This is a genomic window from Chitinophaga deserti, assembly GCF_003149455.1.
GTDB classification, from domain to species: Bacteria; Bacteroidota; Bacteroidia; order Chitinophagales; family Chitinophagaceae; genus Chitinophaga; species Chitinophaga deserti.
This window is the reverse complement of record NZ_QFFK01000012.1, coordinates 1-57671: the sequence shown is the minus strand read 5'-3', so window position 1 is coordinate 57671 and position 57671 is coordinate 1. Positions and strand designations below refer to the sequence as shown.

Here is a 57671-nt window from a genome sequence, read left to right as displayed (position 1 = left end):
GGGGGCGGTGGTTCTCTGGCAAACATAGTGGCGCGGTGTTTCCCGAAACACGCGCGTTTTTTCAGGGGAAGACTGAGCAGTCGAATACACGGGCGCCACCACAAGGGCGCCGGCCAGCAGCACAATGAGATTCCGGAAACTATACATGATGCTTAAATATAGCAATTGCAGCCTGATGTGTGCTACCCCGGCTGACATACGGCTGATTTCATATACCGGCGGCATAAAAAAAAGCCCCGGCATTACGCCGGGGCTTTGTAACCTGATAATAAAGAGTAGCAACTAACGGGTTATCAATAATTCGGATTCTGGTCCAGGTTTTTATTTACGTCGATTTCTTTCTGCGGAATAGGCCATACATAGTTCTTGCTGGCGTCAAACACACGGTTTTCCACTTCCACATTCGGACCGGTGAGGGTGAGCTTACCGGTGGCAGGATCTACCGTGCCGGTACGCATACCGTACAGTTTACCATTGCTTACCTGTGGGCCAATTTCCCAACGCTTCACATCATACCAGCGGAGGCCTTCCAGTGCCAGCTCCACCCTTCTTTCGCGGCGTACCAGTTCACGCATCTTCACCTGTCCTGCATATACCCCACGGTCTACCACAGGCATTTTTGCACGCTTACGTACGAGGTCGATGGCATCATATACTGTTCCGTCGATCGTTCCTTTCTCAATCATGGCTTCTGCATAAGTGAGCAGCACTTCGGAATAGCGGATAATGATGGCATTCAGGCCGGTGTTCCAGATATTGGCGTAGTCTTCAAAATTAGAAGTCCATTTCTTGTACAGGTAACCGGTTTTGGAATTGTTATCGCCGAGGTAGTAATCGTCGGAATCGGGGTCCATGGGATCGTAGATTCTTCCGCCATAACGCTGTCCGGGAGTCACGATGCTGAGTTGCAGGCGCGGGTCCCTGTTGGTGTACGGGTCATTCGGATTGTATCCGGATGTTGGATCGGTAATGGGTTTACCGTTGGCCATTTCGTAGGCATCAACCAGCGATTGTGAAGGAACGATGGAACCCCATCCGCCATAACCGTTGGAAGGCATGATGCCCAGTACGGTATTGGCAACAATGTTTTCCATGTACTGCACATCGAGGATCACTTCCTTATTATTCTCATTTTTGATTCGGAATACATCGGAATAGCTGGGATCCAGCTCGTAACCCAGCTGCATTACGGCACGGGAGTCTGTGATGGCATCGTCCCACTTCTTCATGTAGAGGTTGAGGCGGGCGCGGAGCGCCAGGGCAGCACCACGGGTGATACGGCCAATGTCCTTACCGGTGTACGATACATCCAGCTGGGGAGCAATGGCCGCCAGCTCATCGAGGATGAACTGACGGACTTCGCCGATGGGGGTTTGTTTGATTGTGTTGGCTTCCTGCATGGTAACTGTTTTTGTTACCAGTGGCACGTTGCCGTAGAGCTGTGTCAGCGTAAAATATTGATAGGCGCGGAGGAAACGGGCTTCCGCTTTCATGCGGTTCTTCTTCGCTTCTTCCATCTGCGCTTTATCTGCGTTTTCCAGGAAAGAGTTACACTTCTGAATAGTGGTGTAGCTCCAGCGGTTGGCTGCATCTACATCGGAGGCGGTGATGGAACCATTGCCATAGCTGGTGTAACCTTCCCAGGGCCATTGGTTGTAACCGTTATCCGTAGCGCAATCCAGGTAAATGATATTATAAACATCTTCCCAGCCTTTGTAGCAGCCGTTCAGGGCTGCCGTGAGGTCGGCTTCGTTTTTCCAGATATTATCGTTGTTATATGCATCCAGCGGCTCCCGGTCCAGGAAATCCTTGTTACAGGCCGTGAAGAAGCTGCCTGCCGCGATCGCTGTCAATATGATTAAGTTCCTTTTCATGTTCAGTTTTTTTAAGTGATACCAACCTTAGAATGTTACGTTCAGACCAACAGTGTTGATTTTAACCTGGGGATAGTAGTAGATGGAGCTGGTGCTGGGAGCTTCAGGATCAATCCACTTGTAAAGCCCGGTGAACGTGAGGAGATTCTGGCCGCTGTAGAACAGGCGTGCGCGTTTAATACCTACGCGGTCCAGCCACGACTGCGGGAAGGTATAACCCACCTGCAGGTTCTTCAGGCGCAGGTAAGATGCGTCATCCACCCAGAAAGAAGAAGGCATGCTGGCCTGATCGTTCTGCTTCCATCCGAAGAGTGCGCGGGGCAGAGATGCTCCGGGGTTCTGCGGCGTCCAGCTGTCGAGCATAGCCGATGTAGGCTTACCGGTAGAAGTGCTGATGTTACCGATCTTACCCTGGTCGATGTAGGTTTTAACACCGGCTGCACCCTGTACAAACAAAGTGAGGTCGATGTTTTTCCAGGAACCATTCAGCGTAAGGCCGTAAGTCATCTTCGGATAGTAGTTGCCGATATAGGTTTTGTCTTTGGTATCAATCACACCATCGCCGTTGAGATCTTTGTATTTGATATCGCCGGGTGCGGTATTGGCATTTTGTTTGGCATGTGCTGCCACTTCTTCCTTAGTCTGGAACAGCCCTTCTGCGATATAACCCCACAGTGCGTTGATGGGCAAACCTTCCTGACGGATGGTGTAACCGCTGGGACCGGGAGAAATAAACTTCTCGATCTTGTTCTTAATGAAAGAAGCATTCGCTGCCACGCTGTAAGTGAAGTCGCCTTTGGAATCATTGAAGCCAGCGGTAAATTCCCAGCCTTTGTTGGAAACGATACCTGCGTTCTGCGTAGGAGGTTTAAGTCCATACACTGCGCCAACGGGTACTTCAATGAGGATGTCGCGGGTCTTTTTATTGAACCAGTCTGCCGTAAAGGTCACCTTACCACCGAGGAAAGATGCATCCAGGCCAAAGTTGGTTTCTGCCGTAGTTTCCCAGAGGATGTCGGCATTATAACCGTTTACCATAGAGAGGCCGGGGGAAACAATCGGGCTCAGGCCGCCGAAGGTATAATCCTGGTTGGTATAATACATGGGCAGGTAACGGTAGTAAGGAGATGAAGGATAATCCGCATCGTCGCTCATCGTCTGGTTACCCAGCTCACCCCACGAAGCACGCAGCTTGAGGGAGCTTACAACGTCTTTCAGCGGTACGAAGAAGTTCTCGCGGTCTACGTTCCAGCCTGCGGAGAAAGAGGGGAAGGTACCCCAACGGTTATCCGGACGGAAGCGGCTTGAACCATCGCGGCGGATGTTTGCTTCAAACAGGTACTTACCATCATAGTCGTAGTTGATACGGCCGAAGAAGGATTGCAGTGCACCTTCATAAGCGTACCCTTTAGCAGTTTGCCCGTCGGAAGATCCGAGGTTCACCTGGTCGAGTACATTGTTGAGCAGGTTCTTACGGAACCCTTCGTTCCAGGTGTATTTGGTATACTCCTGGTAATACCCTGCAAGGGCTTTCAGGTTATGCTTGCCGAAAGAAGTACCGTATTCCAGGAGGTCCTGGTGCGTAACCACCATATTGGTCGTTTGTCCGTCGGTAACATTGATAGGTCCCTGGTACATGCTCTTGGAACCATCGCTGTTATAATACTGGATATCGGAGATGAAGGCTTTCGTTTGACCGAAGCGCTGTGTAATAGCCAGAGACGGGCGGAAGTGAAGGCCTTTCACGATTTCCAGATCGGCAGCTACGTTACCGAACAGGTCGGAATAATCCTCATTACGCTGGCTGGGCGATTCCAGCCATGCAGCGGGGCTGCCGTCGCCGATGTAACCGTAATGACCGTTGGCCTGTTTGTAAGGTACCATCGGGGAAATACGGTTGAACTGGCGCACGATCTGTGTAAAGGCCGGCACATCGGGGTAGCTGGATTGGGGCTCCTTCATGCGGCTCAGGGTATAAGCGAGGTTACCGCTCAGGGTAAGGCGCTGGTTGATCTGCTGCTGGATGTTGAAGCGGGTAGTATAGCGTTTGGAATTGGTCTTTTCCATGAGGCCGTCCTGATCGAACATACCGAGGGAGAAAGCGTACTGGCTCTTATCGGAACCGCCGCTAACGCCGAGGTAATAGTTCTGCTGAAGGCCACTGCCATTGTAAGCAAGGTCCAGCCAGTCGGTATTAGGGTATTTGTAAGGATCGGAGCCGTCGCGGAACTTCTGAATTTCTTCAGGAGTATAACGGGGAGCGCCGCCTTCATTCACACGGGCCTGGTTATACAGGGTGGCTGCATCCCAGGAGGGCAGGAAGTCGGGCAGTGCGGTAGCGCTTTGCTTACCCATGTAAGCGTTGAATACCACCTGGGGTACGCCTTTCTTACCTTTCTTGGTGGTAATGAGGATTACACCGTTAGCGGCGCGGGAACCATAAATGGATGCGGAGGCCGCGTCTTTCAGTACGGAAATGGTCTCGATATCGTCGGGGTTCACATTGTTCATGGATGAAATCACACCATCTACCACCACCATGGCATTGGCATTGTTCATGGTACCGATACCACGTACGCGGATGGTGCCGCCATCTTTACCGGGCTGGCCGCTGGAAGCAGCGGTTACCGCCACACCAGCCATAGTACCCTGGAGGGCATTGGCCACGCTGGTCACAGGGCGGTCGGCCAGTTGCTTGGAGCCTACGGTGGCTACGGAACCGGTAAGGTTTACTTTCTTCTGCGTACCATAGCCTACCACTACTACGGCTTCGAGGTCAGATTGTTTCACCTTCAGTACTACGTTCATATTCTCAGTTGCCGGCAGCTCTGCAGTTTCGAAACCCATGAGGGAGAACAGGAGTATCGCGCCGGCATCGGCATCCAGCTGGAAGTTACCTTCACCATCGGTGAGGGTACCACGCTGGGTGCCTTTGATCTGTACAGTGGCGGCAGGAAGGGGCTGGCCCGTTGCGTCCGTCACTTTACCTTTAACTTTCATGAGCGGCTTTGCCGCGGGAAGCTCGGAACGGGGAGCGATGGTAATCTTTTCTTTAATAATCACCATATCGTCCATCAGCGTAAATACCAGGGGCTGATTGCGGAAGCAGGCTTCCAGCACTTCGCGGATAGGTGTGTTTTTCACCGAAAGTGTAACCGGCGCAGCCTTCTCCAGCTGTTTGGCCGTATACACGAAAGAATACCCGGTCTGACGCTTGATTTCCCGGAACACCTTTTCCAGGGGAGCGTTTTTCTCGGATATGGTCACCTGCTGGCTAACGCTTTTGGCGCTAACGCACATACAGGCAGACAATAAGAGTAGAGCGGTGATTTTCATGATCCGCATTTTTTTGTTAAAACCCTCCGTCAGGAAGGCACAAAGGAGCTTTAAATGCATAGATTTGCATAGTTTGAGTGAATCAATAAACTTTCTATCAGAGTGGACTGTTTAACGGCACCCGAACTTTTCGGCGCCCTGCGGACCAGGCAGGGCGTTTTCTATTTCCGGCGCCACCTTTACGTGGTATTTTATTGCATAACGATTATTTTCTTCCCTTCGATTTTGAACTTCACCTTCCCCGTCAGCTCCAGTGCTTTCAGCACGTCCGACAGCTTTTTGCTCCGTGGAACGTCGAGGAAAAAGCGGTCGTCTACGGATGCTATATCTCCCACCTCCACGTCGTACCAGCGGGAAAGCTGATTCATAACGCGGGAAATGGATTCCCCTTCAAACACGAACCTTCCGTTCTTCCACGCCATCACCTGTTCCAGGTTAATATTGCGCTGAACATCCAGCTTTCCTTTACCGGCCTGTACCTGTTCGCCCGGGGCGATGGTGCGGGTACCTGCATCGGATGTCACTTTCACTTTTCCTTCTATCAGCGTGGTATGTACTGCCCCTTCATCGGGGTAAGCGTTGATGTTAAAATGCGTCCCCAGCACTGCTACTTCCACCCCATTCGCTTTCACACGGAAAGGCTTCTTCTCATCTTTCGCCACTTCCAGGTACACCTCACCGGTGATACTGATGCTGCGGGTAGCTTCTGCAAATGCGGTAGGGAAAGTGATGGAGGAGGCGGAATTGAGCCAGGCCTTCGTGCCATCGGGCAGGGTAAGCCGGTATTGTCCTCCTCGGGGAGTGGTCATGGTATTATAGAGGATTTCCCCTGAGGCAGTGCCTTCCCCGTCGTCGTACACCAATTGACCATTGGATAATTTATTGACGCTGGCACCGCCCTGTTGTGCCAGTAGTCCGTTTGCCGCACTGTCCAGCACAATCTGCCGCCCGTTGGAGAGGGTGAGAATGGCTTTTTCACCACCGGGCATCGCATCTTCCACTACACCTGCCTCTGCCACAGAAACCCGGGGAGATGGCTTCATGCCCTGCCAGATGCCCAGGCTGGCCATAAAGATGGCTGCAGCTGCGGCGGCGGGCTTCCACCATGCGATACGCATACGGGGCTTATCCATTTCATCGGAAAGGCGGTAATACACACGCTCCATGGCAGCAGCTCCCGCTTCCCGGCCAGCCTCCTCAGGCTGATAGTTGCGCCATGCCTCTGCCAGTACTGTCTGCAGGTCAGCATCCGAGCCAGACTGGTTCACCCAGTCGGCCAGCTCCTGCTGCTCCTCACCTGTACAGGCGCCTTCAAAATAGCGGTTGACGAGATACTGGATCCTTGCGTTAGACATATGGTTGAAAATTAAGATAACGTGAGCCCGCCCGTGGCGATGCTACATTAAAGACACCTGGAAAAGAAAACAGGCATAGTCTGTCTCAAAAAAAATTTAACAAAAAGGAAACACCAGGCAGGGCAGCAGTAAAATTTCGAGGGAATGGGGGTGCTGGCTAAGTTGCTCGCGGAGGGTGCGGAGCGCCTGGATCATATGGTTTTTAACGGTACCGGTGGTTATCCGGAGGCGGCGGGCGATCTCTTCGTGCTTAACGCCTTCTTCCCGGCTCAGCAGGTAAATGGCTTTCTGCCGGGGAGGTAACTGTTCTATTGCCCGGTGAAGGATTTCACGGGTTTCTTTCAGTGCGATGTGAGACTGTGGGGTACTGTGGGCCGGAAGGTCGCCGGTATTCATTTCTTTCAGCATATCCACCTCACGGGCCATTTTCCGGAAGCCATTGATGGCGTGGTTCTGGGCCATGCGGAACAGGTAACTGCCGAAGGATTCCACGTCGCGGAGGGATTTACGGTCTTTCCAGAGTTTCAGGAATACGTCCTGCACCACGTCTTCAGCCGTGGCCGGAGAACCGGTCAGCCTGCTGATAAACCCGTACAGCTTGAATTTGTATGCGTGGAAAAGATGCGTAAATGCCAGTTCATCTCCACCTGCAGCCATTTCCAGCCACTCCTTCTCGTATTGCATAGACGTAGACAACGTAAATAATCCCCTTGATGTTGGTCTCGACAAATTTATCGACATTTAGATAATTGTTGCTGATCTTTTTTACCCACACTTTTACATAAGTACATCCCTGATTATCAATACATTCATTTTTTTCCATAAGATAAATGACATTTCCGCGGATTGTCACGGCCCCGGTTTAACAGTTAAAAGTCCCGCTGCAATCCCTTATTTTATTGTTTCGGAAGCATAACCGGGGTTAAGGGGTAGGCCGACAGGGGCAACCGCCTGTTACCCGGCCCTGCCGGGAATTGCACAAATCCTCCATATTTGCCGGGATTCTTTAATTTCGGGGCACTATCAAAAGCCGCAGCATGCAGGAATTTTCCCATATCCGGGATTTATACAAGCCCATTCAGCCTTCCGTATCTGCGGCCGGAGAGGCGGTTACCTACACCGAGATGCTCCCCTGCCCTGCGCTGCAGCCTTATATATATTGTTACTGGCAGCTGAAAGCCAACACACCCGTGGCAGCACCATATCCTTACCGGGTAGTGGCCGATGGATGTATGGATATATTCTTTGAACCGGGCAATGTGCAGGAATCCTGGGTGATGGGTATCTCGGATGTTTATACAGAGTTCCCGCTAACGGGGGCATTTCACTATGCCGGCATCCGCTTCCTCCCCGGCATCTTCCCGCAATTATATCACATAGGAGCCGATACGCTTACCAACCGTACGGAAGCCCTTTCCAATATAGACCCGCAACTGGCGTCACAACTCGCCAGCCGCTGTGCCGGTGTACAAAGCCACGAAGCCATGAGCCTGCTGCTCGACGAGATTTTCCTGGAACTCATCACCGGTAAGATCTTCCGGCCCGATGGCCGCTTCTATGATGCGCTTCACCTCATCCTCCGCCATAACGGTAATATTCAGCTGGATAAAGAAGTGCAGACGGGCATCAGCCCGCGGCAACTCCGCCGTATGTTCGGACAGTATGTGGGCGATACTCCCAAAGCCTTCAGCAGCATTGTACGTTTCCAGCGCATACTGCAGGCCAAGCCATCTTCCATGAGCCTGCGGGAAAACAAACTGTTCTTCGATATGGGGTACTACGACCAGTCGCACTTCATCCGTGAATTCAGGAGGTTCTACGGCCTTACGCCCGGCCAGGCCTGGGGGCGGTAGCATTATGTCCGTTTTATACTATGTTCCGGAACGCTTGCGTCCGACCTTTGTTCTGTCATCTAAAACGGACGTAACAAATGAAAAAGCTAATCACCATGGCCGCCCTCCTGCTCTTCTCCTTACATCTCCTTGCACAAAAAACTACAAAACCATTGACCATGAAAATGAATGCCGGCATCACCACCACTAAACTGGCGGAAACCAAAGAATTCTATGTTAAAACGCTTGACTTCGGCGTTACTTTCGAAAATGAATTCTATCTCTTACTGCACACACCCAACCATGCCGCGGAAATCAGCTTCCTGCTGCCCAACCACCCTTCGCAACAGCCGCTTTTCCAGAAACCGTTTAACGGACAAGGCATGTACCTCACCATTGAAGTGGAGGATGTAGACAAGGTGTACAAAGCAATTAAAGCGAAAGGCGTACCCATCCAGATTGAGATCCGCAATGAGCCATGGGGCGACAGGCACTTCGCCATCCAGGACCCCAATGGCATCGGGATCGATATTGTGACCTACGCCCCGCCGGAAAAGCAATAATATTTCACGCCACGCTATAACAACATAACGGCCAGTCCAATCAACCGGACCGGCCGTTTTTTCCTTTACGACGCTCTCTCATACACGGTAATACAGGTGGGTTTTACCGGTTCTCATCGAGCCGGAAAGAAACTTTGCAGATACAACCGAATGTGGTGATCTGCCCGTCTTTCACATGTACTTTAATATCTTTTACATACACGGAATCCACGTTATGGATTGTTTTGCTCACTTCTGTTACAGCATTTCGGAGGGCATCTTCCAGACTCTTATCTGAAGAAGCGATGATCTCGATTACTTTCACGATGGGCATAATTCCGGATTTTAAGGTGATGGAATTGTTATACCCTTTAGTGCGCACACAAAGCAAGCCAACCCAACAGCAGTAGGCAAATAATAAATGCAGTGAACTGATTACCAGACCATCCGGAATCAGTTCTTTTTATTTGACGGTCTTTTGATTTTGAAGTAGTGTAGCGTCCTAACCCCAACGCAGCCGGCAGCCTGCTGTAGTTTACGACAGCAGTTCCGACCATTGCAGGCCTTCAGGCAGCAATTGGTTACTGAACTCGATATGGATCACCCGGCGGCGATGGTTGTTGGTAGTTCGGCCCGAGGCATGTAGTAAAAGAGGACGCATGAGCATTACCCCTCCCGCAGGTACCGGGCAGGTATCTTCCGTTTCCTGTTGCCAGTCTATTGTTTCAGGACGGTAAATCCCTTTCCTGTGAGAGCCGGGCACCACACGGAGCGCTCCGTTTTCTGCCGTAGTATCGTCCAGGTGTATGCGGAGGGTAATATTACTTTCGAGGACCTGCAGCGGGGGCTGCACGGCAAACTGGCCGGGCTTCACCGTCCATGGACCGAAGCCCTCCACTTCCTTTTTCTGATCCACTGAAATGGTGAGATCCTGATGGTAAGCTACATACCAGTTGGAAGCAGGCGGTTTATCGAAGTATATAGATTTAACCGGTACATAGCCGCTCCCGCCAATGCTCTCCACCAGTTGCAGCAGTTCTTTCTTCAGAACAATGGCCTGCACTTCCGGTACTTCCAGCAGAAAACGGCGCACAGCAAACAGATCGGCCGAACGCCGGAAGGTGGGCGACGATTGGGAGTGGTGATGGCATATCCTTTTTCGGAAAAAGAGGCGGCAAGGGAATCTGCGGAAATCATACCTAAAAGTAATCAATCCGCTTTATTCCGCCCTTAGTGACCGTGCCGGATTCGCCAGCGATGCTTTCAATGCCTTATATCCGGCAGAAAAAGTAAGGATGATGAAACTGATGCCTGCCGCGGCAAAGAACAAACCCGGCCCGAGTTGAATGCGATACGTGAAATTCTCCAGCCATTTCAAAGACAGCCACGCACCCAATGGTGCCGCTATGAGGAAAGCTATTACCAGCAACTGCAGGAATTCTTTTCCGAACAGCCACAGCACGCTTGCCGAGCTGGCACCGAGCACTTTCCGCACCCCTACTTCCCGGGTTTTGTTGGCTACTATGAAAGAAATAAGTCCGTACAGACCGAGGCAGCCGATGAGGATGGCAAGCACGGAAAATGTTTGCAGCAGGGAAAGCAAAGTCTGGTCAGCCTTATACATCCGTGCGATGCGCGTGTCCAGGAAATCGGCCTGGTACACATGGTCGGGGAACACTGCATTCCAGGCTTTCTCAATGGCGGGCAGTGCAGTAGCAATGTCGGCAGACTTTAAACTGACAGCGCAGCGCCCGTACCAGCTGAGGTTAGTGGTAAGTGAAAGTGGCTGTATGGGCTGGTGGAGAGAACGGTTATGGAAATCTTTGATCACTCCTACAATGATGCCTTTGCGGCCATTGATAACGGCGCTTTGTCCTACCGCAGCATCGGGTGTGGCTAGTCCCAGTTTGCGCACAGTGGTTTCGTTGATGAGATATTCGCGGCTGGTATCGGAAATAGTGAGATTACGGCCGGCAGCCAGTTGCAGGCCGAAGGTGGAAAGGTAATCCGCATCTCCGGCTTTGTAATGCATTTCAAAAGCCTCCTTTTCATCGCGCCCGGCGTAACGGATGCCGGTGATGTACGTTTCCGTACCAGCAGGCTCCTCACTGCAAAAAGCAACGCTTTCCACACCGGGAATGCCAGCCAGCCGGGCCTTCAGCGAACCGATGGCACTGGCTTCACGCACGGGCACGGGAAGCATGGTAACCGCATTCTGCCGGAAACCCATATCCATGCTGCGGGTATATTTCATTTGCTGGGCAATGGCCAGCGTACCGATGATGAGTAATTGAGAGATGGCGAACTGTGCAGCCACCAGGCCCCTTCTGAGTGTAAACCCTCCTGCATTGCGCCCTGCCTTCCCGTTCAATGCGGCAATGGGCCGGAAGCCGGATAGTACCAGCGCCGGATATGCCCCCGACAGAAAGGCCATAGCCATCATCAGCAACGGAATGAAGTATACCAGCCCCAGCCGGAAGAAGTCCACGGTACGGAGTTGCGCACCAAACAGGTTATTGATCTGCGGCAGTAAAGTAAATACGAACCCAAGCGCCACCGCCGTAGCCATAATGGTAAGCAGCGCCGATTCCGTCATGAATTGCCAGAAGAGCTGATGCCTTTTACTGCCCAGCGCCTTGCGCACCCCTACTTCCCTGCTGCGCCGCAATGCCTGTGCCGTGGCCAGATTTATAAAGTTGATACAGGCCGTGGCAATGAGGAAAAACCCTATCCAGCCAAGGGCACGCAGATGATTCCGGGAAATCTTACCATCGATCTGCGTATCAAAGTGCATGGCATGCAAGGGCTGCAAACTGAAATGCGCCGCAGTGGGCGAGTTACCATACCTGTCTTGCGAGATCTTAGCGAACATAGCATCTGCAGCACTTTGTGTTGCGGATGGTTTCAGCTTTATGAACAGCTGTTGTATGTAGGAATGGAGATACCAGTTATCGTCTCTGAATGCCGGATGGAACTCCGGGAGGTTTTGATAACTGAGGAAGATCTCCTGCTGTAAATCAGTTTGAGCAGGCAGGTTACGAAGCACCTCGGCCACCCTGAAATCGAGCCGGGTATTGGTGAAGCGGTTAACGATGCGGATCATTTGACCGATGGCAGCCCCCTCCCCGAAATACTTCTTCGCCACATTTTCGGTGATAACCGCTGTAAAAGGCTCATCCAGCACGCCTGCCCCGCTCCCTTCCTTAAAAGGGAAATCAAACACTTCGAAGAAAGCAGGCTCAGCGAACGATACGCCCTTCTCTTCCTGGAACTTCCGCTGGTCTTTTGTACCGGGTAGCGCCACGGATAAGTTGCTGAAAGTAGCAATGCGTGCCGACTTTTCTGCCAGTGCAAAATCCTCCCTTACAGATAAGCCCAGCGGAGGAGGCACCCCTGCATTACGCCCCTCGTTACTGCCGGAGGTCTCCGATAATACGCGGTAAACCCGGTCACTTCCCGGATGAAACCTGTCGAACCCCTGATGGTATTGAACGAGCGCAAAAATGACAATGGCGCCCGTAATACCAAGTACCAACCCTGCGAGGTTGATGACCGTCCAGGTCTTGTTGCGAAGCAGCCGGCGCCAGGCCAGGAGAAAGTAGTTCCGGAACATAAGTGCAAAGATTGGCTTTCTCTCCGCAATTCAACTGCCAGATCCCTCCCGGGAGCCAAATCATTACTAATACAATCTATATGAATAGGAAATATTCATCATCTGAAACATAAATGTCCGCCAACGGACAGCCGGTGTCCGGACCTGCGGTTTCCTGGTGGAAAGTCAATCTCCCGTATGACTTCCCTATGTATTACAGCAGGGTTAATGAAGGTTTAAAGAAGGGTTAATGTATATATACTGTATATAAAACACACCGAAACCCAATACAGTAAAGGGAAAGGTAGCAAAACATATACATTAGGGTATACCTGGAGTATCTGTTCAGTAATTATCAGGTTGATATAACCATAGTCATCTGTACCCGGGTGCATGCAGGAAATTAGCTTTTAAAATAAGGCGGGCCTTCGGCCAATAATGACCGAAGGCCCGCCTGAACAGTGATTGCAGTGAATCGCCATCGATATGGCGCTATTTCAGGTAATTGAAAACCAAATCGTTATTGTGCAATCTCCACCTTACCGTCGAGCGCCCATTCTGCTTTCAGTTTCACTCCCATCCAGGCAAGAACATTGGATGTGAGATCCATGGCACGCGGCACTAATAGCGTAGCATCTATCGACGAGGGGTTCAATACATCCGTTTTATAATCCCAGCGCGGGTTATTCTGAATGGTAAGATCGGCACCGGTAGGACTAAAATCCTTAATTGCATTACCAGTTGGCAGTTCATTAGCCTTCCAGTGGCCGATGAGCGACAGGAAAGCAGGGTGTGCGGCATTGAGGGGGCGGAAGGCCCAATCGTCTATAGCCGCAGGCGTAAGCGCGGCATTCCACACCCGGATGTCGGCAATATAGTTCTGGCCGGAGCCGCTGGTACCACCGTCTTCATAGTTCAGCGTACCATCGGTACCCACTGCCAGTGGCAGCCCGGTATCAATATTCCCTTTTCCGGCTATGCTCAGCCCGTTGATGAAGAACTTACCATCGAGGTAAAAATCAACAGTTCCAAGGCGGTTGAATACGATGCTTACACGGTGCCACTTGCCGTCGGATACGTTGGGCCCGTTCCTTACATCTATCCGCGAGGCGGCTGCACCTTTATAGTTGAGGCGGATGTTTCCGTTCTGCTTATAAATCACATACCCCTGGTTGGCCCCGCTGCCCCAGTTCTTGTTGCTGACAATGGGGTGGTCGGTACCACCGGTATAAGTGCTCTGGATATTAAACTCGATGGTAAAATTCTGCTCCGCACCAAAACGGTAAGCCGGGTTGTTGGTATAGGCCGACCGGTCCTGACTGCCGGCGCGGTCGAAGAACATGTAATACCCGTCGTACGGAACGTTTACTGCAGGCATTTCCACAAGGCGCGGAGTAAAATTGGGATGGTAGTACAGGAGGAAGATGTTTCTCTCTTTGAAACTATTGCCGCCGTATTCCCCGGTTTCCAATCCACCGTGATTGGAGGTGATAATCACCAGCCAGTCTTCCTTAGCGAAGGAGGGGCGGTTGCGCAGGGCGGTGAGTACATCACCGATGTAGCCGTCTACCGTTTTAAGCGCGGCCGTATAGCCGGGAGCTGCTGCATGGAAGCCTTCGGTTTTACCGGCCTGCTGTACGCTGTTGAAAGCTACTACCAGCAGATCGGGGTTTTGCAGTTTAAGACGGTTCACGGCACTGTCGCGCGCAGCTTCATCCTTCCCTCCCGTATTCACCCAGGTATTGGCATTGCCTTTTTTCAGCAGGGTATCGTTCAGAGACGGGCTGCTGGATACTGCCGTGATATCGAGCGTTGCGTTGGCAGCAAGGCGTTGCGGGAAAGAAGGGAACGCTGCCAGCTGATGGCCGAGGTAATGCGTGCCTTTGATCTCGTTTTTCATGTTGGTAACACCGGTGAAGAGGGCCGACCAGCTGGCCGCATCTCCCGAAGTAGTGTCGCACACGGCATCCCAGCTGTAGATGGAATGCTCCAGCAGGCCTTTCAGCTGCGGCATATCGGCGTCTTTCACCACCTGGCCCCTTGCGCCTTCGATGGCGATCACGAGTACTTTCTTCTTCACAGGCTCCGTATCTGTACCACCTGCCCCTTTGCGCTCTTCGAAAAGCGCGGGTTTGTTACAGGCTGCCAGCAGCAGGGCTGCACAGGCGGAGAATATTGTCAGTTTATTCATGGTATTACTGATTCTTGTGGTGATGGGCTATGGAATGCGGTTTATGCCGTCGAGGCTCCAGCCTGAATCTGTGGCGATGCGCAGCCAGGCCATAATGGTAGGCACAACGTCTACCGACTGTGGCACCGCAGCCGGCAGGGCTACGTTACAGAAATCCAGCTCCTGCGTTACCCAGGCAGGGCCGCCATTGATGGTAAGCGGCTTGTTCATGGGACTGGCATCTTCCAGTATATTACCTGTAGGACCCGTAGCCTTCCACCATCCGATCATCCGGCTGAAGTAAGGATTATTGATCTGAACGGTATCGCAGGGCGCGTATTTCTTCATGTCTTCCTTCGTCCATACCGAATCCCATATGCGGATATTGGCAACCTGGAAATCGTCGTCTCCATAAAACTCGCGGTATCTGCCGGTGATGTCATCGCCGATAGCGATTTTCACTGCGTGATTGGGTGCAAAGGGCGCGAGGTTGTTAAGGGAGCTGGAACCACAGGGTTCGCCGTCCTGGTACATCTGTAACTCACCTGCACCACTCCGGCGGTCAATAGTGATGGTAAGGGTATGCCAGCGGTTGTCGGTGATGATGGGGCCGGTAGAGTTAATGTCTACCCTTCCGTTACCATCGCCTGCCTGAAACTTCCATTTGTCGGTACCACGCGGGCAAATGAGCCATCCGGGATTGAGGCCGCGGTCCCAATCCTTGTTACCAATAAAGGGCACATCAGAAACAAAACCGTTCGTGCGTACGGCAACAGACACCGTAAACTGTTTGATCTGTTCAAAATTGTAGAACGGATCATTTGTACCGGCCCATTGGTTTACCGAGGAAAAGCGGACAGTTCTCAGGGAAGAGAGCGGCTGCTCTACCTTTTTACCGTTGAATGCTTTGTTGTGGAACAGGGTGAAGATGTTACGTTCTTCCGGCGTGCTGCCCCCTTCTGCCTTATCAGTTCCCCCATGGTCGGATGCGATGATGATGAGCCAGTCTTCCTTCGCGGCATTGGGCCGTTTGGAGATAGCCTGCAGGATGTCTCCCACAAAACCATCGGTTTGTTCTACTGCCTGCATGTATTCAGCTACCTGCGGACCGTATCCGAACTGGTGGGCGGCGTTCTTTACACCGGTAAACCCGGCGAGCAGTACATCCGGATCATCCTGCCCGAGGCGGGCCACGATGGTATCGCGTACCCTTGCATCATTGTCGGGGAGGCTCACCCGCACATCGGCCTGGCTTACCAGCAGATCGTTCACCGCAGGCCATGCCTGTACGGAAATAGTGCGGAGGTGCGGCGCCAGTGCTTTGGCATAACGGAATGCCATCGGGTACTTAGCGCTGTTGTAACCGGCGAAAGTATTGTCTTTTACACCGTGCTTCCCGCTCCATACTCCATTGAGCAGGTTGGCCCATCCGCTGCCGGATGTGGTGGGTTGCTGGGTTTGTGCTTCGAAGCTGTAAATGGCATGGGGATAAAGCCCGCTGATGGCCGGCGCGGCGGCGGCTTCCATGGCATCGCCCCGGAGGCCGGAGATACCGATGAAGAGTACTTTACGCTTCACATCGTTAGGGCCGGGAGGCGTGGTAATACTGCCCTGGTCTATGTCGTTGGGAGGCCCCACCGTCAGGAGCTTGTCTTTGAAACAGCCCGTCAGCGCCAGCATTCCCAACAGCAAACTGATATAATGTCTTTTCATGATCGAGTTTTTGAAATCAATACCGCAATAACATGATCCGGCTAACGGGGATCAGGTCGTATTCCGAGAAATTGCCTACTACTACCGTAGCGCTGGAATTGGGGACATGGAGCATCCTGTTGATGCGGCCGGATAAGCTGCCCATGGTATTATAACCCTGGCTTACTTTACCGTCTTCATCGAGTATCACCGTGCCATCACGTTTCACACCGGAGAATCTGCCAAAGCCTCCGCTGATGAAAATCTTCCCGTTCTTCAGCTGTCCGCCGAAATGTACCAGTCCGTCCGGTCCGGCATTTACACCTGTGCCCACGGTAAACCCTGGATCGGGTGTGCCATTGGCCTGCAGCATCACTACCTTACGGGTTTCTTTGCCGTTGAAGCTCATGAATGCGCCTACTGCCAGCAGCTTACCTCCATTGATGGGGGCGATGCTTTCCACGGTATTATCCGGGCCGGTGCCGGTGTTGAAATTCCCGTCAATCGTACCGTCGGGGTTCAGCCTTACGATGCGGCCGGTCAGCTGGTCACGGAACCTGGTGAATGTACCTGCCATGATGATCTTCCCGTCGTCTTGCAGCAACACATCTTTCACTTCGCCGTTAGGCCCTGCAAAACTGGTATTGGTGGCTGGGTTGAGGTGGAAGTTAGGATCGAAGGTGCCGTCTTCATTCAGCCGCGCGAGCCCTTCCATCCGCACGCTGTCTATGATCGTGGAATCCCGTTTCCCGTCTACAGATATACCTGCGAAATTCTTCCGCATGAAATATTTGAATTTGCCGAACACGATGATCTTACCACTGTCTGCCGTTTGCAGTACATGTGTTATTTCTCCGTCGAAATATGCATTGAGGGCAGGCACAGCATGGTTCTTGCCGGCTACATCGGTAACACGGATACTGTCCATACTACCGTTATCATTGAGCCTTGCGATGTAGGACAGGAGCCCTCCGCCGTAGCGGCCGTCATAGTTGGAGAAATTGCCGACAGCAATGATCTTGCCGTCTGACTGCATGATGGTACCGGACACGTTACCATCGAAGCCTTTACCTATTTTAAAATCGCGGTCGATATGCCCGTTGCTGTTGATCCTTGCAAGACCGCGGTATCCGTCTTTGGCACCTGAGTTATCATAATCTTCGAAGTTGCCGCTGATAAGATATTTACCGCCGGGCACGAAGGAGATGGAAGCGATGCTGTTCTTATCCGCACCGGGTACCGATGCAAACTGCTGATCGATGGTAACAGGCCCTGTAACCCTGAATTTGGGTCCGGGGAATACCTGCCGCTGAACGGATAACGTGATGAGCCCTGTACTGGCGCCATCAGGCACTTTAACGGAAAGTGCGTTCTCGGTCACGGAAGAGATGGTACCCTGTACGCCGTTAAACATTACGGCCAGGCCGCTGTCTTTATATTTGAAGAAGCCCTGCCCTTTAATGGTAACCGAGGAGCCGGCAGCGCCGGATGCAGGGGTGGCCTGCGACTTGTCTATCTTAATACTGACAGGCTCCTTTGCCCCGGCATAGGGGTCTTTGCCTTCGTATGGCTCCTTTTTACAGGATGCCGCCAGCGCCAGGAGCGCCAGTGCCTGCCAGGGTAGCCGGGAACGGTGTGTATGCTTGCTGTTCATTTGCCGGTGATCAATGGTTTACGGAATATATTCTTTAACAGTATTGAGGAATCCAAACCTCGAGAATCCGAATGAGTGATCGCTGTTGAGTACATGTATCACACAGTTACGGGGCTGCAGGTCTGAGGTGGCTACCCGGTTCACTTCGTAGAACGGGTTGTCCAGACTGCCGATGTCACAGATCACCACCGTACGCGGCCCCACATCCTTGGTGCCGTTGTAATCAGAATACAGCACTCCCAGGTTCAGGATATACCCCTCCCACGACTCCATGTTCATACCCGGAAAAAGGTCGGGCAGCGAGGGAGCAAGGCGCGGAATATCTTTCAACAGGTATTTTTCTTTAAAGATGTAGCGCGACAAATACTTCCTCCATACTTCCGCCGGCACTTCCTCCAGCTTCAGCGTGTCTTTAAACTCGTTGTATCGCCACTCATGCACAATGTCCATGGCTTCTTTAATAGCCAGGTCTGTAGGAGCGAAAAAAGTAATGGTGGAATCCTTCACCACGTTTTCCAGTCCGGCGAGGCGGATGATGGTCACGAGGCTGTCGAAATACATGGGATTGGTTTTAAGCCAATCGTAGCCAGACATATCGTACACTCCGCGTTGCAGCCCGGAGTCTTCGTAGTAGTCCTTCTTGCAGGCCGCCATCCCAATGGCGCCCAGCGCGATCAGCAATGCAAGCTTTCTCATCGTGTCCAATATGTGTTTAAGGTGATGTTGGGATTGAAGTTTCTGGCCTTCGCGTCGATGGGCCATGTCCAGGCACCGCGGTTAAACTGGTCCTGCGTCATGAAGCTTTTCACCTGCGTGGGATCCATGATGCGGCCGGTGCGGATAAGATCGTACCAGCGTACGCCTTCGCCGATCAGCTCACGCTGCCTTTCGAGGAAAATGAAATCTTTCAGTGCATCGCCGCTTCCATTAAATGGTTCTGCGCCTGCCCTTACCCTTACGAGGTTCAGCAGCTCACGCGCTTCGGCGTCGTTGCCGAGGTTAGCCATGGCCTCTGCGCCTGTCAGCAGCTCTCCGCCGTAACGGAACATGATCAGGTCATCGTCCAGCAGCCAGGAAGCAGTGGTAATCATATTCACCACGTTACTGTATTTCACGAACATGGATTGTGTGTTGCTGGCATAGGGCAGGTAAAACCAGAGGTCGCGGCGCTTGTCTGCTTTATCTACCGGGTACAGTTTTTTCACAAAATCCGCAACAAAGAAGCAATCGCTCGTGGCATAGTTTACTACCAGCGGGGAATGCAGCGTCCATTGCCCGATGCTTACGTAGCGGGTGGTGGTGCCGTAGTTGGTATTCACGGAAAACTCAAACAGACTTTCGCGGGTACGGCCTTTAAACATCCTCCTGAAATCTTCGAGGGGCAGCAATTCAAAGCGGCCGGAGTTCTTCAGGTCGCGGATAGCATCGGCTGCATTCTTCCAATACTCACGCTGGTTGCTTTTATCGAACCCTGCCATCCACATATTGACATTGGCGATGAGGGCATGCACGGCTCCTCTGGCGGCACGTACCCCCCATTTGGTAGGCTCGTCGTATTGCCAGGGCAGATCTTCCCGGATAGCTTCCAGCTCCTGCCGGCAAAACTCCAGCACTTCGATCATAGGCGTGCGGGGCAGCGGGCGCTGGTCGTAAGCTTCTTTATACAATGGCACATCTCCATATATCCGGGAAATATAGAAGTAGGTAAAGGCACGCAGAAAACGCAGCTCTGCCATGTAATGCTTCTGCTCGGTAGGCGATAACGCTTCTACTTTCGGGATCCTGTCAAGACTGATATTACAGGAGGCGATAGACTGGAAAAACGGATACCAGTCAGACAGGGCGCTCATGTTATAGCGCGACAGGCGGGAATTATTGGTTAGGTCCTGCTGTGCCACGGCGGTAAATACATCGAAGCCCTGCGCATCGAATTCCCCTGCGCGGATATCACCGTTGCCGGGTACATAAGGCCCGTTAGTGAGGATATCGAACAGGAAGCCGTATGCATTGGCAATGGCAGACTCCACGTCTCCCTTCGTTTTCCAGAACGAGGCGTCGCTCATACGGTCGGGTGGCGCTACGCTGAGGAACTTCTTGCAACTGCCGGCACCCAGCAGCAACGTAGCGGTTATAATGATGGTAAGTAATCTCTTCATGCGGCAATCTTTTTAAAACTCAATATTCAATCCGAACGACAGTGATCTTGATACCGGGTAGGTATCCAGCCTGTCTCTACCCAGATCCGTCACTGCTTCGGGGTTAGGCCCGCTGTAGCCGGAGAAGATAACAGGGTTGGTAACCGTGGCATACATGCGGAAGGCGTTCATCCTGTATTTGCGGAGCCACTTACGGTCGATGGAATAACCTACCGTGATGGCGTTGATCTTGATATAGCTGCCATCTTCCTGGAAAAGCGTCTGGTATTCGCGGTACGACCCGGCGGTGGAATAGTAATCGTACGGATTGGGATATTTGGCAACATCACCGTTGTTCTTCCAGTAGTCGAGGTCAGAGATGTTCACGAAAGTGCTGTCGCCGAAGGGAGAGCGTACTTTAGCCATACGTTCTGCAAGGGCCTTGTTCAGCAGGTCGCGCTTAAAGAGGATGGTACCGTTGAGGTTGAGGCTCCAGCCTTTGTAGGTGAAATAGGATGAGAAGCCACCGGTGATCCTGGCTACGGGAGTACCCGCCACCTGGAGGTCGGCATCATTCAGTATATAGTTACCATCCACATCGCGGAACTTGGCATCACCACCCTTGAAGTAATCGGCTCCTTCATTACGCAGGCGCAGGCCCGTAATGGGATCTACCGGTACATCGCGGTTATCACGGTATACACCTTCGTACATGTAGAGGTAATTGCTGAGGGCGCCGTAGCCTACACGGTTAATGATCGTTTTGTCGTCAGACATCATTTGGGCCGCACCACCCGGCAGCGAGAGCAGTACATCGCGGTTCACGGCTCCGTTCACGCTGATCGTCCAGTTAATTTTGCTCGTGGATTTGAAAGGGCGAACGGTCAGGTTCAATTCATATCCGTAGTTATACAGCGAAGCATCGTTGGTGAAGGTTTTCTCAAAACCCGTGCTGGTAGGCAGGTAACGGGTGTAGAGCATATTGTAAACCGTTTTGGTATACGCATCGAAGTTTACCCCGAGGCGGCCGTTGAACACACTCATATCGAAGCCGTAGTTGAACTGCTCCACTTTTTCAGGTAACAGGAACGGGTTGGGCATCTGGCCGAGGTGGGGCGCAATACGGGTAACACCGTTGTAGTTCCCCTTCACATCGTACCAGCCCAGCGAGGCGTACACATTGGTAGTGGGGCGCAGGTTGATGCCATAGCTGAAACGGAAGTCCCCGAAATCGAGCCACTTGGCATTTTCCAGGAACTTCTCCCGGTTGAAGTTCCAGCGTGCTCCAATGGAAGGACTCTTAGCCCAACGCTCGTTCTCACCGGCATAGGAGTTACCATCCGCACGGTAGTTGAGGTTGATCACGTACTTCTTATCGTAGTCGTAGCTGAGGTTGGCCGCAAAGCCCACGCTGTGTACTTCACTGAAACCACCGTTGCTGGGTGTACCGCTGATGGTAGAGAACCAGGGACTGAAACCAAAGGGGCCATGATAGTAATCGTTCGGGCCGTTGCTCTGGTTGATGATCTTGTTCTGCACCTGTATAATGGTGGCTTCGGAGAACACAGAGCCGTATACCGTATGCTTATCGTTCCAGGTACGGTTATAGTTAATGGCGCTGCGGTTATAGAGATTGCTCTTGCGGCCGGAGTAGCCATATACCGCCGGCTTGTCGTTATTGGCCAGTGCGGGAATAAACGTGTCTTCCTGATCAGAGGTATAGTTATAGCTGGTATTGGTAGACAGTTGCAGGTACGGCATCAGTTCGTACATGATGTTGAGATACGAGCGGATGTCGTAGGTACGGGTATCATTCACCCGGTAGATGCTGCTGGTGAAATGCCCAACGTTGTTGAAGTAAGACGGGCCCGGCAGCAGGGAAGAGCTTACGTCTTTACCCGCACCCACATCGGTAAGCCCGTTACCGCTTCCTTTCAGCTTCTTGCCCAAACCTGCGGAGAGGAAGCCCGACAGCTGGAGGCGCGGATTAGGGTTGAAGTTGATGTTCTGGTTAACAGAATACCGGTCGAAGCCCGTGTTCTTGATAACGCCTTTCTCCGTGTAGTAGTTGAGGTTGGTTTTATAGTTCAGCCGCTGGTCGCCACCGGAAACCGACACGTTGTGGGTGTGGTTGTAAGTGGTTTGATAATAGATATCCTGCCAGTTGGTGGAATTATTGAAGAACGCATTCAGCGAGTCTGACAGGAATGGCGTGCGGCCTATCCTCCATATCTCGTTGAGGTTGTTTGTAGCATTGATCATGGCAATGCGGTAATCGCGTTCTGATTTTCCGCCCACAGTGCTGCGGAGCGATGGAGGGAAGTTGATGAACAGGTTACCTGCATAGCGAACGATCGGCACGTTCGACTGGCCCCTTCTTGTAGTGATTACGATTACGCCATTGGCGCCGCGGGAGCCGTAGAGGGAGGTGGCTTCGGCATCCTTCATTACGTCGAGCGACTGCACATCTTCCGGCGGAATGAGAGACAGGGGGCTGGTGCCCGGTCCCATCGACTGGAAGCCGTATTCGAAACCGGCGTTGGCATCTACCGGCACACCGTCGATCACATAGAGGGGCGATTGCGGGGTGAGGTAAGCATTATCGCCGGAGCCGCTCACCATGATGTTGGAGAGGCCGCGGATGGAGGAAGAACCTCTGAAGCCGGGGGCGCCGGTATTCTGCTGGATGTTAAGACCTGCCACGCGGCCCTGTAATAATTGCTCGAGGTTGGAAACGGGCACATCCTGCAGCTCCTTGCCGGTGATGCGGGTAACGGCGCCGGTAACGGTTTCGCGGGTCTTTTTCTGATACCCTACGATCACCGATTCCTTCAGCGAGGTAGCCGAAGCTTTGAGGGATACATTCAGCGTGGTGCGGTTGTTGACAGACACCACGGTGGTTTCGTAAGAGATAAACCGGAACTCCAGTTTGGCGTTGCCCGGTACGGTAACGGAGAAAGCGCCGGTACCGTCAGTTACGGCAATGGGCTTTGCTGCTGCACCGGGTTGCTGCAGCAGTACGGATACCCCCGGCAGCGGATCGCGCTCTCCGGCGGCAATCACCCTTCCCTTTACCGTAACCTGCTGTGCCTGCAGGCCGCCGGCTCCCAATAGCATGAGGAGCAGGACAGGGATCAATCGGTATAAAAATAGCTTCATGGTCTGCGGTAATTAATCGTCGTTGAAAATGGGATTCCTGCGGAAGGCGAAGGTGATGGTCCAGTCGCCGGGTTCGTATATGGCGAAGTTTAAGCTGAAAGCAGCATCCAGCCGCTCGCCGCCAAAGCCTCTCCTGCTGTACCCGAAGGTGACGTTGGCCTTGCCTTCGGATGCATACAGCGTTTTAAGGGCAGTGAGGGGAACAGGATACCCTACATCATAGGTAACTCCCGTTGCAGTTTGCCTGCGGTTGAAACCGTGTACCAGCTTATCCCATTTGGTATTATTAAACTTCGCGGGATCGATGGGCTCCAGGTTTTCGCCGAGGAACTTGAATGTGAGAGAGTGCCCGGTGGCGTTTGCCTTGGTGAAATACACGGAGATGAGGGTGTCTCTGAAAAGACTGTCTTTCGTGTAATACATCTTAGCCAGGTTCACGGGGTGGATGGTGAAAGGCACGGTATTGGATCCGCCGTTATTGGGCCGGGGGCGTGTTTCTGTTTTACGCTCCCTGGTACGGAGGTCGTATTCGTATGGCTCGTAAGGCACCTCCTGCATGGGGCGGAGCCAGAAGTCTTTGATAATACGCTCGTTTCCCTTGTTCTGTATTTTGATATCGAACATATATCCGGAGTCGGGATAGGCGCGGATGAGGGAGGATGGTGCGTTGCGGAAAATAAGATCTCCCGAGCCGCGGCGTACTTCAAGGAATGGAGCATCTACCCACACGCGTTTGGCTTCAATTTCATCGAGCGATGTTTCGAGCCCGGTATAATCACGCTGCCATTCGCGTACTTTAATTTTCTGGAATAGCTCCGGCGCGGGGTGCCCCTGCTTACTGCGTGCATTCTCGATAGAGAACACGAGCGGATAGGTAGACCCGTCGGCACTGAACTGTGTCAGCTCCAGCGCTGTACGGCCAAGGATAGGCTCATAAACAACCTTCTTATTGAAAGTGGCATCCTGGCTGAGGTAATCCTTTTTCTCCGGCAACTTCTTACAAGCCGCCAGGGCCAGGGCCATCAGCCCGATGTATATCCGGGAACCATTCCATTTCATCTGGTTCAGTTTTTTCATGTTGCTGATTTTATTGCTCGCGGATGGCGATGTAACGGATCACTTCTTCCACAATGTTTTCTTTGCCCTGTGCGTCGGTGAACTTGTATTTCAGGTTAAAGGTGACGTTGGCAGGGTCGTACTCAGATCCCATATCCACGGCCGTCTGGTTGGCGGCAGAAGGGGCGGATTTTACTTCGGCCGTAAAGTCGGGCCGCACTGTAATGCGGATCTTATCGCCGTTTACACCGTTGGTGAGTGCTTCCATTTCCACCGTCCATTCATCTACCGCTTTGATCTCTTTGGCATAGAAGTTCCAGAGGGTAATGGTACCGTTGGGTTTTGTCCATGCCCCGTCAGCAAATATTTTCGCTTCCGACCAGCGGTTCTGAATGGCCCGGGCCTTGGATACGAAAGTGTTAAAGCCCAGTACGTGACGCGCTTCCATGATATGCACTAAACCGTTTTTAGTGGCAATGTTGGTGGTACCGGCGTTAGCAGCCAGCCAGTATTTCGTGAAGCGAGACCCGTTGAGGTAGGAGCAGCGGATCATTTCGGAGCCGAGCCCGGGCGCACCGGCGGCGGTGCGCGATACCCGGAGCATATTGAACTGGCGGAGGGAGTGGCTCAGGAGCATAATACCATCCTGGCTTGCGAAATCGTTCATGGCGTATTTGCCATTAAAGAGGTAATTACCCATAACGGCGCGCCACGACGATGGATCGATGTCATCGATATCCGCAGGTGCCTGCCCCAGGCTTTTACGGTACACGTTATAGCTTTCCATCGCAGCCACCAGGCTCTGATCTGTAGGCGCGAATAAAGTGATGGTATCGGTTTTGAGAAGATCTGCCAGCCCGCTCAGTTCCAGTACGTGCAGCACTTTACTGAAGTTCTCGGGCTGCGATTGCAGGTAGGCATAGGTGGTACCGTCGAATCTGGACACCGGTTCCGAATGGCGGTAGGTATCGTCTTTCCGGCAGCTCCACAGGCACGCCGCCAGGCAAAGCAGGAGGATGGGTTGAATGCGTTTCATGCTGGTGGTTATCATTATTGCCAGAATTTATTTTGAGTAATGGCCGAGCCGGCGCCCAGCAGCGATTTAGATACCGGCCAGTATTGCGCTCCGGCTGCTACATCTGCCGCACTGAAGCGGGAGTACCGCGGCAGTTGCTCAAACCGTACCAGGTCGAACCAGCGCCAGCCTTCACCAAGCAGCTCCCTCCTTCTTTCCTGGAGAATGGCATTGCTCAGTCCGGCTGCATTACCGGTATAATCACCTATCCCGCGCTGGCCACGCACAGCATTCAGTTGCAGCAGTGCCTCTGAAGATTTACCGAGGAACATCAGTGCCTCTGCACGCAGCAGTACTAATTCTTCATAACGGAATACTACTATGGCCGACTGGTAGCTCCTTAAAGGATCGGCACCAGTAACACTCAGCAGCCTGATCTTGGAAAACAGCGGCACGGGATTACCGAAACCGGTGAAGTATGTGCCAGCCCCGCTACCTGATTCGGTTACGCGGAAACGCTCATCGTTCTTCTCGGTAAAAATGCTGAGGATAGTATCGTTGTTAATGAAGATATCCGGTTGTGGCTTTGCGATAAAAGGTTGCGCCAGCGCCCATTCTTCAATATGCCCGGAAGCGGATGATTCCTGGTAATTCTTATTGAAGGGCATGGCGAAGATGATATTGTCTGCCTGCCCGGTGAAGGTGCCGGTAGCGGAAGTTAGTGTGGAAGTGGGCACGAAGTTATACCCTCCTTTCACGCGGTTATCCAGCACCATGCGGGTATATTTATCCGTGGTGAGGTAATCGCCTTTCCATGCTGCGATATGTGCCAGCAGCACGTATGCCGGTGCTTTTGCCGCTACCACGCCCTGCCAGAAAGCTGCCGGCTGTCCCCAGTACTGGGAGAGCAGTTCGGGGCTCTGCTGGTCGTAGCGCCAGGGAAGCCCTTCCGCAGCAGCCAGTGCATCCTGTTCTGCGAATGCAAGTACTTCGGCCTGAGAGGTATGGGCTACGGGTACAAAATCGCCGCTTACCGCCATCTTCATCAGGGGCACATCGCCCCAGATGCGAACGAGGTAGAAATAAGCCATGGCACGGAGGAAGCGGCAATGTGCCAGATCCACCTTCATTTCTTCCGGTGTATAGCGGAAATCATTTTTATTAACAGTGGCCAGTTTCTCAAGGCATAAGTTGGCCTGGTATATTACTGCGTAAAACCGGCGCCAGTTGCTCCATTGATCGAGGGCGGTGAAAGATGCGGTGAGCTGGTTACCGGTAACCGCGGCAAGATCTCCGCGGGATACACCGGTAAAGTCACCGGCACGCAGTTCCCCATATGCCAGCCAGGCGTTGTTATCGGCGAGGGCTGAGCGGAGCAGGGCATATCCGGCAAATACTGCCGCCCGCGCGTCGTTCTTGGTGGTCCACATATTTTTTTCGGGCACCAGGTGCGAGGGGGCTACGTCGAGCTTGGTGCGGCAGGCACCTGTAAGCAGCAGCCCGGCCAGCATCCAGAACGATATCTTCAGTTTGTAATTCTTCATGTAGCGATGCGTTTAAAGGTCTGCGTTGATGCCGATGGTAAAAGTGCGGGGCAAAGGCTGTGATACACCGTAATGAATACCGGTGAAGCTCATCAGTGAAGGGTCGCCGCCTTTATACGGCGTCAGCGTAAACAGGTTCATGGCAGTAGCATATACCTGCAGCTTGCGCAGCCCCGTCTTCTTCACAAATCCATATCCTGCCAGCTCATGCCGCAGCGTAAACGCCTGCAGCTTCAGCCAGGAAGCTTTCTCCAGCCAGAGGTCCTGGTTGGTCTGGTAAGGGTTCACGAGGCTCCAGGGGTTATAGCGGGGGTATTTATCGAGGTTGTTATTCAGCTGCCAGAAGGTGATTTCCTTCACGCCATCCAGACTGCTGGCGCCTTCGCGGTTGGCGAAATTGAAGCGGTTGGCGGCATCGCCGTTCAGCAGATGGTTGCCTGCGGCGAAGGAGAAGGAAAGATCCATCGTCCATTTGCGGTATTGGAATGTATTGTTCCAACCGCCACGTAAAGGCGCTATGGTATGGCCTTCCATTACACGGTCGGCATCGGTGATGGCGCCGTCGCCATTTACATCCTTCCAGCGGGGATCACCTGCTTTCAGGGCAATACCGTTGTAGGTCATCTTTTTCCCGTTCACCGTAGGTACCTCGTCATCCGTCCGGTAAATACCTTCGTTCTGCAGGAGCCAGTACTGATCCATCGGCCTGCCGGTTTCGAGGTGGCGGATGCCGTATTCAATGGAAGTGCGGCCGCCGGTGTGCGACAGGTCTTTACCAGAATTGTAAGGCAGCTCCAGCACCTTATTGGTATTGTAAGCCAGTGCCAGTGAAGTCGTCCAGGTAAGGGATGATGAAAGCGGCAGTTTTCCCTGCAGCTGCAGTTCTATGCCTTTGTTGTTCACATCCATACCGTTGATGGTTTTGGAACTGAAGCCATAAGCGGCATCCACGGGCACCTGTGCCAGCAGATTGCGGCCGGTACGGGTATACAGGTTCAATTCGAGGTTCCAGTTACGGAAGAGGCCCATCTGCATACCGATGTCGAGGTGATCGTTATACGGCCAGCGGATGCCGCCGCCGGTATAACCACGGGTAAAGGGCATATTGAGGGTAGCCATGGAATTGTAGGTGGATACTTTCATGGCTCCGGCAAAACCGGCATCCACCGTAAAGTAAGGGCCATATCCAAAGTAGTCGGCCGATGGCATTACAGCAGTGCGTCCCACTTTAGCATGCAGCTTCAGTGAGCGGACGGCACCGCTGCCTTCTCCTGCTCTCTTCACATCATATCCCGCACTCACTACCGGAGAAAATGCCCACCAGTAACCGTTCCCGAACAGTGAAGTACCATCGTTGCGGAGGGCGAGCAATACATTCAGCCGGTCGAACGTGTATCCCACATTACCATAGAATGAAAAGGTGCGTTGCTTCATGAAATCCTTAAAGGTGTACACGAGCGATTTCTCGTGTGTTACCCATTCGTTGTCAGAAGGGTCTACCTGGATGATCTTGATGAAGTCGGAAGGCCCGCGCCAGCCGCGGATATAATCGTACTTCATCTGATCTTCTTCCATAGACTGGCCCAGCTGGAAGCTGAACTGATGTCCGCCCCGGAATGCCTTATCCCAGGTGAGGTAGTTATTCATCCGCACGCGGCGGCTCACACCGGTGAAGTAGGAATTGAAGCTGTTATTATCATTAAGTGCCGCCGGCACAAAAAGGTCGCGGTCGTTATCGTTATAATCGATACTAAACTGGGAATGAAACTCAAGTCCTTTATAAAGCCTGATGCCTACATCCAGCATACCCTGTATGGAGTTGGCGATGTTACGTTCTGTACCATCGTTCAACAGGCCGTAATACCTGCCGAGGTATGCCTTGTTGGGCGACAGGGGCGATTGCTGGTCGGTAATGTATTCTTCTTCCGCAAGCCTTTCGGTGAGTGAGCGGTTACGGTCGCGGCGGGCGGTGAACATCTGTATATAGGTGTGGATGTTGAGACCCTCCACCGGGATGATGTTCATATCATAGAATACATTGTACTTCTTCAGGGATGTGGCATCCGCCACACCGTTCTCGGTATGCTCGCCTACGCCAAACCTGAAGTTGGCACGCTGGCTGCCACCGGTGATATTGAGGCCAACACCATGCTGGATGGCATTCTTGTAATACATATCATCCCAGTTGGCAGGCCCGAAGTACACGTTCTGCGTGGAATCCGCGAGGTATACGGGGAAGTTGGCCCACTGGTTGGTATTTGCGTATTGCCTGTAAAATGGCAGCAGGAAATCGCGCTGATAAAATCCATTCAGTGTTTTGACCTGAGGCTTTGCCGCCACGCCGCCATAAACATTAAGGCCAAGGTGGTAACGGCCCAGCTCGGGATTGCGGGTGGTGATCACAATGGCGCCTCCCGCTGCGCGTGTGCCATACATGGCCACTGCTTCGGGGCCACGCAGCACGTGAAGCTCCTGCACGTTCTCCATATCGATCAGCTCCGCCACGTCTATGCCGGAACCAATGTCAGTGAAGTCGTGGTCTTTCAGTGCCAGTGCATAGGGATGGTCGTTCCGGATGAGTGGAATACCGTTTACGACATACAATGGCCGGTTGGCGTATTGGTCGGCTGCCTGCCCGAGTGGCATGGAAAGACCGCGTATAACGGGCATTGGCGCTACCCCCGGTTCCCCGGAAGCGCGCATGACCGATACGCCGGCAATCCTCCCATCCAGCAGCTGACCGGTATACGTATACGGCAATTCCCTGACGGTGCTGAACCGCAGGCTGTCGGCCCCTGCCGGAAAATGAGCCGGCTTTTTCCAGAGCGAGCGCACGGCCGGAGAATCGGCTACGGGCGCCTGGCCACGGCTTTCCGCAGTGCAGCACACTGCTGCAAACAGCACGGGGAGCAACTTTGACCGGTGAAGGTGTACAAATGATATCATCAGTATGGAATAACTAATTATCTAATGCATGCAGGCAGGTAAAAGGCATGACTCCCCCGTTCGGACTACACCGTCTTTTTCGGAAAAGACAATACAATCACGTTATGCGCAGGGCAGCGCATTTTTCAGTTTACCTGACGGCAATATTCAACTGTTCGGAAATTCTACATACAATTCATAACGAAAACTTACGTGCATAAAGCAAGCGATCTACCATAATGGACACGGCATTTATTCTTTCCCCCCAAAGCGGAACAAAAATATTTTTCAGTAAGCAAAAGAAAGGATTATTGTAAGGACCACATACGACCGTTGAGCTGGTCGAGGCCCTGGTACTGACGGCTGAGCGCCGCCTGCAGGTTCTTTAAATTATCGATATACTCATACGGAGGATAGCTCCACCGCAGCGGTATACGCCCGCCATTTTCATTAGAAGGACCAATATGAAACACGGGGATACCCGTACGGCGTTGATTCAGGAATGCTTCCCATCCGCCCATCTGAAAGAAGTCGATATACTTCTGATGTAGGATCTGCACCAGCCCCAGCGTATTATCTCCCGCATATTGTACTACTGCCTGCTGCAAATAATCATCCACTACTTTACCTTCCAGTCCATATGCTTTCATCGCGGCACGGATGCCGGCAGTATATGCAGCGCCTGCATCCCCATCGGCCCATCCCCTGTTGATGCCTTCCGCAATGGCGAACTGCGTTTCCGGGAAGCCCAGCATAATAGTAGGCCGTCCTGTTTTGGAACTGAACCAGTAATCCGGATCGGGATGCGCATAGTATCCCATAGCTGCAGAATCACTGATCAGCTTTTGTAAGGTTCCCGTACTGGCACCGCGGTAAGAACGGAAATCGTTCTTATTATCCGGCAGCGAATCAGATTGCCGCGAAGGCTGCGCTACCACAAACAGTCGTGGATCACGAAGCCCTGTCATCAGCGATACATAGGTAGCCGCCAAAGGATTGTTACGGGAGCTGGCTTCCGGCGTGGCGGAATAACCGGGGTTGTAGTTAGACACATCATCTTCCCCATAAGTAACCTGCAGATTATCGCGGTTGTCACGCGGAAGGGGGCAACGCTCCGGATGCTGCACTATCTCTGCAAACGCCGCAGGTATCTTCAGATCGGGATCATTGGCTTTTTTACTCAGGCTGATCAGCACCCGCAGCCTGAAGGCATTCACCAGCCGCTGCCACTTATCCAGGTCGCCACTGAAAAAGATATCGCCCGCCAGCTGCTGCTGCGAAGTACTATTGATCACACCCAGAGAATCATTGGCACGGCGCAAAAGATCCAGGCATTGGCGGTACACATCTTTCTGCAGATCATATACCGGAGAAATGATTTCCTGCTCCGCCATCATCGACTGGCTCATAGGGATATCCCCCATCTGCTGCGTCATCTGAATATAAAACCATGCCTTCAGGAAAAGCCCCACGGCTGCATATCCCCGCTTCGCCGGGTCGCCCGTACGCACCGCTTCCCGCTCCATCTGCATCACATTCCTTATCTGGTAAAAACGATGCGATGCCGAACCAAAATTATAACTCTGTCCGCCGTAATAGGCATTAGAAATGCAATGGTACTGGCTGCTCCGCTGCGGAAAATCCCAGGGCGAATAAAACATATCCATCTCCACGCCCGTGAGCACATTGCCCGGCGGAGAAGTGTTTGCCTTGTTGGGATTCTTCTGCAGATCCTCCGGTTTCATACAGGCGGATATGCAAATGATCGCGGTGAATGTCAGCCAACGTTTCATGCGTCAGAATTTGAGTTGAATATTGACCCCTACACTCCGCATCGATGGTTCTTCCAGATCGCTGCTGGTACGGTACGACCAGTGGTCGAGGTCAATTTGTTTTTGCTTCGAGAAATACATCACATTACGGCTTACCAGCGAAACACTTCCGGCCTGCAGCCCACCCACTTTACGCAGGAACTTTTGCGGAAGCTGGTAAGTAAGGGTGGCGCCCCGCATCTTGAACCAGGTTTTAGACTGGTAGCTCCGCTCGTCGCTGGTTTCATAAGTATTGGCCCAGTCCTGTTCCAGCACCGGTGTAGTATTGCGTGCAAATGTTCTTGTATCGGAAGCCACATTTCCATGCGCATCGTAGGTAATGCTCCCACCCGTCACCACATCTCCCTCTCCAATACGGGAACCGCGGTAAGCGGGATCGTTACGGTGCAGCCAGTCCTGGTAACGGTATTCATTATCCGATGCAGGATTGGAACCGGCCTGCCACATTTTGTAATTCACGTAGTTCATGAACTTACCGCCGAAGCTGCCATCGAACTCGAGGGTGAGGTGAAAATTCTTATAATGCAGCTGCTGGGTAGCGCCCACGATCCAGTCGGGGTCCGTATAACCAAAGAACTGGTACTTCGTTCTATCAATGACAGGCGTACCGTTGGCATGAAACAGTATCGCCCCGTTGTTAGGATTGCGTTCAAAGGGATTGATATATAACTGATCGTACCGCTCACCTACGTTTACGCGGATGTGATGGTTCAGCGAATCATATACCTTTTTCAGATAACGTACATTCCTGCTGATGTTCATGCCTGTTTGCCAGGAGAAATTCTTTACGCAAACGGGCGTGGCTTCCAGCATGATTTCTACTCCCCTTCTTTCCAGCTCCAGTCCGTTCATTTTCTGCCAGCCGTACCCCGATGCTGCGGAAATAGAAAGGTTGAAGATCTGCGGCCCGTCTACCGTCCTGTAAAACTGCGACTTCACCCCTATGCGGTTCTTGAATAACCTTACATCCAGCCCGGTTTCCATGGTAGTATGAAACTCCGGTTTGATGTCGGGGTTGTACATAACATTATCCGTTGCATATGCCACCCCCTGGCTGCCCAGCCAGGCACCCACCCGCTCATAGGTTTGGGCGAGGGAATAAGGAGCCAGTCCTTCCCCTACCCTTGCCACCGAAGCCGTCCATTTCAGGAACGATATGGCCCGGGGCATTTTCACCATATCGGAAATAATAGCGCTGAGACTGGCCTGCGGATAGAAGTATAAGTTGTGCCGCAGGGGAAGGTTGGAATTGCGATCAAACCTTCCTGAGAAATCGAGGTACAATAAATTCTTATACGCAATATCCGCATATCCGTAGAAGCTGGCCACCTGCATAAGACTGCGGTAGTTTTCCGCATTGTTCACCGGCTTCGCAGAGTTCTGTAAAGTATATACCCCCGGGGCAATAAGCCCTCCTGCCGTATGAGCGCTGTAGTTGCGGGAACGTATGGTTTGCAGGTTACCGCCTCCCGAAAGCTTCAGCTCCCAGTCGTCTGTCACCTGCTTTTTGAAATTGAGCATGAACGACTGGTTATGCTGCGCATACCGCGTGCTGGATTCAGAATATGCGCCCACTTTATAAAAATCGGCACCGTAATACAGGCCCGATACCGGGAACGACTGCTGCTGCGATGTATTATGCATATTAAACGCCGAACGCAGCTGCAGATCCAGCGAAGGCAAAATCTGGTATTGCAGGGATACGTAACCGGTTAGCACGTCCTTATAAAACGCTTTCATGTTTTCGTAAGCGTTAAACCAGGGGTTGTTGTAACGCGTGTATTCGATCCACTGCTGCTGCATGCCTTCCTTTCCCGGTTGCCAGTAATTACGCAGTCGCGGATCATTGATATCGAAGTTACTCCCGTTCCAGATGAGCAGTTCGTAAATAGGGCTTTGCGGCCCGTAATAGATCGTGGGATAGTTGGGGGTATACTGGCGGTTGTAACTGATCATCACATCGGCACGCGCTTTCTTTCCCAGGTTCTGCCCGGCGGAGATATGTGTAGTGGTAATGCCGAGTTTGGTATTAGGCACAATTCCGCGCTGTAAGAGTTGCGTGAGCGATACCCTGAAATCTCCATCCGTCCCTTTACCAGACACTGCCACGTTGTTGACAGACAGCAGGCCCGTCCGCAGGAAGTCGCGCAGGTTATTATTGTTGCGGGGGATCCATGGGAGCGGTACCAGCTTGCCGGATGCATCACGCGGACTGTCCCATTGCGTAATAAGCTGTCCTTCCATGCGGGGGCCCCAGATATTGTAATCGTAATCGTTGATACCTCCGCCTTTACCATCGCCGAATGCGTACTTGAAGTAATCTCCCGGACCGTAGCTGTCCTGCGAATGCGGGAAGGCTACGCTGCTGTTCTGCCATTCGGTGGTGGAGTTGATGGATACTTCCACCTTACGCTGGTTAGCACTGCCGCGGCGGGTAATGATCTGTATGGCGCCGTTGGCCCCCTGCTGGCCGTAGAGCGCTCCCGCAGCCGGACCTTTCAGTACAACGACAGACTGTACATCATCCATATTAATGTCCCAGGAATCGGTATCTACCGGTACACCATCCATCACCACCAGGGGGCGCTGGCCGCGGAGGTAAAGTGCCGGGTTATTGAACAGGTAATGGGAGTTCTGGACGCCAAGCCCGGCTACTTTACCGAAGAGCGAAGTAAAGGCGTTGGGCTCCCGGGCTTTGAGTATTTCGGTGCCCGCCACATGGAATGCCTGTGCTGCCACACCTACCGATCGCGTTTCTTTGGGAATGCCGAGGGCGGTAACGGTCACTTCTTCGAGGTCTTCATGCTTTTCATCGAGCATTACTTTGAAATAGGCGCTATTATCGGCCGTAAATGTTTTATCGAAATAGCCGATGTGACTGACACGTACGAAAGCATTTTCGGGAACTGAAATACTGAAGTGGCCATCGGCCCCGGAAACCACACCTGAGCTTTCGCCTTCGGCATGGATGGAAGCGCCTGACACGGGGTGTTCATGCGGATCAAGAAGTACGCCGGTAATGGTTCTGCGGCGGGCAGGGTCATAACCGGGGGATATAACGATGAGTTTGTTGTCGAGGATTCGATAGGGAAGATGGGTTCCAAAAAGCTTTTGCAGAATTTCGGGGAGGGTTGCTTTGCGGATATAGAAGTCTATAGGCGCCTGCGGGATGTTGCGCACATTATACAGGAATTTGTATCCGGTCTTTTTCTCAATGTCCTTCATGATGCCGGCCATAGGCGTTTTGCGGAATGAAAACGAATACCATTCCTGTGCCCTTGCGCGGAAACACAGCATCACAAAAAGCAGCATGCATATCAATACACGCATCTTCATACGATTCTTTTGGCTGATAAAACTATTTTCTGGCCCTGCGGATCAGGATGTCCGCTCCATTTTGCGTATAGGTAAATGGCGTTGCTATCTGCAAGGCCTTCAAAGCTTCTCCGATCTGCTGACGGTCGAACGCGCCGCTGAACAGTTCATTTTCCAGGCTGGCATCTTCAAAACGGATGGTAACATTGTACCACCGTTCCAGATCACGAGCCAGGAGGCGGAACGGACGGTCGCGGAAAACGAGCCGGTTCTGAATCCAGGCGGTCTCTTCACAATCTTCCGGGCTTACCTGACTTAAGGTAATCCCGTCTTCAAGTGCGCCGGTTTGCAAATAGTCGAAAGACAATTTCTGTCCCGGCTCCAGGATGATTTCACGTGACTGACCACCACCGTTACGCAGCAGCGCACTTACTTTACCACTCAGCAGTACTGTTTGCACTTCACCATCACCGGGATAAGCTTTTACATTAAACCGGGTGCCCAGCACGCGGATATCCACATTGCCCGTGCGTACTTTAAAAGGATGTGCGGCATCGGGGGCCACCTCAAAAGAGGCTTCCCCTTCGAGGAACACTTCGCGGGTGCCGTTCACGAAATCATCGCCATAGGTGAGTTTACTTCCTCCGTTCACCCATACTTTGGTACCGTCGGGGAGCGTCATGCTGGAGCGTCCGCCTTTTTCCATAACGATGCTGTTGCTTTCGCGTACGAGTACAGGCCTGCCGCTTTTCCGGAGTAAGAAGGGGATAGTGAGTATGATGCCTGCCACTACTGCGGCAGCTATCAGCCAGTGGCGTAATTGCTTTATACGGGAGGGTGATGAAGGGGTTACATTTTCAGGATCGGGCAGTTTCATGGAAGCTTCCAGGGAAGACCATGATTTCTCCGCCCAGGCTTTACCATCTACCGTTTCGCCATCCCGGTTAGCGGGCAGCGAATGGGTAGCGTTCAGTACTTCCACCACGAATCCTGATTCCGGATGGTCTTTCAGCAACTGCTGCAGTTCCTCCAGCTCAGCCGGGGTGGCTTCTCCCGCCATCCGCCTGGCCATTAATGTATATACCCGTACCTGATCTTCTGTCATTGTCAAAATTCAATATCTGCTATCACTTAGACACTCATTTTCCCATTTCCCCCCAAATGCTCAGGCATTGGAGGATTGCCCGGCGGGCTGACTGTCGCCGGTGCATATTTGTATCTCATTCCCGATTTTCCGGATGGCGATGGTGATCTGATTTTCAATTGTTTTAACGGAAAGGTTGAGAATATCCGCCACTTCCCGGTACTTGAGCCCGTCTTCCTTGATCATTTTAAAAATGACCCTGCAGCGGGGCGGAAGCGAGGCTACAGCCTGCTCGATGCGTTTGCGCAGTTCGGCAGAAATCATGAGCTGTTCTGGATTGGTGGTAAAATCCAGCGACACGTCAGACACCGTATCGATGTCTACATGTTCCCATTCCCGGTTACGGCTGAAGTAATTGGAAATTCCGTTCCGGACGCCAACGTAGAGGTATACTTTAAGGTTGGTGATCTCGGAAAGACGGTCCCGCCTGCGCCATAGGCCCAGGAAAACGTCATTCACAACTTCTTCTGCAATAAACTTGCTTTTGATATACAGGTGAGCAAACTTCAAAAGTTGCGGAGCCAGGAACAGATACAGTTCTTTGAACGCGGCCTGATCATCTTCCTCCTGTATGCGGCGTAACAATTGCTCCATAGCTGCGGATATATGTAATCACTGTCTTTTGGTCGATTGCTTATCTCATCTCGCTCACAATATAAGCATGTGGTCCAATATTTCACCCTTTTGCCCAAAAGATCACCTCAAATTCATTTTGCGGTTAAAAACGCATCAATACAAACTTATCAACTACTAAAATATTACTGATTATCAACCATATACCATCCATCACCTTACCTGGATCAACTTTTCCGGCTTATCATTATTCCCCATCGATCCTTCATCGAACCTTCATCCATCCTTCATCCAACCTTCATCAAACCCTTGCTGTGGCTGGACATGGATGAAGGATGGATGAAGGATGGCAGTAGCATGTCAGTAGGTTTTGCAAAACTGCTTAAGCTGCAGCAAAGCACTCAACCACTGAAATACTACTGAAAATCAACACAATAAAAAAGCCACAACCCCAGTTACGGGGTTATGGCCGATCCATGCTAATAAAAGATTTACCTGACTTTTTCAGTATCGGTGAGGAAAACACGGGTACTTACGGTGTAAGGCTTCCCGTTTTCCTGGCTGTATTGCAGATCCACATAAAACGCTTGGTATCCCGATCCTGGAAGGGGCTGAGAAACCGTAACTGCCGACTTACCGGCAATACCCAGGCTTTTGGAAGTCCAGGTATCGTTCCGGAAATCCAGATCGGGTGAGGAAGCCGACCATACGATCACGTCTTTCAACTGATCCGGAGTGGCTTTGATGTTAAGGGTAACGGCGTTTCCTTTCTTTTTGATGGTATAGCTGCACTCAGGATAGTGTTTGCCGTTGAAGGTAATGCCGAAGAAAGCGCTGAGCCCGTTCATCACCTGCTTGCCATCGCCCATATTGTGGCCGGCGTTAGGCACGTAATTGAGCAGGTATTTACCGGGTATGTCGTTAATGTAATTCTTCACATTGTCTACCACCCAGTACTCATCGTTGGTGCCCATAAAGAGCATTTTAGGCATATCCAGCTTTTTGCGGTAGCTGTAAGGATCTACCATGGCAGTGATGGCTTTGCCTTCCGGGGTGCCTGTTTGCTGTGGAATGCCAAGCTTCACATAGTCCTCGATCTGGATACTGTATTCTTTCCAGGTCTCGATCTGGTAATCGAGGCTTTTGGGCATATTGAGCACATCGATCACCATGGGAGCAATGGCTTTCACACGGGTATCATTGGCACCGGTAAGCCAGGTGGTCCATCCGCGCTTGGAGGCTCCTGCTACCAGGAACTGCTCTACCGGCAGGGAGGCACGCTGTTGCGTAAGCTGCTGAATGGCATCCATAGCGCGCACTGCGCTTTTTACCATGGGGAAGAGCAGCGGCCACGAATAATCTTTCGACTGCTTGAAGTTATGCAGGGTGTAGGAAATGAGTGCGTCTTCAGTAAGACTGTCATACAACGGCTGGTTAGGCGTTTGCCGCAGCACGGCAGTAACCGCTCCCCTGTCATGTGCAATCATGCCAATGGCCTGGTATAGTTTGTCGTTGGCGCCCGTCCAGCGAGGCTCACCATCTTTCAGCGAACCACCTGTAATGAACAGCAGTGCGCCGTTATGTTTAACCGCTTTGGGAACAAATACCATGAGCTGGTGCTTCCAGGTATGTTCGCGCCATTGCTGCGAGGTAAGCGCAACGGAATAGGCGGTGATGTCACCAACTACAAAAGAATCTTTCACGTTCCATTGAAACGATTTGTCGCCATTGTCGAGGTAGGCGCGGAGCGCGGTTTCCGGCGTAACCTGTGCATAGGAATCATCTGTAGTGAATGCTAGCAGCAGGAGGAGAAAAATGGGTTTGAGCTTGCTGTATCTCATAATGCATCGGTATTTACAAATATTTACCAGGGCTTGCCGGTTCCGCTGATGACCCAGGGTTTAGACCAGGGACTGTTCTGCGGGCCATTAGCGCCGAAGGCGGAATAGGTGGTTACCTCCAGCCGTGCTGAGGCAGCCATGATATTGACGTTGTTCAGGTTCCGTTCATCGAGCATATAATAAAACCTGACAGGTACTACGGGGCCTTTTGCATTAGGGCCTGCGGCGAGTACGGGATAACCTGTCCGTTTATAATCGGCCCATGCTTCGGTGGCATTCGTCCATGCGGCAATCCATTTCTGCTCAATGATCTGCCGCTGCGTTCCTGCAAAGGTTCCTGCCGGACCGGCCATATAAGCCGCATATCTGGCGCCGATGCCCCATGCGTTGAAAGAAGCTTCAATTCCTTTGCGGTAGTGCCCTTCTGCATCTCCGGCAGCCCATCCTTTCAGGGCGGCTTCGGCCAATATGAAATGTACTTCGGCGGCGGAAATAAAGCGCGCTTTCAGCAGCGGGCCTTTTGCTTCTTTATAAATATCATTCAGCCACGACACATGCGCGTTGGTAGATGCCTGTGCCGCATCGTTACTCATGTTATATACTGCGGGGCCTGGCAGTGCGGGTGGTAATCCTACGTAATTTACGTCCTGATTGATGTCGGCAGGCGTCAGTCCGCGGGAAGCCAGCACATCAGGTGAAAGGTAACGTACTTTTCGCGGTTCACCATTTACAATCGTATCGCGCGGCTGAAAAACATTTCCGGTACCGGCGGGCTTTGTATCGTCCAGCAACAGGAAGCATTCCACTTTCCGGGCCCAAACGGCAAGACGCGGATCGTTAAGGTTCTGCAGGGCTTTTACAAACGTGCTGCACATTTTGATACGGCGGTAGCGGCTGCCCGCTTCCCGGTCGTACGTGGCGTTCGACGGCCAGGAGTCTGCATCACTGGTACCCACAAAGGCCATTGTAGCATCTTCAGAAGCATTCGCATTGGTTATCAGGGGGTATTGGTCCGGTGCGGCTACTATTTTCTCGATGCCCGACTTTGCTACACCCGGCAGTTTCTCCGACAACCGCATGTAATACCGCAGTGCAAGTGAATTAGCCATTTTCCGCCATTTGGCAGGGTCTCCCTGGTAATACACATCCACCAGATCGATGGGTGCGGTGTATTGGTTTTTAGGTTTGGAAAGGAGCTGATTGGCACGTTCCAGATCGGCAAGGATGCCGGTGTATACCTGTTGTTGCGGATCGCAGGCGGGAGCGGCATTACCGGCGCCGTCCTGATCACCACGGAGGGCCTGGCTGTAGGGTACATCCCCGTACATATCGGCCAACAGCCCGAATAACATGGCTTTCATAACAAGTGTAACGCCTTCGTGCAGTTCGAAGCCTGCGGCCTTTGCTTTGTCGTGCACCAGCTGGTTATTGCGGAGGATGTCGTAATAGGGCGTCCAGCTGTTGCTGCCGCCCCAGTCGTATTCATTGTGAGACCCCACCCATCCGTCTTTCTGGGTGTGCTGCATCACACCTGCGAGATCCTGGAAGCCGAGGCTCACATAGTTCTTACCGGTTTCCGTCAGCACCGTGGAAAGCACAAATCCCGGATTGGTTTTATCGGGGTTGGCTCCGTTGGGATTATCGTTGAGCGACATCAGATGCTTCCGGCACGAGATGCCGGGCAGGATCAGGAGGCAGCATATGGCTATGATAAATCTGCTTTTCATACCGGCAGTTTTAAAATGTCAGGTTAAGTTTGAAACCAAGGGGGATGGACCAGGGCGTTACGTTATACCGTTCTATACCCTGCTTAAACTGTATCCCCGATCCCTGTACGCCCGCTGCTGGCTGGTATGCCTGCTCAGGGTCCACGCCTATCTTAGCCGCCGTCCAGAGAATGATGTTGCGGCTGTAGATGGAAAAACCGGCGCTCCTGGCACCGATGCGTTTCACAATACTGGCAGGCACATCATACGATAACGCCACTTCCCTTAGCTTGAGGTAGGAAGCCGGAAACAGGAAAGCGCGGGTAAACGACCAGGTGGTACTGCCTGCGTAAGGCAATGTAAGCGTACCCGGCCCGCCAAGGTTCTCCGCGAACCCGGTAGGGTTGCCCTGCGGATCGTATCCCGTAGCCCGTACACCCGGAATGAACACACCGCCATAAGGCAGCGTGTAAGGTCCATAAGTAAAGGGATAACCATTGTATTCCGGTGTGGGGCCGCCTACCAAAGGAAAGTAGTTTCCGTTGACGCGTATCAGCCTGTCCTGGTTCGCTTTCAGGTATCCCGCCAGCTCTTCACCCCGCATATTACCGGGATTGATGAGCTTATCGAGAAAGCGTTGTGAATTTCCATGCTCCTCGCCATAGCGGTACGTCTGCGAAACAAAGTCGCCACCGTTCCGCCAGTCGAATGTCATGGCCAGACTGAAACGTTTATAACTGATAGTGGTTTGCCCACCGAGAATGAAATCAGGATTGAAGTTGCCGATTTTGTTACGGGCATTCTGTGCATCTACAGACTGCCATTTACCCACATTATCAAGTATAGGATAACCATAGTAAGGCGATTTCTCATCCTTCACGGTAACCAGTTCCGCATCATAAATATCTCCTACATCTTCCCCTACGTATGTCCAGGCGCCGCCGCGGCCTTCTTCCCAAAGCACGTAATAGGGCATGTCTTCCGTAAGGCGTACGATGCGGGTGCGGTTACGTGTTAGGTTGAGGTTCACATCCCAACGAAAATCTTTCTTCAGTACGGGCGTACCGCCCAGGGTTATTTCCACCCCCCGGCTGCGGAGCAATCCGGCATTGATGTTCTTGCTGGAGTACCCAGACGATGGAGGGATCTTGGTACTAAAAATCTGATTCTTATTATCTACCACATAGTAGGTGAAATTGAACCGGAGCCGGTCTTTAAACAACACTACATCTGCCCCACCTTCGTAAGAGGTGGCAATTTCAGGTTTGAGGAATGGATTGAGCAGGGTTCCTGAAGTACCCAGCCTTGGGATACTGCCCCAAGCCCCGGCATTGCTCAGTACTGCCATGAGCTGATACGGCGCCGCATCGTTCCCTACTTTGGCGATACCGCCGCGCAGTTTGATCATGCCTACATTCCGGTGGTTTAATCCCATCACCTTATCAGCCAGCACACTGAGCGAAGTGCTGGGATAGAAGTACGGCGCGGCATCCGGCAGCGTACTCGACCAGTCGTTCCTTCCGGTAATGTCCAGGTAAATCATATCGCGGTAGCCGATGTTAGCGGTACCGTAAATACTATGCACGCCTTTTTCGTAGCGCGACGACCAGGCATCCAGGTTTTCCGGAAGGATGTTTTGCAATGTATAAATTCCGGGTACGATGAGTCCGGTTCCCGGCTTATTGGTATTACTCACAGTTTTCCCGGTCTCATACCGGAGGTTGCCCCCGGCAGACACGGAGAAGTCTAAGCGGCCTGCACGTTGCTTATAGGTCAGCAATGCGTCGGTATTGCGTTCCATATGACTGATATCGATAATCCCGAAAGCACCGTTCCGGGAATCGAGATAGCTGTTACCGATCTTGGTTTCGCGCGATTCCTGATAGTTATCCAGCGCATAACGGACCATGAGGCTGAGGCGCGGTGTAATCTGCCAGTCTGCATGCAGATTTCCAAAAACGCGATCGCGCACGAAACCATTCTGTACTTCATACGCGAGGAACCAGGGGTTGTTGAACACACCGTTGGACTGCGTTCGCTGCTGTATCCCCTCCTGACCCGGCATCCAGTAATCGCGGAGGTCGCGGATATCTATGTGCGGACTGAGGCTGTACACCCATTGCAGGGGATTGGTGCCGCGGTCGCCCGCAGGGCGGTTATTGGAATTACTTCGGCTGTAATCCACATTGGCGCTAACGCTGAATTTGGAATGGAGCCGCAGCGTGGCGTTCAGGTTGAGGGAATTGCGAAAAAGGTCGGTATTCGGAATGATGCCTTTGTTCGTCATATTCGCATACGACATGCGGTAGGCAATCAGGTCGCTGTTATTGGCGATAGACAGATTGGAGGCGGACGTGATGCCTGTGTTCATGAAATGCTTCGCATTGTCGCGGTACGAAACAAGGGGCCTGGGGATCTTTTTGCCATTAGCATCCAGCGGGCTGTTCCACTGCACTTCTTCATAGCCCATATCCAGCTGGGCGCCGTAGGTAGCGTCGAGGTTTTCGACTACAAGGGAACCGAAAGGGTTAGAGAGCATGTTTCCGCTGCGGGAAACCGGGATGGCAGAGAATTGCCCTGATCCGAATTTGGTTTGCCATTCGAGGTATTTGTACGGAATATCGAAGACCACGTTCTGCGCGACGTTCACCGTTAGTTTATCGAGCCGCCGGCCGTTCTTGGTAGTGATGAGCACTACGCCATTACCTGCACGGGAGCCATAGAGGGCCGCGGCGCTGGGGCCTTTGAGTACGGTTACGCTTTCGATATTATCCATATTGATGTCGGAGATGGCGTTGCCATAATCGACTTTATTGTTACTGCCGATTTCGCTGATGTTGTTGAGGGTATTGGCGAGCGGTACCCCGTCTACCACAAAGAGCGGCTGGTTATCGCTGCTGAGGGAAGTGGCGCCGCGGATGACCATATTAACTGACGATCCCGTGCCGCCGGTGCTGCTGATGGTAACGCCTGCCATTTTACCGGACATGGCGTTGAGGAAGTTCTCCTGCGTAACGCGATTAAATTCTTTAGCGCCGAGTTCTTCTACGGAATACCCCAGTGAGCGGGAGGCTCTCCGTATGCCAAGTGCTGTAACGGTTACGGCGCCCAGCTCCCGGCTTTTCTCTTTGAGGATCACGGAAAGTGTGGCCCTGGCTGCTTCCTGCACAGTGTAGTTGCGCAGGGTGTCCCGGATGTAGGCGAGGTGAGAGAATACGAAGTAGTAAGGACCACCGGCGGGTACTTTAGGCATGGTGAACACGCCTTTATCATTTGTGACAGCATGGGCCAGTGCGCGGGAAGATTCGTTGAATAATTCCACGGCAACCCCTTCCACCGGCTGCATGGCCTCGTTCCGGATGATACCGGTAACGGAGGGAGTAACCGTATTTTGTGCGGAGGCCTGACCATATACGCATAGCAACATCACCATGCAAGCCTTTCCCGAAATGGAGCGTAATCGTTTTCGCATATCGGAGATTTTATTCGTTGATCGATTGCTTGTATTATGCCACTGAAGGCATCGTACTCTTCTACAAAAGCGGAATTACCTGTTCCCTTTCTTTATCCGGTCTGCTATCAATACCATTGCTTTTTAACCAAACATGCTGACTTCAACCGGTATCCGCACTTTGCGCATTCGCTTTAATTATTCATAGATACTATCTATCTAACCATTACTTAAGCAGTAACTCCATGACCGGCTAACTAACCCGTTCACTTCTAAGTTTATTTCCCGGAATACGTTGCAATGAAACCGGTGTACCCGGCAAAACTTCTTTACTATGCAGCAGGCATGCACACATAGATTTAATATGTCAACCCGGAATACCGGTACTGCTTGTATGAAATTAGTGTGAACTGAAATCAGGGATCAATCATCACGGTATCACCGGAATGCCGGATCTGCAGATTGTTCAGCACGGCGATTGTTTGCAGAAAATCGTCGAGGGATTCTTTGCCGCTGTTGAAGGATCCGGTAAAATACCTGTCTCGGAGCAATGCGGGGTCGAACAGCACGGTGAGGTTTTCTCTGGCCTCCAGCTGGCGGAATAGGGAAACCAGCGGTGTATTATCGAACTGCAAAGCGGCAGTTGCCGGAATGCGTTGTTTTGGTTGAACGGTTGGCAAGCTGGGAGAAACACTCCGTACAGGAGCATCGGGGCGCGTTACCTGTACAGTATGCAAAGCATCATTATACCGGAGCTGTTCTCCCGGCCGCAGGATTACATCTCTTTCTTCTGTCTGCACTTTTACTTTGCCACTGATGAGCAGTACGGTAGTAGTTGCTCCCGGCAGGCTCGATATTTCAAAGACGGTGCCCAGTGCGGTAGTTCCTGTTTTACCGGCAAAAACTGTAAACGGAGCAGGATCTTTGGCCACATCAAAACGGGCTTTCCCCGTCAGGGTTACATCTCTCCGGTTGTCAGGGAAAGGTTTCTTAAAACGGATAGTTGCCCCTGGTGCCAGGATCACCTTTGAACCATCGGGTAACTGATGCTCAATAGGATTACCGGTAGTATTTTCAATGAACGCCGCAGTTTCCACTACCGGCAGCACCGGCACCTGTACAATACGCGGTTGCTCATCCGGTCGGCTTGCAAACCAAATTGCCACTATGGCCACGAGCATGGCTGCTACTGCAGGAAGGCGCCAACCGGTACGCTTCCGCCGTTGTTGAATATGTGCTTCGATCTGCTCATACATCGATGAGGAAATGGTATCAGGTAAGCACCCTGCTTCCCGGAATTGTTCCCATTTATCATCGGTCAGATAATGATCCAGGGCTTCAGGATGTTCCTTTAGCCATTCCCAAACGGCAGCAGCTTCCTCCTCCGGGCTTTCGCCCCGGAAGTATCGCTCAACCATATGAGAGGTTATTTCAGTCATTTGTACATTTTCCATTATACTCACCAAATGCACCCAGTATCTTCTTGCTATTGATTAACATTCGATTTTTGAATAGCATTCGGTCATCAAATTCAACTTCGTATACTTACGTCACAGTTATTTGCTATTGGCATCGCCCTCTAATCCTGTTTCAGCATTCAGATGAACTATGTTCATCACTTCAATAATCAAAAGCGATTTTACGATCCATCTCCCTTATCATGTCACCCAGGTACAGCATGCTCTTCTGCAGCATATTCAATCTCATGTAACCCATTCAAGTTAAAACATCAACGCCTTCCGCAACTGATGCACCGCACGTAAAATATGGTTCTCCACCGTGCGGGGCGATATGGATAAAGCCTCCGCAATCTGCTTGTGCGACCAACCCTCCAGCCGGCTCATTTTAAATACATGCCGCCGTACAGGCGATAAATTCTCCATGCAATGAAACACCCGGTCCAGCTCCTCTTTCGCCTCCAGATCAAATGCAGGATGCACACCGTTACTCCCCTCTTTATACTGCCCCATATGCTTATCCCGCACATATTGCTTCCGCATCAGATCCACCATAATACTCTTCGCGATCCGGAATATCTGCTGAGATACCGGAACATCAGGAGATAACGTGTCCCGCTTCTCCCATAACCGGATAAAGGTCAACTGCACCGTCTCCTCCGCCACATACGCCGACCGCGCATGCCGCAGCATGAAGAAATACAACTTCTGATGGTACATCTGATATACCATCCTGAAGGCGTCCATATTACCTAGTTTGATATCCTTCGCGGTGTATGGCATATGCTTCAAAAAATATCAGCAATCAAGTCACGTTTTCTCCAGTATCAGCGTCAATGGAACCGTGGCTACATTCGGTATAACCGCCGTTATGGAGATTTTCAGGGAATTTGCCGTTAATTCATCTATCCAGTGAGGATCGGGCTTGCCTTCTGCAGATTTCAACAGCAGCACGGCATCATAGATATCCAGGGACCATGTGCCCTCATTTCCGGTTACAGGAAACAGCAGCTCCGTGCAACCCGACACCTTCATCTTATTATCGCTACTAAAAGTATAAGTATTCGTTTTTGTACAGGTTATTAACGCCCCTCCGGGTCCCAACATCGGCGCCAATACCATCATGCTCGTACCCGCAGGAATATTCTGCCCTCCCAGCTTCACACTCACCGCTATCACCAGGTCCTTCTGCTTCCAGGTACCAGCCACCAACTCCTTCCGGCCAGATGAGGGCGCCGCCGCATCGTCCTTCTTACGACAACCGGAAAATAACGTGAAACATATACATATCAGGGTAACGTAAACAGGCTTCATAAAATGATAACACTATTAAGTTAAGCAAATCACCGGAACCTGTATAGTATTCGTTTGCCGGAGGGAAATCCCTCACTGGGAAGGAAAAAATATTATCCTGCGCCTCCCGCATTCAGCAAGTAGCTGCAATTCAACACCTTCTCCGCCAGATCCTCCCCGGTATAGAAATAATGATTCGAAGCCTCAAAACCCAAAGTGGAGTTCTTCCGCTGCAAAACCAGCATCCGCTTCGCCAGCTCCATTTCATCACGCAACAATGCTTCCACCTGCTCCCGTGCCCCCTGCCCGTCTCTCAATGCTATAAACTCGCACTGGTTAGCCGCACTCCGGAAATGCACCGCCACCGTTTCCGCCACCTCCATTTCCCGGCGTAACTGCACCCGTTGCCCTGCCGTCAACTCCACTCCTGCCACATCACGCTGCAGCGCCCCTAAACCCTCCGCAAACCCGGCCGCTATCTTCCGCAGCTGGGATACATACACATCCTGCGGATAATGCCCCCGCCAGCGTGCCAGATCATCGTATGGAATGCCCACCATCGTAGCCGTATACCCAGTAGCCTTGCCCCAGAGTAAATTAGCAGGCCCCGTTTGCATGGGCGAGAAATATAGTCCGCCCCCGAATGGAAACTCACTGAAAGCGCTACTAAACCGCTCCCATGCTTTCACCACCGCATCTCCCGCTGCTCCATACCGCTCTTTTGCCACCTGTGCCATCGCGTCCTCGGGCGACAGCTTAGGATCACTCCCAATGGCTGCCACTACTGCCAGGTTAGGGGATGGATATCCGCCAAGCGTCCACCCCAGCATCAGCCCGTCTACCTGCTCACCACGCAGCCTTGCTGCATGTTCCGCCACATTACGCATGGCCGGAATATAAGGCACTGCCGCTATCTCCCAGGTATTACCCGCCTGTATCTTAGCCACCGTCCTGATCCCGGCGCGCCTTGCCGCCTCCCAATGCCCGCGTGCCCTGGGGCCCGGGCCTATCGCCGATATAGAATATTCCCCGATACTGCTCTTTACACCGCCCCGCTCAATGGCCACATCCCACTCACTTACACTCATCAGCATCACCTCTTTGGGCAATGCGGGAATTATCTGCTGTCCCCATCCGGGCTGCCATCCCCAGTCCCACACCACCAGCCCCGGAGCCTTTACCTCACCTTCAGCCTTCTGTGACCCTGCCCGGATGCCTTTTGCGTAGTTATTATTCAGTTCCGCTATCACTGCAGGCCCGCCGCGAGGACCACAACGGGGGCAGGACGCACCCTGGTTGTGCGACCAGCAATTGGTACGGTTCTCCGATGCCGTAATGGAAAAGAAGCCGCCCAGTCCGGGTGCCTGCCGCGTAATAGCCGCAAGCCCGTTTCGCAGATAGGCCTGCACTTCTGGGTGACTGGTACATAAACTCGCAACACCACCTGCTTCAGCGCCTTTTAACTTTGGATACTTCTCAAAAAAGGACTTTGGCCAGGTACGCGGCTCGTTGAGGTATAAGTATATTTTGATGCCATGTCCTGCCGCCCGGGCAATGAGCTTACGGAGCGTACGCATCCGCTGCTCAGACCCCTCACTCTGTGATGCATCCCATGGGAAGGGCACCAGTTTATGTAATACGATGTGCATCCACACACTATCCATCCCCGCAGCGGAAAGCCGCGCGAGGTAATGATCAGGATACGGATCGGCATGCTCGTCCAGCAACGGATCGCCATAAAGTGCGAAATAGGAATAGCCCAGTCGTGGCGAAAAGCCCGTGGAAGGTAACTTTTGTGCGGATTCGGGAACCGGGGCGGATAGTTCTTTAACGAAGTGAAAAAGCGGTTCTTCTTCACGCGGCAACCCGCTCGGGAAAGCACGCTTCATCACTTCCCCTACCTGCCTTGTGGCGGCAGAAGGCGCCTCGTATGTTACAGGAGGGCACGACGGCTTGAAGCTGCCCAGTTTCTCGTAAAGGAAATCATCTTCCCGGAGGGTGAACTCCAGCCGCTGTTCGTCCCAGCCCAGTAAATCCGTCAGCTGCGTACGGGGCAGCAAATGCCAGTTGCGGCGGATGATGGTGATGTAATTACGGTTCCAGACATCTTTACGGACAGGCAGAGGCTTATCCAGCCCCATTGCCAGGCCGGTGGCAAGAATATTTTCGGGCGAAGTACCTGCGAGGCGGGCCAGCACCGTATGTGGTACCAGCGACCAGTTTCGCCAAACAAAGGCATGATAGGTGTCAGGGAAATGTGGCAGTGAAAGGGCTGCCTTATCGGTGAGCGGAGCCATAGCTGCAAAGGAGCGTTGCCAGTTCAGCAAAAAGCCGGCTGCTGCCAGCGACAGACTGCCGATGAATTTTCGGCGGGGAATATGATGTGACATAGCGGGAACGTGGAATCTTTCCCCATAATACTACATTTCCATCGTTATTCATAGTATAGCCGTTAGCGTACCAGGCGAATGGGATGCGGAAGCGGCTCCCCTTTCAACCCGGCGATAATATTCTCCGCAGCCATACGCGCCATTCCCCCGCGGGCTTCTTCCGTAGCTGATCCTATGTGCGGCAGCACCGCTACATTGGGTAGTTGCAGCAGCAGATTATGCTTATCCATGGGTTCGGGATTGGTAACGTCGAGCCCTGCACCCCAGATACTGTGGCTGCGTAATGCCTCCAGCAAATCGTTCTCGTTGTGCATGGCACCCCGGGCTGCGTTGATGAAGATAGCGGTTGGTTTCATTTGCCGGAAGGCGGCAGCATTAAACATACCATCCGTTTGCGGAGTAAGTGCAGCATGCACACTCAGTACATCGCTCTGGGCAAGCAATTCTTCGAAGCTGACGTACTTTGCTCCCAATGCTTTTTCAGCAGCTTCGTTCCTGCTGCGGTTGTGATAGATGACGGGCATATCAAAAGCACCATGGCATTTGCGTGCCAGTGCCGTGCCTATGCTACCCATCCCGAAAACACCAAGGGTACGCCCGTTTAGCTCCTGGCCCAGATTAGCAGTAGGATCGAAAAATCCCCACTCCCCTTTCTCTATCGTTTTGTGCATGTAGAACGCCTTCCGCGCTACAGCCAGCATAAGCAGGAAGGCCGTATCTGCCGTGGCATTGCTCAGCACACCGGGCGTATTACCCACCGGGATGTTCAGTGCAGCAGCCGTATCCACATCCAGATTGTCGTAACCGGCAGACATGAGGGCGATCACTTTCAAATGCCTGCACGCCTGCAGAAAATCAGCGTTCAGTTTATTACCGCCCACACTCAGCAGGGCATCATGTTCCCGGCATCCTGCTATCAACTCTTCCGGCGTAAGGTTGCGCTTTTCGGTATGTTCTGTATACGTTATGCCGGCGTCGCGCAACAGCTGTAATCCAGACTCGGGTATATGACGGGTGATGAATACTTTCATGGGATGATATTTGATATGTGTTTAAACATTTTACCGCAAATTAAGTTTTAGCTTTATACCCCCTAAAAATCATGCTCATGGAAAAAAGAACACTGGGAACTACCGGCCTTACCATTGCCCCGCTGATGTTCGGCGGCAACGTTTTAGGCTGGACGGCCGACGAGCAAATGTCGTTCAAACTGCTGGACGCATTTACAGATGCAGGATTTAATGCTGTTGATACTGCAGATACCTACTCCCGCTGGGCGCCTGGCAACAGTCCCGGCACATCGGAAAGAGTGATCGGCAAATGGCTTTCCCAATCAGGGAAGCGCGATAAGATCGTACTGGCCACCAAAGTAGGCGGGGTGATCAGCGAAGATAAGAAAGGGCTGCGCAAAGCATACATCCTCCAGGCTGTGGAAGATTCTCTGCAGCGCCTGCAGACTGACTATATCGATCTCTACCAGTCGCACTACGACGATCCGGAAACACCCATTGAAGAAACACTTGAGGCATTCGACATTCTAGTACGTGCCGGTAAAGTACGCCACATTGGCACCAGCAACATGACGCTGCCGCGTATCGTGGTTACTGCAGCCATCAGTGCCGATAAGGGTTACCCTGCTTACCAGACGCTTCAGCCGGAATACAACCTGTACGACCGTGAAAAATACGAAACCGAATATGCCACCTATGCAGCACAGCATAACCTTGGCGTAATTCCTTATTTCTCACTCGCCAGTGGTTTCCTCACCGGCAAATACCGGTCCGAAGCTGATCTGGCCGGTAGTTCCCGCACAAAATTCCTTGGAAAGTATTTCAATGAACGCGGCACCCGCATCCTATCCGCGCTGGATGAAGTGGCAGCCAAACATCAGGTGAAACCCGGCATGGTAGCCATAGCATGGGTAAAAAACCGTCCTACTATCACTGCGCCCATCGCCAGCGCTACCAACCTTCAACAGCTGGATGAACTCATCCGCGCCATTTCCCTTCAACTGGATCTGGACGATATGGAATTACTCAACAATGCCAGTGCTTTCTGATTATTAGTTCCACACAATACAAAACGGCCCGGAGCGCATTGCTCCGGGCCGTTTGCATATGATCATACTTCTTTAGCGTGTTTGCTTTGCTTCCTTCAACCGTTCCAGCTCAGCCGCCATGGCTTTCACTTTCTCGGGATGCTGTGCTGCAACGTTCTGCTGCTCGCCAATATCGCTGCGGAGGTTATACAGCTGCGGCGCTTCATCGTTACCGGATTCGATGTTCACTTCTTTCATCAGCTTAACACCTTTGGAGGGGGTGATATATTTCCAGTCGCCCTGCACCAGTGAGAGAGAACCACCCTGCAATATCACCCATGACCTGCCCTGTGCTTTTTTGCCCAGCATGGCCGGTAACATATCATGACTATCAGGAGCGGCATCTGCAGGCAGCTTTTGCCCGGTGAGCTTCGCGAAGGTAGCGTAGAGGTCTACCTGGCTGATCAATGCATCAGACGTTCCGCTTTTTACCATCCCCGGCCAGCTCACGATCCAGGGCACGCGGGTACCGCCTTCAAATGCACTGTATTTACCTCCACGCAGCGGCCCTGCGGGCAGGTGACCGTTCTGTTGGGTCACCGCATCATCCACATACCCGTCGTCCAGAACGGGACCGTTATCGCTGGAGAACATCACGATGGTGTTTTTCTCCAGTCCCAGCTGGCGGAGCTTATCCATCAGCCGGCCAACGGTCCAGTCCATCTGCAGGATGGCATCTCCACGGTAGCCCAGGCCACTCTTGCCTTTGAAAGCAGTTGCGGGCATACGGGGAACGTGAATATCGCTCAGGTTGAAGCAGAGGAAGAAAGGCTTTTGGCGGTTGGCTTCCATAAACTCAATGGCCTTGTCTGTAAAAGCATAGGCGATCTCTTCATCCGTCCAACGGGCGCGTGTGCCGCCTTTCATCCAGCCGATGCGGCCGATGCCGTTCACGATGGTATTATTGTGCCCATGGGAAGCGGGCATTTTAAGCAGTTCGGGGTTTTCTTTCCCGGTAGGCTCATTACCTACTTTTTCCCGGTAATTCACTTCTATGGGATCGTTGGGATCAGCTCCGATGATACGCTGATTTTCAACGAACACGGTAGGCACACGGTCTGCCGTGGCGGGGAAGAAGAATGCGTAGTTAAAACCCACGTCGTTAGGACCGGGGCGGATGTCGGTATTCCAGTTAATGGGGGAACCATCGCCCAGCCCAAGATGCCACTTCCCTACCAGTGCGGTTTGGTACCCTGCCTGCTGCATCATGGATGCGAGGGTGGGAGAACCGGGCGGGATGATCATGGCTGCGTTACCGGGTAATACGCCTGTGCCGGTTTTACGCCAGGGGTAACGGCCCGTAAGCATTGCGAAGCGCGAAGGCGTACAGGTGGCGGAAGTGGTGTGGCCATTGGTAAAACGGATACCGTTTTTAGCCAGCGCGTCGATGTGAGGCGTCTTCACTTTGGTAGCGCCATAGCAGCTCAGGTCACCATATCCCACATCGTCCGCGTAAATAATAATGACGTTCGGCCGCTGCTGGGCGCTCACGCTTCCACCCATACAGCCGCATAATAACATAAAGAGTAACCGTTTCATGCGGATAGAATTGTTCAGGCAGCAATCTTACTCAATAAATCCGCATAATTCAAGTTAAAATGAGTAAATTGATAGAGATATGCGGCGGGCGATAAACAAATGCATTTATTACCTTATGCGAGTACTGCTCTTGAAACTGTCTACCGTATGACCACTACTTTACCTAAGCTTTTATTAATCGATGATGATGCTGACGATCAGGAGATTTTCCTGTCGGCGCTGGCATTCATTGATAATTCGATCCACTGTACCATTGCGACTAACGGGCATGATGGCCTTCAGCACCTTTCTGCCACAGAAGAAGCTTTGCCGGACCTTATTTTCCTGGATCTGAACATGCCGGTAATGAATGGGATGCAGTTTTTACAGGAGATGAAAGACAACCACCTTGCCAAAGGTGTTCCCGTGATCATTTATTCCACCGCATCCGACCAGCAAACCATCCGGCAGGCGCTGGAGCTCGGGGCGTTTCAGTTTTACACCAAGCCGGAAAAGTTCTCTGAGCTGGTAGGCATGCTGCACGACCTGCTTTATCCTGCCACACGTTAATTTCCATATCCGCAACTTTTGCCATTCTGCCTGACTACATGCGTAAGCGAGCAACCGCTTGTACGGAATTTCCGTATCCCGATTGTCCAAATACCTTTGCATGAAGCACCTGTCGCTCCTGATGCTGATACTGGCCACTTCTCTTGGCCTGCGCGCGGATCATATCACCGGCGGGGAAATGTATTATACCCTGTTATCCAAATCGGGCGGCTCCTCCACTTACCGTGTTACCCTTAAACAGTTCCGCAGCTGCGGCACTCCCGGCAGAAATTTCTACAACCCCATCTACATCGGCGTATTCCGCCGCGGCAATAATGAAAAGTTTCAGGAACTGAATGTTCCGCTGACGTATGAGGAACAAATCAGCCATACCAGTACCGACCCCTGCATCACCCGCCCGCCGCTGGTTTGCTACTTCGTGGGGTACTGGGATTTCAATGTCACCGTTCCGGATTCTCCCGATGGCTACATAATCACTTCACAGGTAACTTTCAGGGTAGATGCTATTAACAACCTCATGCAGGGATATGGCCGCATCGGCGCTACTTACACGGCCGAAATACCCGGTAATGCCCAGCATGCAACCGGCCCCACCAACAGCAGCGCCCGCTTCACCGGCACCGACCTCGTTACCGTATGCGCCAATAACTCTTTCACTTACAGCTTTGCTGCCAATGATACCGATGGCGATGCACTCCGCTATTACTTCTGTGAAGCCTGGCAAACAGTGGGTTACTCCGGCGGAGGTCCGGGTGGTGGCGGTCCGGGAGGCGGTGGCAATCAAAGCCAGCCTCCGGTAGCACCTCCCTACGAAAGCGTTCCTTATGGGTTCGGCTTCAGTGAAAGCGCCCCCCTTGGCTCCCGCGTCTCCATAGATCCTGTTACAGGCCTTATCACCGGCGTGGCTCCTGATGTGGGGATTTATGTTGTAACGGTTTGTGTGCAGGAAATACGCAACGGCATCGCCATCGCCACCCAGCGGAAAGACCTTCAGATCAACATCACCGGCTGCACCATTGCCGCAGCCACCCTCCTGCCGGAATATATGCTGTGCGGTAACTCGCAGCAACTGGTAGTGGCCAACCAGTCTACCAGCCCGCTGATAGCCCGCTGGAACTGGGAATTCCGCAACGCAGCCGGACAACTCGTATATGAATCCGCTTCGCAAACTGCCGATTTCACCTTCCCCCTGCCCGGAACATATACCGTAAAACTGGCTACCAACCGTGGCCTGCAATGCCCCGATTCTACAGAGGCAACCGCACTGGTATACCCCGGCTTCAATCCCGCCTTCTCTTCCACCGGCAGCTGTATCGCCAACCCGGTCATCTTCAACGACCAAACCACTACCCGGTTCGGTACGGTCAACTTCTGGAACTGGGATTTCGGGGTAACATCTTCGCAGACAGATCACTCATCCGACCAGGATACGCAATGGTCCTACCCCGCCAGGGGCAGGTATACCGTTACCCTCATTACGCACAACTCTGTGGGTTGTAAGGATACATTGCAGCAACCGGTAGATATCCTAGACAAGCCACCCATATTGCTGTCGTTCAGGGATACGCTGATTTGTCCACCCGACCCGCTCACGCTACAGGCTTCAGGAACGGGAATATTCACCTGGTCGCCCGCGGTGAACATGACCGGTGCGCAAACACCCACGCCACGGGTGAATGTAACGGCCGATACGAAGTACTATGTAGACCTCGACCAGAACGGCTGCCTGAACCGCGATTCTGTGATGATACGCACCACCAGCCATGTAGCCCTTCAAATGCCGGCAGACACGCTGATCTGCCTCGGTGATACCATCAGGCTGCAACCACAGTCGAACGCATTGCGCTATTCCTGGACGCCTGCAACAGGCCTTCAGACACCGACAGCTGCCGCCCCATTGGTAACCCCACCGGGAGATACCCGCTATTTCCTCACGGCCAGCATCAGCGCCTGCACCGCCAGCGGAGATATCTGGGTACGCACCGTACCTTATCCAGTGGCCCGTGCCGGTAATGATACCATCATCTGCTTCGGCTCTCCTGCACAGCTGCATGCGTTAACAGACGGTAGCGCCTTTACCTGGACGCCCGCATTACCAGCCGTATTAAACCCGCTGATCAGGCCCGCATCCAGTACGGCATATATTTTCACAGCTACCGACAACCGCGGGTGCCCCAAGCCCTCGCGCGATACCGTACTGGTAACCGTATTACCCAAAGTACAGGCTTTCGCAGGGCGCGATACTGCCGTGGTTACCGGTCAGCCGTTACACCTGCAGGCATCGGGTGGCAGCAGCTACCTGTGGTCGCCGGCGGAAGGTATTTCCGACACCCGCATCCCCAACCCCATCGCTGTATTCAGCAGTCCGGGCAGTGGCTTCCGGCTGAAGGTGCTGGTGCAGGATCAGGCTGGATGTGCAGATTCCGCGTTCATGCTTGTGAAAGTCTACAATACATTGCCGCAGGTATTTGTGCCCACTGCCTTTACTCCGAATGGAGATGGCATAAACGACTGGTTGCGGCCCATCGGCGCGGGCATCAGTGAAATCCGTTTCTTCAGGGTGTATAACCGGTGGGGGCAGCTCGTATACAGCGGTAAAGAAAATAACCGCGGATGGGACGGGCGCATCAATGGAGAGCTGCAGGGCAATGGAGTTTTCGTATGGCAGGTTAGCGCGGTGGATTTCCTCGGGGCCGACTTCTTCCTCAGCGGCACAGCCACCCTGTTACGATAACGCTTATATTCGCATATGGCTTCGAATCACCATTTGCCCGTCATCCGCATACAGGACATCTGCACGCCGCTGAAGGCAGAGGTATTCAGTATATTCCGCCACGAAGAGCAGGGCCGCGCCAGCCTTCCGCAACCGCATAAGCACGACTTCTTCATGCTGCTCGTTGTTGCCCGCGGGAGTGGTACCCACACCATCGATTTCACGCCTTATCCTGTTAAATCCGGGTCTGTGTTCTTCCTGGCTCCCGGACAACCGCACGATTGGGAATTGTCTCCCGGCACGAAGGGGTTCCAGCTGATGTTCGGGAGAGATTTTTTATCGGGCGATACATTACAATGGCCCTTCTTCTCTTTTTCCGCCCATCCATTTCTGCAGCTGCCCCCGGCAAAAATGGCACCCGTGTTACAGGAACTCGAAAGCATCCTCGGGGAATATACACTGGCGGATTTCATGTCGGTCCGCATCATTACATTCCGTTTACTCGCACTACTGTCTATGCTGGAGCGGCATTACGACGAAGCGCACCCCACCAGCAACCATCCTCCCGTACAGCGCCTGGTAAAACAATTCCTTTCGCTGCTGGAGAGTAATTACCGGGAAAATGCCACGGTAGAATTTTACGCGGCACAACTGCACGTAACACCGCAATACCTCAATATAGTTTGCAGGAAAGAAACCGGGATTACTGCAGGCAACCTCATCCGGCGCAGACTGCTGCTGGAAGCACGCAGACTGCTTTCCCTCACCACGCAGGATGTGAAAGAGATCGCCTATGCGCTTGGCTTTTCTGACACCTCTTACTTCTCCCGCTTCTTCCGCCGCTACACCGGGCAGGCCCCCCTCGCCTTCCGCCAGCAGATTCAGAAAGTACCCGGATCAGCACAATAATCTCCTTTTCTTCCCCGCTATTGCCGGTAAATTTGATGTTCAACACCGAAACATGAAGATCATTTTACTGGCGCTCGCACTTGGCCTAACGATGCCCGCCTGCGCACAGCACGAAAAAGAGATGAGCAAGATGGACAACAGTGCAAATAAAAGACTGCAGGCCGCCGCAGCGGCAGGTGATGTAAACGCTATCCGCGAAGCAATCCGCTCCGGTGCCCGGATCGAATTCAGAGATGCCGACGGGCGTACACCTTTGATGACCGCAGTGTACAAACATCATACAGACGCTGCAAGGGAACTGATTGGGGCAGGTGCCAGCGTGAATGCACAGGATAAGATTTTGAACTCCCCTTTCCTGTATGCAGGAGCAGAAGGCATGACTGACATTGTGCGGATGTGCATGAAAGCAGGGGCAGATTATACCGTTTACAACCGTTATGGCGGATCAGCTCTCATACCCGCCTGTGAGCGCGGGCATGTGGAAACGGTGAAAGCCATCCTGGAAGACAAAAAATTCCCCATCAACCACATTAACCGCCTTGGCTGGACGGCCCTGCTGGAAGCCGTGATCCTTGGAAACGGAGGTAAAGCACATATAGAAATCGTGCAACTGCTGATAGACCGCGGTGCGGATCTCAACATTGCTGATAAAGACGGCGTTACAACATTGCAACATGCCCGTCAGAAAAGACAAACTGAAATAGTTCGCCTCCTTGAACAGGCAGGCGCAAAATAAACACTTAGTGTGATAGGCGAGAGGAAGAAGAAAGAAGGCTGCTCAACAGGGCGGCCTTTCTTTTATCACGCAGTAAACAATTTTCATGACACATTCACCTGCGGATCAGGTACGATTGTGTCTTATTTCAAAATTGGCTTTACAGTTTAGGGATTTAATAACGTTTAAATTAAATTTCCTTTATGAAGAAGACGCAGGGCAGAAAAAGCCAATATTCAGATTCAGAGCGCATAGCGATAGCCCA

Annotated in this window: 38 protein-coding genes (1 of these 38 running past the window's edge); 7 read left to right on the top strand and 31 right to left on the bottom strand. The window is 52.4% G+C overall.

Features of this window, described 5'->3' with window-relative positions; translation table 11 throughout:
* The 5 genes from DEV76_RS23000 to DEV76_RS22980 all read right to left on the bottom strand — a co-directional run.
* Positions 1-147, bottom strand: the beginning of a protein-coding gene (locus tag DEV76_RS23000; RefSeq protein WP_157963060.1) for a carbohydrate-binding family 9-like protein. It extends 924 nt beyond the left edge of the window; only the first 147 of its 1071 coding nucleotides appear in the window; the start codon lies at positions 145-147; the stop codon falls past the left edge of the window.
* Positions 148-293: 146 nt separating this feature from the next.
* Positions 294-1874 (bottom strand): RagB/SusD family nutrient uptake outer membrane protein, encoded by a 1581-nt coding sequence (locus tag DEV76_RS22995; RefSeq protein WP_109700303.1) that lies wholly within the window; start codon positions 1872-1874, stop codon positions 294-296.
* 27 nt (positions 1875-1901) lie between these two features.
* A complete protein-coding gene (locus DEV76_RS22990) occupies positions 1902-5210 on the bottom strand; it encodes a TonB-dependent receptor (protein ID WP_157963059.1) in 3309 nt (1102 codons plus the stop codon).
* Between the two features lie 191 nt (positions 5211-5401).
* Complete coding sequence (locus DEV76_RS22985; RefSeq protein WP_109700301.1) at positions 5402-6565, bottom strand: FecR family protein; 1164 nt, start codon at positions 6563-6565, stop codon at positions 5402-5404.
* A gap of 96 nt (positions 6566-6661) precedes the next feature.
* Positions 6662-7249: an RNA polymerase sigma factor gene (locus DEV76_RS22980; RefSeq protein WP_157963058.1), complete on the bottom strand. Its 588-nt coding sequence runs from the start codon at positions 7247-7249 to the stop codon at positions 6662-6664.
* 353 nt (positions 7250-7602) lie between these two features.
* On the opposite strand from DEV76_RS22980, the gene DEV76_RS22975 reads away from it, so the two are divergent.
* On the top strand, positions 7603-8418 hold the full coding sequence (locus DEV76_RS22975; protein WP_109700299.1) for an AraC family transcriptional regulator: 816 nt from the start codon (positions 7603-7605) through the stop codon (positions 8416-8418).
* A 77-nt stretch (positions 8419-8495) separates the two neighbouring features.
* A complete protein-coding gene (locus tag DEV76_RS22970) occupies positions 8496-8960 on the top strand; it encodes a VOC family protein (RefSeq protein ID WP_198652184.1) in 465 nt (154 codons plus the stop codon).
* Positions 8961-9063: 103 nt separating this feature from the next.
* Here the strand turns inward: DEV76_RS22970 and DEV76_RS22965 are convergent, their stop codons facing one another.
* The 25 genes from DEV76_RS22965 to DEV76_RS22845 form a co-directional block, all read right to left on the bottom strand.
* Positions 9064-9273, bottom strand: coding sequence for a dodecin family protein (locus DEV76_RS22965; protein WP_109700375.1), 210 nt, complete (start codon positions 9271-9273; stop codon positions 9064-9066).
* A gap of 201 nt (positions 9274-9474) precedes the next feature.
* On the bottom strand, positions 9475-10032 hold the full coding sequence (locus DEV76_RS22960) for a phytanoyl-CoA dioxygenase family protein (RefSeq protein ID WP_232827026.1): 558 nt from the start codon (positions 10030-10032) through the stop codon (positions 9475-9477).
* A gap of 126 nt (positions 10033-10158) precedes the next feature.
* Entirely contained in the window at positions 10159-12552 is a 2394-nt protein-coding gene (locus DEV76_RS22955) for an ABC transporter permease (protein WP_109700297.1), read from the bottom strand.
* A 499-nt stretch (positions 12553-13051) separates the two neighbouring features.
* Complete coding sequence (locus DEV76_RS22950) at positions 13052-14722, bottom strand: LamG-like jellyroll fold domain-containing protein (protein WP_109700296.1); 1671 nt, start codon at positions 14720-14722, stop codon at positions 13052-13054.
* A gap of 27 nt (positions 14723-14749) precedes the next feature.
* A complete protein-coding gene (locus tag DEV76_RS22945) occupies positions 14750-16414 on the bottom strand; it encodes an alkaline phosphatase family protein (RefSeq protein ID WP_109700295.1) in 1665 nt (554 codons plus the stop codon).
* A 16-nt stretch (positions 16415-16430) separates the two neighbouring features.
* Entirely contained in the window at positions 16431-18047 is a 1617-nt protein-coding gene (locus tag DEV76_RS22940; protein WP_109700294.1) for a DUF5008 domain-containing protein, read from the bottom strand.
* 18 nt (positions 18048-18065) lie between these two features.
* Positions 18066-18743 (bottom strand): fasciclin domain-containing protein, encoded by a 678-nt coding sequence (locus tag DEV76_RS22935; protein WP_109700293.1) that lies wholly within the window; start codon positions 18741-18743, stop codon positions 18066-18068.
* On the bottom strand, positions 18740-20203 hold the full coding sequence (locus DEV76_RS22930) for a RagB/SusD family nutrient uptake outer membrane protein (RefSeq protein WP_109700292.1): 1464 nt from the start codon (positions 20201-20203) through the stop codon (positions 18740-18742). The genes DEV76_RS22935 and DEV76_RS22930 overlap by 4 nt, the downstream gene beginning before the upstream one ends.
* Positions 20204-20215: 12 nt before the next feature.
* Positions 20216-23341, bottom strand: a complete 3126-nt coding sequence (locus DEV76_RS22925) for a SusC/RagA family TonB-linked outer membrane protein (protein WP_109700291.1) — start codon at positions 23339-23341, stop codon at positions 20216-20218.
* Positions 23342-23353: 12 nt separating this feature from the next.
* Positions 23354-24418, bottom strand: coding sequence for a DUF5007 domain-containing protein (locus DEV76_RS22920; RefSeq protein WP_109700290.1), 1065 nt, complete (start codon positions 24416-24418; stop codon positions 23354-23356).
* Between the two features lie 10 nt (positions 24419-24428).
* Positions 24429-25433, bottom strand: coding sequence for a fasciclin domain-containing protein (locus DEV76_RS22915; RefSeq protein WP_157963057.1), 1005 nt, complete (start codon positions 25431-25433; stop codon positions 24429-24431).
* A 14-nt stretch (positions 25434-25447) separates the two neighbouring features.
* Positions 25448-26956, bottom strand: a complete 1509-nt coding sequence (locus DEV76_RS22910) for a RagB/SusD family nutrient uptake outer membrane protein (protein ID WP_109700288.1) — start codon at positions 26954-26956, stop codon at positions 25448-25450.
* A 12-nt stretch (positions 26957-26968) separates the two neighbouring features.
* Positions 26969-29902, bottom strand: coding sequence for a SusC/RagA family TonB-linked outer membrane protein (locus DEV76_RS22905; RefSeq protein ID WP_109700287.1), 2934 nt, complete (start codon positions 29900-29902; stop codon positions 26969-26971).
* A 287-nt stretch (positions 29903-30189) separates the two neighbouring features.
* Positions 30190-31674: a SusD/RagB family nutrient-binding outer membrane lipoprotein gene (locus DEV76_RS22900; protein ID WP_109700286.1), complete on the bottom strand. Its 1485-nt coding sequence runs from the start codon at positions 31672-31674 to the stop codon at positions 30190-30192.
* Between the two features lie 3 nt (positions 31675-31677).
* Positions 31678-35043: a SusC/RagA family TonB-linked outer membrane protein gene (locus DEV76_RS22895; protein WP_157963056.1), complete on the bottom strand. Its 3366-nt coding sequence runs from the start codon at positions 35041-35043 to the stop codon at positions 31678-31680.
* A gap of 28 nt (positions 35044-35071) precedes the next feature.
* Positions 35072-36133, bottom strand: a complete 1062-nt coding sequence (locus tag DEV76_RS22890) for a FecR family protein (RefSeq protein WP_109700284.1) — start codon at positions 36131-36133, stop codon at positions 35072-35074.
* 60 nt (positions 36134-36193) lie between these two features.
* Positions 36194-36766 (bottom strand): RNA polymerase sigma-70 factor, encoded by a 573-nt coding sequence (locus DEV76_RS22885; RefSeq protein ID WP_109700283.1) that lies wholly within the window; start codon positions 36764-36766, stop codon positions 36194-36196.
* Positions 36767-37236: 470 nt separating this feature from the next.
* Positions 37237-38586, bottom strand: coding sequence for a PhoPQ-activated pathogenicity-related family protein (locus DEV76_RS22880; protein ID WP_109700282.1), 1350 nt, complete (start codon positions 38584-38586; stop codon positions 37237-37239).
* Positions 38587-38609: 23 nt separating this feature from the next.
* Positions 38610-40313 carry a SusD/RagB family nutrient-binding outer membrane lipoprotein gene (locus DEV76_RS22875; protein WP_109700281.1) on the bottom strand — a complete coding sequence of 568 codons (1704 nt, stop codon included), beginning with the start codon at positions 40311-40313 and terminating at the stop codon, positions 38610-38612.
* Positions 40314-40323: 10 nt separating this feature from the next.
* Positions 40324-43764, bottom strand: coding sequence for a SusC/RagA family TonB-linked outer membrane protein (locus DEV76_RS22870; protein WP_198652182.1), 3441 nt, complete (start codon positions 43762-43764; stop codon positions 40324-40326).
* A 395-nt stretch (positions 43765-44159) separates the two neighbouring features.
* On the bottom strand, positions 44160-45182 hold the full coding sequence (locus DEV76_RS22865; protein ID WP_198652180.1) for a FecR domain-containing protein: 1023 nt from the start codon (positions 45180-45182) through the stop codon (positions 44160-44162).
* A gap of 282 nt (positions 45183-45464) precedes the next feature.
* On the bottom strand, positions 45465-45947 hold the full coding sequence (locus tag DEV76_RS22860; protein ID WP_157963055.1) for a sigma-70 family RNA polymerase sigma factor: 483 nt from the start codon (positions 45945-45947) through the stop codon (positions 45465-45467).
* 63 nt (positions 45948-46010) lie between these two features.
* Entirely contained in the window at positions 46011-46514 is a 504-nt protein-coding gene (locus DEV76_RS22855; RefSeq protein WP_109700277.1) for a hypothetical protein, read from the bottom strand.
* 92 nt (positions 46515-46606) lie between these two features.
* On the bottom strand, positions 46607-48883 hold the full coding sequence (locus DEV76_RS22850; RefSeq protein ID WP_198652178.1) for a hypothetical protein: 2277 nt from the start codon (positions 48881-48883) through the stop codon (positions 46607-46609).
* 62 nt (positions 48884-48945) lie between these two features.
* Positions 48946-49914: a 2-hydroxyacid dehydrogenase gene (locus DEV76_RS22845; RefSeq protein ID WP_109700276.1), complete on the bottom strand. Its 969-nt coding sequence runs from the start codon at positions 49912-49914 to the stop codon at positions 48946-48948.
* Between the two features lie 77 nt (positions 49915-49991).
* Here DEV76_RS22845 and DEV76_RS22840 point away from each other — a divergent pair, with 77 nt between their 5' ends.
* On the top strand, positions 49992-50942 hold the full coding sequence (locus DEV76_RS22840; protein ID WP_109700373.1) for an aldo/keto reductase: 951 nt from the start codon (positions 49992-49994) through the stop codon (positions 50940-50942).
* Between the two features lie 72 nt (positions 50943-51014).
* Here DEV76_RS22840 and DEV76_RS22835 read toward each other — a convergent pair whose 3' ends face one another.
* A complete protein-coding gene (locus DEV76_RS22835) occupies positions 51015-52520 on the bottom strand; it encodes a sulfatase family protein (RefSeq protein ID WP_109700275.1) in 1506 nt (501 codons plus the stop codon).
* A gap of 147 nt (positions 52521-52667) precedes the next feature.
* On the opposite strand from DEV76_RS22835, the gene DEV76_RS22830 reads away from it, so the two are divergent.
* From DEV76_RS22830 to DEV76_RS22815, 4 genes are all read left to right on the top strand, one after another.
* Positions 52668-53069 (top strand): response regulator, encoded by a 402-nt coding sequence (locus DEV76_RS22830; RefSeq protein ID WP_157963054.1) that lies wholly within the window; start codon positions 52668-52670, stop codon positions 53067-53069.
* A gap of 100 nt (positions 53070-53169) precedes the next feature.
* On the top strand, positions 53170-55803 hold the full coding sequence (locus tag DEV76_RS22825; RefSeq protein ID WP_109700273.1) for a gliding motility-associated C-terminal domain-containing protein: 2634 nt from the start codon (positions 53170-53172) through the stop codon (positions 55801-55803).
* 15 nt (positions 55804-55818) lie between these two features.
* On the top strand, positions 55819-56691 hold the full coding sequence (locus DEV76_RS22820) for a helix-turn-helix domain-containing protein (protein ID WP_109700272.1): 873 nt from the start codon (positions 55819-55821) through the stop codon (positions 56689-56691).
* 52 nt (positions 56692-56743) lie between these two features.
* Positions 56744-57427, top strand: coding sequence for an ankyrin repeat domain-containing protein (locus tag DEV76_RS22815; RefSeq protein ID WP_109700271.1), 684 nt, complete (start codon positions 56744-56746; stop codon positions 57425-57427).
* The last annotated feature ends 244 nt before the right edge of the window (positions 57428-57671 follow it).

Bases quoted from the DNA above. Each gene is read 5' to 3' on its own strand.
- DEV76_RS22995 (WP_109700303.1), bottom strand. From the start codon at position 1,874: ATGAAAAGGAACTTAATCATATTGACAGCGATCGCGGCAGGCAGCTTC.
- DEV76_RS22990 (WP_157963059.1), bottom strand. From the start codon at position 5,210: ATGAAAATCACCGCTCTACTCTTATTGTCTGCCTGTATGTGCGTTAGC.
- DEV76_RS22985 (WP_109700301.1), bottom strand. From the start codon at position 6,565: ATGTCTAACGCAAGGATCCAGTATCTCGTCAACCGCTATTTTGAAGGC.
- DEV76_RS22980 (WP_157963058.1), bottom strand. From the start codon at position 7,249: ATGCAATACGAGAAGGAGTGGCTGGAAATGGCTGCAGGTGGAGATGAA.
- DEV76_RS22975 (WP_109700299.1), top strand. From the start codon at position 7,603: ATGCAGGAATTTTCCCATATCCGGGATTTATACAAGCCCATTCAGCCT.
- DEV76_RS22970 (WP_198652184.1), top strand. From the start codon at position 8,496: ATGAAAAAGCTAATCACCATGGCCGCCCTCCTGCTCTTCTCCTTACAT.
- DEV76_RS22965 (WP_109700375.1), bottom strand. From the start codon at position 9,273: ATGCCCATCGTGAAAGTAATCGAGATCATCGCTTCTTCAGATAAGAGT.
- DEV76_RS22955 (WP_109700297.1), bottom strand. From the start codon at position 12,552: ATGTTCCGGAACTACTTTCTCCTGGCCTGGCGCCGGCTGCTTCGCAAC.
- DEV76_RS22950 (WP_109700296.1), bottom strand. From the start codon at position 14,722: ATGAATAAACTGACAATATTCTCCGCCTGTGCAGCCCTGCTGCTGGCA.
- DEV76_RS22945 (WP_109700295.1), bottom strand. From the start codon at position 16,414: ATGAAAAGACATTATATCAGTTTGCTGTTGGGAATGCTGGCGCTGACG.
- DEV76_RS22940 (WP_109700294.1), bottom strand. From the start codon at position 18,047: ATGAACAGCAAGCATACACACCGTTCCCGGCTACCCTGGCAGGCACTG.
- DEV76_RS22935 (WP_109700293.1), bottom strand. From the start codon at position 18,743: ATGAGAAAGCTTGCATTGCTGATCGCGCTGGGCGCCATTGGGATGGCG.
- DEV76_RS22930 (WP_109700292.1), bottom strand. From the start codon at position 20,203: ATGAAGAGATTACTTACCATCATTATAACCGCTACGTTGCTGCTGGGT.
- DEV76_RS22925 (WP_109700291.1), bottom strand. From the start codon at position 23,341: ATGAAGCTATTTTTATACCGATTGATCCCTGTCCTGCTCCTCATGCTA.
- DEV76_RS22920 (WP_109700290.1), bottom strand. From the start codon at position 24,418: ATGAAAAAACTGAACCAGATGAAATGGAATGGTTCCCGGATATACATC.
- DEV76_RS22915 (WP_157963057.1), bottom strand. From the start codon at position 25,433: ATGAAACGCATTCAACCCATCCTCCTGCTTTGCCTGGCGGCGTGCCTG.
- DEV76_RS22910 (WP_109700288.1), bottom strand. From the start codon at position 26,956: ATGAAGAATTACAAACTGAAGATATCGTTCTGGATGCTGGCCGGGCTG.
- DEV76_RS22905 (WP_109700287.1), bottom strand. From the start codon at position 29,902: ATGATATCATTTGTACACCTTCACCGGTCAAAGTTGCTCCCCGTGCTG.
- DEV76_RS22900 (WP_109700286.1), bottom strand. From the start codon at position 31,674: ATGAAACGTTGGCTGACATTCACCGCGATCATTTGCATATCCGCCTGT.
- DEV76_RS22895 (WP_157963056.1), bottom strand. From the start codon at position 35,043: ATGCGTGTATTGATATGCATGCTGCTTTTTGTGATGCTGTGTTTCCGC.
- DEV76_RS22890 (WP_109700284.1), bottom strand. From the start codon at position 36,133: ATGACAGAAGATCAGGTACGGGTATATACATTAATGGCCAGGCGGATG.
- DEV76_RS22885 (WP_109700283.1), bottom strand. From the start codon at position 36,766: ATGGAGCAATTGTTACGCCGCATACAGGAGGAAGATGATCAGGCCGCG.
- DEV76_RS22880 (WP_109700282.1), bottom strand. From the start codon at position 38,586: ATGAGATACAGCAAGCTCAAACCCATTTTTCTCCTCCTGCTGCTAGCA.
- DEV76_RS22875 (WP_109700281.1), bottom strand. From the start codon at position 40,313: ATGAAAAGCAGATTTATCATAGCCATATGCTGCCTCCTGATCCTGCCC.
- DEV76_RS22870 (WP_198652182.1), bottom strand. From the start codon at position 43,764: ATGCGAAAACGATTACGCTCCATTTCGGGAAAGGCTTGCATGGTGATG.
- DEV76_RS22865 (WP_198652180.1), bottom strand. From the start codon at position 45,182: ATGACTGAAATAACCTCTCATATGGTTGAGCGATACTTCCGGGGCGAA.
- DEV76_RS22860 (WP_157963055.1), bottom strand. From the start codon at position 45,947: ATGGACGCCTTCAGGATGGTATATCAGATGTACCATCAGAAGTTGTAT.
- DEV76_RS22855 (WP_109700277.1), bottom strand. From the start codon at position 46,514: ATGAAGCCTGTTTACGTTACCCTGATATGTATATGTTTCACGTTATTT.
- DEV76_RS22850 (WP_198652178.1), bottom strand. From the start codon at position 48,883: ATGTCACATCATATTCCCCGCCGAAAATTCATCGGCAGTCTGTCGCTG.
- DEV76_RS22845 (WP_109700276.1), bottom strand. From the start codon at position 49,914: ATGAAAGTATTCATCACCCGTCATATACCCGAGTCTGGATTACAGCTG.
- DEV76_RS22840 (WP_109700373.1), top strand. From the start codon at position 49,992: ATGGAAAAAAGAACACTGGGAACTACCGGCCTTACCATTGCCCCGCTG.
- DEV76_RS22835 (WP_109700275.1), bottom strand. From the start codon at position 52,520: ATGAAACGGTTACTCTTTATGTTATTATGCGGCTGTATGGGTGGAAGC.
- DEV76_RS22830 (WP_157963054.1), top strand. From the start codon at position 52,668: ATGACCACTACTTTACCTAAGCTTTTATTAATCGATGATGATGCTGAC.
- DEV76_RS22825 (WP_109700273.1), top strand. From the start codon at position 53,170: ATGAAGCACCTGTCGCTCCTGATGCTGATACTGGCCACTTCTCTTGGC.
- DEV76_RS22820 (WP_109700272.1), top strand. From the start codon at position 55,819: ATGGCTTCGAATCACCATTTGCCCGTCATCCGCATACAGGACATCTGC.
- DEV76_RS22815 (WP_109700271.1), top strand. From the start codon at position 56,744: ATGAAGATCATTTTACTGGCGCTCGCACTTGGCCTAACGATGCCCGCC.